Below are 57,671 nucleotides of genomic sequence, written 5' to 3'. Positions count from 1 at the left end.
CTTGCGAGATGGACATTATAGCGGCAGCAAGGAACTAGGGAACGCCCAAAATTATCTCTATCCACATAATTATCCTGGTCACTGGGTCAATCAAGAGTACTTGCCAGAAAAAATCCGTGACCATCACTACTTTTCTCCAGAAGATAGTGGAAAATACGAACGCGCCCTGGCTCAACGCAAGGAAACCATTGATAAATTACGAAACTTGTGAAATCCTTTTCAAAATTTTTAATTTTCCCTTGATTTTTTTTGAAAAAGTGGTATCATATAATCATAGAAACGCTGTGGTGTACGACTTCACATTTAAGTGTTGACCGACTATTTTGTGTATTATTAGGGAAACAAAAGTCTTCTAACAGCATGTAGGCCGTCTCACACGGAAACAGCTTCAGTTAGAGCGAGTTGCCCACCTGCTTAATTGCGCGGGTTCAATACAAACCGTGAAGTTTCGGCACCAATACAGCTTTTTATTTGCCTCCTTAGCTCAGTTGGTAGAGCAGTAGACTCTTAATCTATGGGTCGCAGGTTCGAGCCCTGCAGGGGGCATCTAAATCAACAGGAAAAAGCCTTGATTTATAAGGCTTTTTTGCTTGTCTATAACTGATTTGCCCCATCATTTGCCCCACATTTTTTTATGAGCAATCTTTCCAGACATCTCTGATTACGAAAAACAAAAAAGCTATCCTACCTTTGCAAATTTGGATAAGATAGCAGAATATTTTAATGCAACTCCAACCCAACTATTTGGAACTAGTAAAGAGATTGAGTTAGAAAAGAGTGTTCTTGAATCTAATGAATACTCTGACAAAGTAAGTGAGATCTTAAAAGCTGTCAAATACATCGAACATTTCCTACATACTTATGGACAGCACTTAGAGGATTTACTTTATCTAACAAAAGGCAACCAACTATACACAGAAGATGGAGATGAGTTGTATATTGATCCAACTTCTCAGAAAAGAACATTTCATACTCAATATGAACCTGGTTTTATTGTAGCAAGAGAAAAATCTCCACTAGAACTCTTGATTGAAAATAAGGAATTGTTTGATAAATAGAAAAAGCGAGGATAACCTCGCTTCAGATTGAAGTTAAAATCTTTAGAAGACACTTTTATAAGGACTTTGTCTTCAATCTGTGAAAAGGAGTGGAAACTCCTTTTCTTTTTGTAAGTCAGACTGAAACTTCCAAATTGTTTATTTATTTTATTGACATTTTCTATAAAAATAAATATAATAGTTTTATTATCAGACTATACTATATAGGGGGGATTGAAATGAAATTTTCTAATCGTTTACTGCTATTCCTTGCAGGAGTTGTTTTTGTCCTTTTAGGACTTTTCCTATTTACAAACCCAGTAGCTAATCTTGTTGCTTACAGCTGGTGGATTGCATTTGATTTACTGGTTTCTTCTATAGCAGCTATTTTAGGCTATTTCTCTGCACCAAAAGAGCTTCGCTCACCTGTTTATCTTTTCCAAGGGTTTGTTAGTCTTCTCTTAGCTCTTTACCTCGTTGCTTATGGCTTTGTGACCCTGCCGGTCGTCATTCCGACCATTGTAGGAATTTGGTTAATTGTAGAAGCCATTATTGCTTTCTTTAAAGGCAAACGTCTAGGATTGATTTTCCCTATTATTGGTAGCAATATCACGTGGGTAGCCTTGCTTGTATTTTTACTAGGTCTAGTGATTCTGTTCAATCCAGTGGCTACAGGTGTCTTTGTCGTTTATGTCATTGCCTTTTCATTTTTAGTTACTGGCTTCACCTACATTATTGAGGCCTTTCGTAAATAGTCTAGTTGCTATTTCTATCGCATTCAAAAAAGCTGGGAAATCATATTCTCAGCTTTTTTGTCTCTTTAATTATCACTTTTTCGCATTCCATTCTGCGTAGAAATTTGTTTTTCCATTTTATTCTCCAATTTGATCTCGCACTGACATTTATTTATAACAAAACTATATATCTAGAATAGCATAATCATTAGGTATTATAGGTTTTCAAACAAAATACGAGTCATTCGTTTTTGCCCCACTTTTGCCCCATTTTTAAATCCTGACATTGAAAATACCTAAAAGTATTTCCCTAAAATCAGCTATATTTCAACATTTTTGTTTATTTTCAATATGAAAAGTTCTTACAAATCCATGTAGGGGGCATCTAAACAACAGGAAAAAGCCTTGATTTATAAGGCTTTTTTGCTTGTCATTTTGTTTTTTGTACCAAAAAGTTTATATTCACAAAATAAGCGACTCTCATCAAAGACTCGCTATTTATCTAACACCTCGATTTAATAGAAAAAAACACCTCACGGTGATTACTTATTATCAATCGTCCATTACTCCGCCTGTGAGTTGGTACATGAGGTAAATGTGTTCCAAGGTTTTTACCTTATCCATATGATCCACATCTTTTACGCCTCCCAAGGCTAGTAAAGGAACAAAACCGAAACATTGGTTATAAGACAAGGGACCATGTTTTAACACAGCCTGTCTATATAAATCCAGTTCAAAGTTATCAGTCACATATGAGTTATCTAAATACTGAAGAAAATATTTCAGGCTCTTGATAATAATGTCGCAGTCTTGAAGATTTTATTTTACAATACCAACAAATTCATTCTCTTCCCAAGTAATAATATCTCCAAAGGCTGTTACGAACATCGGAAAAAGAAGTAAGGAACTATTCATAATAATAGCCGTAGCAAATCTTTGCATTTTTGTCTTATCTTTTTTAAGATAGTACTATTAAAAAAAGAAAAGGTGAAAATCATGGAAACATATACACTTGCAAATGGGGTTGCTATTCCTAAAATTGGTTTTGGAACTTGGCAAATTGCTGAAGGCGAAGAAGCCTATAACAGCGTTAGCTTCGCACTTAAGGCGGGTTACACACATATTGATACCGCACAAATTTACGGTAACGAGGTTTCCGTAGGTAAGGCGATTGCTGATAGTGATTTGGCACGTGAGGATATTTTCCTAACCACCAAACTTTGGAATGATAAGCACGATTACGAGTTGGCTAAGACTTCTATCGATGAGTCTCTCGAAAGACTTGGTGTGGATTATTTGGATCTTTTGCTTATCCATTGGCCTAATCCAAAGGCGCTTCGTGAGAATGATGCTTGGAAGGCTGGCAATGCGGGTGCATGGAAGGCTATGGAAGAAGCCTACAAAGAAGGTAAGGTGCGTGCTATCGGTGTGTCAAACTTTATGCAACATCACCTAGAAGCTCTTTTTGAAACAGCTAAAATTGTTCCACATGTCAATCAAATCCTCTTGGCTCCAGGTTGTGACCAAGAAGACTTAGTTGACTATTGCCAAGAGCGCGATATCCTTCTTGAAGCCTATAGTCCACTAGGTACAGGTAGCATTTTTGGAAATGAAGATGTTGAAGCAGTGGCTGAACGTAACGGTAAATCTGTGGCACAAATTGCTCTGCGTTGGAGCCTCCAAAAAGGTTTCTTGCCACTACCTAAGTCTGTGACACCTAAAAATATAAAAGGTAACTTGGATATCTTCGACTTCGACTTATCAGAGGAAGATATGGCAGTCTTGGATAAGATTCAAGGCACCAAAACTCAGAATGATCCTGACACAGTTAATTTTTAATAGGATTTTAAGCAACTCGTCAGGGTTGCTTTTTAGCGTGTTTCTTTAGATTTGCTATGATGAAACTATCATTTTTTATTTATAGATGGGAGTTACGTAATGGAGTCTCGAAATCTTTTGCCTCAGAATACACGTACTTCATTATCAATCATCAAACACTCCGCCTGTAATCTGGTACATGAGGTAAATGTGCTCCAAGATTTTGACAATTCGCGCCACATGAAATTATTTAAGCATATCCTTTTCTTTCATTACCATTTTCTGTTATAATGTATTGTATTTCTAAAGTAGAAAGGTATTAATATGACAACTCTTATTAAACATAAACGTGTAGAATTTTCAGAACTTTTTTATGACCTAGTTTTTGTTTTTGCAATTTCAAAAGTAACTACTTTAATTGAGCATCTTCATAACGGTATTTTGACTTGGAATTCTTTCCTTGATTTTTTCATGGCTGTCTTGGTTCTCACTGATTCATGGATGATTCAAACCGTTTATACCAATCGCTATGGAAAGAACTCTTTATTTAACATGGTAATCATGTTTATCAAAATGGGAATTTTACTCTTTATAGCCAATATGATTGGACCTGATTGGCAACAATATTTTCATTATCTCTGTTGGGCTATTGGTACATTAACCCTTACCTTATTTTTTCAATATTTGGTTGAGTTTTTTAGAAAATCAACCGATGATGTTAATCGGGAAAGTATCAAAGGTTTTCTATGGATAACAGGGCTAGGAAGTTTAGGAGTCTATCTAGCAGCTCTTCTTCCTCTTCCTATTTACGTTAGAGTCTATATCTTCTTTGCTAGTATTCTGCTAACATTTATTATGCCAATTATCTTGCTTAGTAAAGATAAGCATTACCAGGTAAATCTCCCCCATTTAATCGAGCGCATCTCCCTTCTTGTCATTATTACGTTTGGAGAGATGATTATGGAGCTAGCTAACTTCTTTACAATCGAGAATTTCTCGATTTATTCGGTTCTTTATTTCATTATTATGCTTTCTCTGTTCCTATTTTATTTTGGTGAATTTGACCATGCTATTGATGAAAAATCTAATCAAAAGGGACTATTTCTAATTTACAGTCACTATCCTATTTTCATTGGACTTATTATGATGACTGTTTCGATGAGTTTTCTTCTGAATCCTGAAGCTAATCATCTCTTTGCAACCATCTTCTCTTATATCGGATTTGGCCTCTTCCAAGTTGCTGTCCTAGTAAATGGGCCCTGTAACAAACACTATCTTCGCTATTCGAAAAGTTACTACTGTGTCCAAGCGACACTCTATCTGGCTGCCTTGATTCTCTCTTTAATCTTTGCTTCTAATCCTATAATAGTAGTGAGTATTACAACCATTTTAGCTCTAGCTATAGCCATTCATTTTATTTATTTTTATATGACACAGAATAAAAAATATTCCAAATCTAACTGGGAGTTCTTTTAATGAGTTTATAGCATTAAAAAAGCCTTGGTTTTCCAAGGCTTTTTTTTCATTAATTTGTTTTTCCATTTTATCCTCCGATTTGAACTCGCACTGACATTTATTTATAACAACACTATATATCTAGTATGGCATAATCATTAGGTATTATAGATTTTCAAACCAAATGTGAGTCATTCGTTTTTGCCCCACTTTTGCCACGTTTTTAAAGCCTGACAGTGAAAACACCTAAAAGTATTTCCCTAAAATCAGCTATATTTCAACACTTTTGTTTATTTTCAATATGAAAAGTTCTTACAAATCCATGCAGGGGGCATCTAAATCAACAGGAAAAAGCCTTGATTTCAAGGCTTTTTTGATGTCAAATAACTTTTTGTAGCAAATCATTATAAAGGTTTTCCAACCTTATCAAACTTATCATTTATTCTCAATCAATTGCTAGCAATATTTGATAAGACCAACTGTTTTTTACAGTACAGAGCTAGTCTATAATTAACTAAACTATACTAATTTGTGCCCATATTACATGGCCAATCCGCATAGAGATTAAAATGGGCTATTATGAATTCATAAATTTTCGCAACAGAACAAGAGCAAGTCATTTAGAAATAAAAGAGAAGAGAATCTTTCACTCTCTTCTTAGTATATCTTATTAAATTCAGTCTTTCTCAATCTACCTGATTTTCCTTTGCAACGACAAATTCTTTAACCAATCGATAGATAACAGCAAATATGGGTGTAAAGAATATCATTCCAAGTAAGCCAAATAGATTTCCTCCAATACTAGCTGCTGCAAGTGTGAAGAGAGCTGGTAAGCCGATAGATTGACCCACAACTTTGGGATAGATAAGGTTTCCCTCAATCAGCTGTATAATTTGATAAAGAAGGATAGACAGTAAAGCTTGACTTGGACTGACTGTAAAGATAAAAATCGCTCCTAGCACACAAGCAATCATAGGACCAACATAAGGAATGAAAGACAGCACTCCTGCAAAGATACCTGTCATTACCCCATAGGGTAGTCCAAATAGGCTATAGCCAACCGCTACCATAACTCCTATGATGACTGCTTCAATTAGCTGACTCATCAAAAACTGATCATAAGTTTCTAGTCCTATTTGTCCGATGTAAGCCAACTTTGTCACTACCTTCTCTGAAAGTAAGACTTTCAGAAGTCGGCTCGTCATCGCTGCCAAATGTTCCTTACTGGATAAAAATGAAAAGGTGAAGACTATAATCAAAAAGGCATTCATCAAACTTGAAAAAATATTGCCGATATTACTAGTCAGACCCGATAAGAAACCTATCAAGGCTTGGCTAATAGAACTAGACTGTCCCTGTATGCCTGATACAATAGTTGACAACATGTCTTTGGTTACAAATTCCGAGCCGTCTAGCAATTTCCCAAGTTGAGTCAGGACTGTTGAAAGGACTGTTCCCAGCTGACTAATAGTCTGAGCTAGGGTTGGTAGCACCAAAACCAAAAGACCTATCACGATTAAGATAAGAGCTAGGAAAACAAGTACCATGGCAATCGGACGACGCAACTCTGCCTTTACCTTCATTTTGACTAGCAATTGTTCAATTTTTTTCATGGGAACATTGAGCACAAAAGCAATAACAGCGCCATAAATCAAGGTTGAAGTCACGTCAAAGAAAGAGATTGCTCCTGATATAAAGCTCGACGCATTCAGAATCACAAGAGCAACCAGCCCTATAAAAAGGATTAACGGGGTGTATTTTCTAACTAACTTCATAAATTCTCCTTAATAAACATGTTTAGATACGACTATACTATTTGGTTTTTCAAACTCTCGGTCAAGGTAGGCTTGATAAGTTCCTGGTGCGATAAATCCTTTTGGTGAGAGGATATCTGTTCCAGCTTGACCGACTATGGTATCAGCCAAGAGCACACAGTTTGTGGACAAGACAAAGTAGGATTTAAACTTAGATTTGATAAATTTATAAAGTTCCCCATCCGTCTCATGTCTGATTTTATAAGCGTAGGTGTAGTCTTCCTTACCATCTTCCGTTTTAATTTTATCTGCGCTTGGCTCCCAAGGAATCGTTAGTTGTTTTAATTCAGCTAATTTTTCCTGAACCGCTTCTTCCATTTCCGGTGTCAAATCTATTCCGTAACCAAATAGCGTTTTTTGACTCTCCCGTTTACATAAGTCAATGTACTTATCACGGTCGCAAAAATATAAAACACCATCTCCAACCATACCAAATAAGGTCTCAGATGACGGATCATAGTTTCCATAAGAAATCACACGTCCTTGATAACAAAGGTCCACATGACCAATAGCTGAAAATAGAGAAGTCTCCGCTGTATGAACGAAAATTTCTAGCTCTGCTGTCTTACCAGACTTCACTATTCCAAGATGGATATCTTCTTCCTCATCAGCATTTTCTAGCATAAATTTGTTAACTTTTGCTAAAGTTCTTGCAGGGATGAGAGCGGCTAGGGCAATAGGTAAGCTCATTCTGACACGACGTTTGAGATGGTTTTTCCCAATTTCCTTTTCAAATAAGAAACCGTCACGGATATTGGACACACCATAAAGGCAAAAATAAGCCCCTAAAACAAAGAGTTGAAAGACAGAATTTCCCGTAGAGGACAAAAGACTAGTCCCACCAAGAAAAACTAGTACGAGACCATCTAGTAAGAAACGAAAACGAGGTCGAATTTTGTTTTTGCGGTAGAGAACATAGGTGACAAGGTTGATACTAGCATGAAAAATCTGATAAATTCCAATCACAAGAGCCAAAATATAAATTGGCACATCAGTAGCAAGATTCGAGCCTAGCAAATATCCCATCACTAACAATTTAACCAGTGCAACTCCCAAGGTGTCCGTTGACTGACTTTTTTTGAAAATACGTAATACTAAATCTAAGACCGTTGCTATCCAAGCTAAAAACAGAACCAGTCGAATAACCGTCACTGGCAACCAAGTTCCCGTGACCATCAAGATAAGACCTAGCAGAACAAACAAGAAACCCTGAACAAGTAATTTCTTACCTGTCAGACCTAAAGAAAGAATTTTTTCCATAAAAGACCTTTCAAAAATAATAATTAAGCCCTTTGATCAAATTGACTGGTAAATAGCTGACGGCACAAACAGCCTGTGCCAGCAAGACATGGCGACTGACTGTAGCAATGTCACCATCTTGTCTTTTGCACTTCTGAAATTTGTTTTATTGAGTCGAAATCAGAGCTTTTAAAAACTAGCTAAACTTGAAAGCTAACCATAATTGCTAGATAAAAAAGGTGCAACCAATCCTTCTTGTAAAGGTAGGAAAGAATTATATCCATTCCATTAATTATTTATATATTACCTATTGTGACACAATACTCACTATAATTCAACTTTTTACCTATTTAAAACCATAAAGCCTACATAACTCTTTGAAGAGAACAAAAATCTGAATGTAATAAGATAGTACCCATTACCCATATTATAATTAGATTATGAATTGAAGCTTTTTGGAACTAAAATTAGGAATAATTGAGAAAGTAGGGAGGGAAATTTTGCTTTTACCCCATTTTGAAATAATTTCATTTTAGATTTTTCTAAGTTTCTTTCAAAGAGCCTGCAGGGGGCATCTAAACAACAGGAAAAAGCCTTGATTTACAAGGCTTTTTTGTTTTTCTAAAAGATTTTCTCTAGATATTTAGCAGAATCCCAAGATAGTTTCTCAATGTTCCACTTCTTCCTTAAATCGTACTTTTCCTTGGCTGTATAATCTCATAATCTTCACAAAGCGAACTGGATTGTTTTGGTTATACAAAAGAAATACTGAAAAGAATAACAAGCCAGCAAACCACAAACCATAGCCTTCATCACCAATCGGTTGGCCAAATTTTAGAGGAAGAATCAAGAAATACAAAAAGTAATAGATAGACACTATATTTACTACAAAGCGGGCAAATCGATAAGGTAAAGCAGACAGTTGTCTAGGATCAAACTGGTTTTTTACAAACAAATTATGAGATGCTGCAAAGAAAAAGACTTTCTCTGTCGTTGGCTGGGCCTTTCGAACATTTTTATAGAGTGCTCGTTCAAGTAAAGCAACCAACGAGAAAAACTGCATCAACCAAAATAGAAGAATACAGGCTAGACTGAACCAGTTATAGACACCAATAAACTTGAGGGAAAAGAAGCCCGAAATTGCAGGTCCACCTGCTAGTAAGAGAATTACCAATTGAGGAATAAAGGAATTCGTTTCACCAGCTTTTTCAGTATTGAGCAACTTACTCTTTGGAGCAGCTAAAGCCTCTCCTGTCTTTTGGTCATAATAAACAGCCTGACCATTGCATTCGCCGATAAAGACACGACGGCGTCCGAGAAAAAACATATTGACCTCTTTCTATTTATGAAAATATGTTGTCAAAGTCTCCTAACCATTAGGAATAAATCTATAGACTAGAATTCTACTCTTCATATTCTGGGTGTTTGCGTACATAACGCGCTGCCTGAACTCCATCCACTATGAGAGCTGGTAAAAAGAGGTTCATCAAGATGCCTAAGAACACACCAAAGATATTCTCAATGTAACCAGTAAGAATGGCTGGCGCTAACACGACAGCCACAGAAGCAACACCAAAGTTGAACGATCGTTCGTGCTTCTTGTCATTGTCATCGCCACCATAAGTCTCCCATCGGTTGAAAGCCCAGATTTTCCCCTGATTTTTAGGAAGATAATACCAGGAGTAGAGACCAGTAGAAAAAAGCAAGATACAGAGAGCTACAAGATTGTAAATAAGTGCCCAGACTGAATAGATTCCGTCATTACCAACTAGCATAAGCAAGCCAATAAAAGTCATGTCAACGTTTAAAATCAAAACAAGTATAGAAACAAAAAGATAGATAAAACTCTTAAATCTCACAATAAAACGATCGAAGAATGAGAGTGGGATTGCTACACCACTAATAAACATGCAAATAATGAACAAGATTTTATATATGCCAATACGATCGATATAGGTCGTCCCAAAAAATCCTATAAAAGAGACTCCCAGTGTAATCCAAGGTAGAAGCTTGATATAGCCTAAACTAACCCCATTTGTAATCAAAGGGCCATGGTAACGTTCTTCAATTACTACTTTCTTTTTCTTTGAAGCTTTTGACATAAATACACCTACTTATCTAGTCTGAATGATTTTAACCCTAGTATACCACAAACCATATGCTAGGTCATAGTATAGCTAAGATTCATAGCTTACTAAAAAGTTGACAGAACTTCGCTCCATAGGATATGATGGGAATACCTAGAAATTTTACTCTCCACGACCTATACGACTTCTACTGAAAAAGCGTTGGCGAGTTCAATTCTATATCTGGAGGTTTCTATGAAAATCTATTATTCAAAATTTGTCGGTGTCGGCTATCTAGTCTTTGCGGCGGGTGTATTCTTTCAATTTTCCTTTTTTCTCGCGCATGGAATGATCGACTTTTCCCAGCTTAGTCTTCTCACGGTGGGGCCAACCATCCTCTTTTTCGCTGCTATCTATTCAACGATTGCAGGCATCAAAAGACTGACTAGTCGCAGGCTTTCCTTTGAATTCACCTTTGAAGGTATTTATGTCTATCCTGGGCTCTTCTTTTCCAAGGAAATCTTCATCCCAAAAGAAGAATTGTTGCGAGCATCGTATGTTGAAGTGGATGTCAGCGACCCTGACCATGTCAACAGCAAGGCTTACTATTTAGACTTCGATCTGAGAGAGGTCACTCAGCTAGAAGATATTTCTAAGTCAAACGTCATCATCGATACAAGTGTTCTGAAATTGCGTCTCGCCCTTAGCCTCTGTCGATTTAGAGAGGAAGGAAAAGCCGAGTTGGCGACCTATCTAAAAGAAAACTACGGCATTGATTTCTTATATTAGCAAGGAATAAAAAAGCCCTGATGTAGGGCTTTTTGTGTTATTAGCGGTTTAGCATATGCTACGCTCCACTATCATCCTGTTCTTCCTTAAATCGTACTTTCCCTTGGCTGTATAGCTTCATAATTTTCACAAAGCGAACTGGATTGTTTTGGTTATACACTAATACGAGTGCAAAGAGTAATAATCCAACTATCCAAAATTCATAACCTAGTTCAATCTCCTGACCAAATTTTTGAGTATAGCTATAAAAAACATATAACAAATAGATATTAGTGGCAACTATTAGAAAACGAACGATTCGAAAGATTTTAGTAGACAACTTAGCCGGATCAAAGTTATCTTCCCCCACCATCAAGTTATGAGAAGCTGCATAGTAAAAGACCTTCTCTGTCGTCGGCTGGGCCTTGCGTACATTTTTATATAGTGCTCGTTCGAGTAAAGCAACCATGAACAAAAACTCAGCCAACCAAAATAATAGGATAAAAGTCAGACTGGTCCAGTTGTAGACTCCTATACTCATAGCCGCAAGGAAGCCAAGGCCACCCGTTCCACTTGCCATGAAGAAAATTACCAATTCAGGTATGTAGGCGTTGGTCTTTCGAGCCCCCTCGGTATTGAGCAGGACGCTCTTGGGAGCAGCTAAAGCCTCTCTCGTCTTTTGGTCATAATAGACCGCTTGACCATCACATTCGCCGATAAAGACACGACGGCGTCTAAGAAAAAACATCTTTACCTCTTTCTATTTCCTTTGTTATATTTGAAATTGGTTAGAAAGCAAGGACAATTCTCCACCCTTACTTCTGATTGATCTTCTTAGTTACGGTAAAACTGGTTATCTTTGTCGCTTACAGATTGACCGATAGACAAGACATCTTGACTGCCATCTGTACCTGTCACTTCGTTTTGGACTCCAGCTGGGGTAAAGATCAGTCGTGCCCCTTGCCCACCACCGACAAGATGAATACCTGTTGAGTAGTAGCCGTCTTTTTCCTCTACTTGCCCCATCTCGTATTTAAAGGTTCCATTTGAACTTTGGATCGTTACAATTCCATCTGCTGTGACTGTTGCAGTTATTCCCGCGTAGTTTTCCCAAGTCCCTACAAACTTAGCGTAAGCCTCTTGTGATTTTTGCTTATCTTCCTTTTGTTCTGCTTGAGTGGTTGTAGCTTCTGCCGCACTATTTGTTTCTGACTTCTGCTCCTCTTTTTGGCCTGCTTCAGTTTTACTTGCGGACTCTGTAATCACCTTGCTTGTTGTCTCCTTTTGGTTTGAAGATGACGTGTTCTTGTCAGTCTTTCCACCACAGGCAACCAAGGTCAAGGCAGCCAACAAGGTCAGGACTGATAGGCTCGTATAGCGCAATGTTTTGTTTTTCATAAAAATCTCCTTTGAAATAGAAACAGATAAAAGTAGCTCGTCAGATTTTGCATATATTTGACGGCTGTATCATAGTCTTCAGTGTATCATTTATTTGCTTTTAATTCAATAGCTATCATATATCGAAAAAAGGCTAATCCAAGTAGGAATTAGCCCTTTTATTTCTAGTTTTGATTTGCTCGTTTTTTAGTAGATAAACATGGCATCGCCAAAGCTAAAGAAACGGTATTTTTCATCGATAGCATGTTGGTAGGCTTTGAGGACCAATTCACGGCCTGCAAAAGCTGAGACAAGCATGACCAAGGTAGATTTCGGCAAATGGAAATTAGTAGAAAAAGCATCCACCACCTTCCAGTCATAGCCTGGCTTGATAAAGATATTAGTCCAGCCAGAGTCGGCCTGGATTTGGCCGTCAAACTTGCTTCCGATAGTCTCTAGCGTACGGATAGAGGTAGTCCCCACAGCAATGACACGGCCACCATTTTCTTTGACCTGACGCAAGGTCGCTGCAGCTTCCTCAGACAATTGATAAAACTCTGAGTGCATCTCGTGCTCATCCAGATTATCTACTGAAACAGGTCTAAAGGTCCCAAGTCCAACGTGCAAGGTCAGGTAGACTAGATGAACGCCTTTTTGCTGGATTTCTTCTAGTAATTCTTTGGTAAAATGTAGCCCTGCAGTTGGGGCTGCTGCTGATCCACTCTCCTTGGCATAGACTGTCTGGTAACGTTCACGGTCATCCAATTTTTCATGAATATAAGGAGGCAAAGGCATTTCTCCAAGACTTTCAAGTACTTCTAGGAAAATCCCCTCATATTCAAAACGGACAATACGGCCGCCATGGGTTAATTCCTTGGTCACGACTGCGCTAAGTCGACCATCACCAAAGATAACGCGGGTGCCGACCTTGAGACGTTTAGCTGGTTTAGCCAAGACTTCCCATTCGTCTCCTGCCATATTTTTCAAGAGCAAGAGTTCAACGTGACCCCCTGTTTCTTCCTTTTGGCCATGAAGTCGAGCTGGTAGTACGCGGGTGTCATTCATAACCAGGGCATCACCTGGCTCTAGCATTTCAATAATAGAGTGAAAATGGCGATCTTGAAATTCCCCTGTTTTGCGATTGACCATCAAGAGTTTAGAGGCATCGCGCTTTTCCAGAGGCGTCTGTGCAATCAGTTCCTCTGGTAAGTGGAAATCAAAATCATTGGTATTCATTGGTGTCATTTTTCCTTTTCTTTTCTAATAGAATTCATTAGCTGTCAAAGCGAACTTCTTCAAGTAGGTACTCGATGAAGCGTTCACCCATCTTAGACAAGCTAGTTTTCTCATGCTGGATATAAACCAGTTCAATGGGATCATCAATATCAAGTGGAATCGAGACAATATTATCTCCATTAAGATTACTATTGAGGATACCAGTCGCGATGGTATAGCCGTCCAAACCAATCAAGAGATTGAACAAGGTCGCACGGTCACTAACAACGATGGATTTCTTGTGGTGTTCCTGAGACAAAATCTCCTCTGAGAAATAGAAGGAATTATGGGTCCCTTGGTCATAGCTCAAATATGGGAAGTCTTCTAGATCTGCCAACTGCACCTTGTCTCTTTTGGCAAGAGGGTTGGACTTGCTGACAAAGATATGGGGTTGGGCTGTAAAGAGATGGTGGGCAACGAGATGGTTGTCATCCAACATCTTCGAAAGTACGTCCCGGTTATAGCTATTTAAAAAGAGGACTCCGACTTCACTGCGGAAGTTCTTGACGTCGTCAATGATTTCCCAGGTTCTGGTTTCACGCAAAAAAAGCTCGTACTTTTCCATATCGCTCTTCTTGAGCAAGGAAACAAAGGCATTAACTACGAAGGCATAGTGTTGCGAAGACACACTAAAAAGCTCGCGATGTGCGATGGGATTTTTATAGCGTTCTTCTAGGAGTTGGGTTTGTTCGACAACCTGACGGGCATAGGACAAAAACTCCATCCCATCACGTGTGAGGGTAATTCCCTTAGGATTTCGGATAAAAATCTCAATTCCCATCTCATTTTCTAGGTCACGAACTGCATTTGATAGACTAGGTTGCGTAATGAAGAGTTGTTTGGCAGCCTCATTCATGGAACCAGTCTCTACAATTTTGATAATATAGTGTAATTGTTGAATTCTCATGCTTTTATTGTACCATACTTGACGCAATATAAAAAGAACCAGTCACTGCAAGTCCCATTATCCTCTGTAAATGTTAAAAGAGGTTGGAACTCTTCCAACCTCTTTTTATCTTTATTGTTAAACAAGCTTTTAAATCGAAACTTAGCTTCCTCTTTTCCAGAAGATGGCTAACAAAATCATGGCACCGAGAACTGATGGGATAATGGCTGTACCGTTTAGGCTTGGTCCCCAAGCACCAAAGAGTAATTGTCCTAAAAAGGCACCAATCCAGCCAAGAAACATTTTCCCGAAGCATCCCATATGTTCTCCACGATTGGTGATAGCTCCTGCCAGTAGTCCGATTAAAAGTCCGACAAACATACTTCCAATCATAGCTTCTCCTTAAATTGCCCAATCTCCATTGCGGAAGAGTGGAACGCGTGTTCCATCCTCACGGATACCATCGATATCCATTTGGTTAGAACCAATCATAAAGTCAACGTGAACATCGGAACGGTTAAGCCCTGCAGCTTCAAGTTCTTCTTCGCTCATCTCTGCTCCACCAACAACGCTAGTTGCATAGGCTGCACCAATAGCCAAGTGGTTTGAAGCATTTTCATCAAAAAGAGTATTAAAGAAGGTAATACCTGACTGAGAAATTGGGCTTGGATCTGGTACCAAGGCACATTCACCCAAGGCACGCGCACCAGCATTCTTAAAGACAAGGTCCTTCATAACTTGATCACCCTTTTCAGCTGTGATATCAACGATTTGACCATTTTCAAAGGTTACCTTGATACCTTCGATGATGTTTCCATTATAGCTAAGTGGTTTTGTAGATGTTACATAACCATCTGCACGACGGAAGTCAGGTGCTGTAAAGACTTCTTCTGTTGGCATATTTGGCAAGAATCCTTCACCTTGGGCATTAACTGCACCAGCTGATTCCCAAACGTGGTTCTTAGGCAAGCCAAGTGTCAAATCAGTTCCAGGCGCTGTGTAGTGAAGAGCTGAGAATTGTTCTTTGTTGAGCATTTCTGCCTTGCTCTTCAAGATAGCTGCATGCTCTTCCCAAGCCTTAACTGGATCTTCTTCGTAGATACGGCAAGTCTTGAAGATTTGGTCCCAAAGGAGATCTACTGCTTCTTCGTCGCTCGCTGCATTTGGAAAGACCTTCTTAGCCCACTCGAGTCCAGCAGCAGCTGCTACAGTCCAGCTAACCTTGTTAGATTGAGTGGCGATACGCATTGGCTTCATTGCAATTCCCATCGCTTTTGCAGAAGCTGAAAGCTTTTCAGCGTCCACTCCGTTCAAGGCACCTGGATCAGAGGAACGAACAGCCAAACGACTCGCCTTGTTATCAAGGAGATAGTTCATCTCAGCAATCTTGTATTCTGGCACATTGTCCAAACGCTCCATCGGCGCGTGAAGGAATTTCTCACGATTTACAAAGTCGTCTGCCCATTGAACGATCACTTCGTGTGCACCAAGTGCATAAGCTTCTTTAACAATTAAATGCGCCAACTCGCGTTGCTCCACATCGATAGAGAGAGCCAAGGTATGACCAGGTTGCACGTTCACTCCGTTTGCAACCAAAAGCTTAGCGTATTTTTCTAGATTTTCTTTAAAATTTGGTAAAACCATTCTGTTTTCTCTTTTCTATTTTTATTTTTCTTTCAAAGCAGACAATAATCCTGCTAAAGCAATAGCACCAGATAAGAGTGCTGTCGATAAAAGAATTGTCTGATCAGCAAGCTCTAACTGATATTCAAAAACCTTTTGAGCAGGTTTGTCTTCCGCAAAAATTCTGAGTTTCATCAAATGTCCTCCGTTACTAGTATATCACATATGATGTAAATTTAAAAACAAGCCTAGTAAAGCTTGTTTTTATTTAACTATCACAAAAGTCGTGTACATATCTTTCCACTTCTTTTTCCATAGATTGAATCTCACAAATACCCCATTTATCATTCTTTACCGTTACATCTGCCATCATCTGTAATTTTAAACTCTGGCGATTGAAAATTCCTTCCCACTGTTTATATTTTGCACTTGGAACTAAATTTCCAAACTTCGAATTTTGACTATCTGTAATGATACAGAGATTCCCAAAGGAGTGCAAAAATTTATCATCAATTTTTTCAACTCTTTCATCACTATTTAGATGTTGTGGAAACCAATGCTCTATAGAACGACGATATGCAAATTTGAAATCTTCAAACTTAACATCGTATGCTTTCTTTAATTCTTCACGATTTTTCCATAAAACATAATCTACAAAGTTAAAAGCATAAACAGGAATTGCACCATATTTCTTAATTCTTCTATCCTCAGTAAACAATCTTTCCTCAGCATATCTCACTGCCATTTTTTCAAGAAAATCCTTAAACTGACTAGCAAATCCTACTTGATTTAACTCTTCAATATTGTTGAAGAGAAATTGTAAAATCTCATATAACCAACGACTATCACGATTAGCAGTAAAGGTCACAGCAAACATGGATTGGAGCATTAAAATATCATCATTGAACTTTTCAAAAGAATTTTTATCATAATAATATTGAACAAACAAATCTCCTCTAGCTTTGTTATTATAATCATTTCGATAAACTTTCTGCAGAAACCAATCATTTTCTTGTCTTCTATTATTAGTCTCTTGTGACATTCGTACAATCAAATTATCAAATATAAATTTTAATTTCAATAAATTTCTAATAAATAATGTAACATCCTCTACACTTGTATTAACACTAGTTATATTTTCAAATGTTTCTAATAATTTCTTATCATCAAGCTGTATATCAGAAGAGGATACATTACCAAATGTTATATAATAAACGAAATATAAAAATGTTTCAAAGTTTATAATCGTTCTGTATTTTTCCACTTCATTCGTATGTGATACTACTTTAACTGTTGTAGATTCTTTATTTCCTATACTAGATAATAAAGACTTCTTATTACTTGATTGAACTTCTATTTGGCTTAAAGACTCATCAATATTTAAAAGGAAACTATTTTGATAATGATTTCCTTTAATCCAATTCAAAGGAAAGATTTTTTCTCTTTCTGCATCAGAATGCTTTTTCTTTGCTTTTTTTGTAAATGCATTGATTACCGGCTTATCAAAGTCTGCGCAAGCATCCCATATTCTCGCAAATTTTTGTGCCATTTCTTGATCTTTACCAAACTTAGCCATCATTTGCGCCTTAAGAATTTCATGAGCTTCTAGTTGCTCACCTCGAGAGTTAAAACGTTCAAAATAAAGATTCAAATCCAAATCTTTAGGAAGTATACTCCGAAAAATGATGACTTTATTAAAAAGATAATCAACGAAAGACTGAGTATCAAGTTGACGCTCTCCTAGCACATTTTCTATTGCATCTTTAGCATGTCTGTACCCTCTAGTTAATTCATTTTCATCGTCCTCAGAAATTTTTTTCTTAGTAAATAGTTTTTGAATATTTTCATTTGATTTCCTCCGAGCTGGGAAAGTTAAACGAACCGCCTCTAATCTGTCACAATCAAACTCATTTTTCAAAACCAAAGCAATTAAGTTAAGGGCTGTGGTTCGTTGTTGACCATCTATAATTTTGAAAATACCATTCTCTTCATTAACGACTAATGTTCCAATATAGTAATTGTCTCTGTCTCTCTTTTCTTGAAAAGCATCTGCTACATCGTTCAATAATTGTGCGATCTCATCATAAGTCCAGGAAAAATTTCTCTGATAAAGAGGAATAGCATAGGTCTCTTCATTTAGCAAACGATTAACTGATAAGCATATATGTGTTTCTACCATTTATCTTTTTCCTCTTCTATAATTTGTTCCACAGTATAATTTTCAAATAATTCTCTATCTATCTTGACCATGAAATCATTAGGAGTCACAGCATGTGCTAATAGTTGGAATAGCTTTTGAATCTCTTTTTGTCTGAATTTTCCTCCTGCAGCATAGTTCCCTACAGTAGCATCATATATAGCACGAGACTTTACACGGGGGTAGTAAGCCCAAATAAACAAAGTCTCTACTATTTCTTTTGATAATTCTTCTTTCCCAAATCTCTCTGCAAAAAGCGAACAAATATTTAGAAACAAATTATGACACTTTAGATAGCGTCCTTTTGAACTATTGTAAATTTTCGACATACCTTCTGGATAATCTGAACTATTCTCTTCCCTATCAGTCTCATCAGAAAAACCTAACTTTTCATGTAAAAAATTCTTATGTTCTTTAATAGTCTTATGGACGGATTCAATATACTCAAAAAATTTACTTCCATCAATGATTGGCATAGTTATTGACATAGGGAAGTTTTCAATATGACGATATAATTCTAGGTATGGAAAATTCTGACTTAAATCAACACCTTTAAAATCATCAATAAAATCTTCTGTAAAACGCAAATAAGTACCATAACGCCTATTGGTTAGTCCTGTTTCTCCCCTAGACCATCGTCTCATACGAAAAAGATGCTTATCAAATAGATCTTTCAGACTTAAATCATTATCTTCCACAAACTGCTCCCATTTCTCAACAAGTTTCTCATCTTCTGAATCTTGTTTGCGAAGATGATAGGCTTTGAGCAAATCATGAGGTTCTAAAGATTTTCCACGATTATTTTGGGAATCAAATAGTTGAAAAGCTTCTGATAATCGTTCCTGTGGCATAGTTATCACGGAGACAGAACAATTTTCCAATAGAAAGTTGCAGATATCTTTTGCCTGATTTTCACCAACCAATTGAGTTAAATTTCCCCACTCGTTATAATTTTCACTCGCATGATAGCAAGATATCTCTCCAAATTCAGCACTTAGCAGTTGATTAGCACCTTTATAGTCCTTTAATTTCTCTAATAAATGAAGAAATAAAGAAATAGAAATTAGCCGTTGTTGCCCATCTACAATATCTAAGTATCCACCATTCTCATGCAAGATAACGGAGCCAACTTGATATTCTTTTTTTCCCATAGCATCTCGCAAATCATAAAAAAGATTACGGATATGCTTTCTATTCCATTTATAAGGCCTTTGATAAGAAGGAATCCGCAAATTTCCTTCTTTCAATATCTCTCCAACCTTTTTAGAAGTAAATTGAATTTCCATTTCATCCGCCTTTATAGTATTTTAAAAAAACTACAAATTCATATGAATCTGTAGTTAAGAGTGGCTAATTCTTTTGAATAACACTTGTATTAGGAATATTTTTTGAATACTGTTCTGCTGCTTCCTTTGTCCAAAATCCTTGTGCAATCATATTGCCAAACTGATCAATAACAATCCATTCAGTCATATCTCCATCACCTTTCTACTTCTTTATTAATTATATATTAATCATTAGAGGTAGTATAGCATATAAAAATTGTAAAATCAATATTGTCTATGTAGAACATAATATTATTTTTCTCAATTTAAGACCAACTACAATAAATTTTCTATATTTGAGAATACCAGTATATAATTACAGGAGTAAAATAGTACGATTTTTAGCAAATTTCGTTCTGTCCTACTCCTGAAAAGATAGTGTAACATTCTTCCGAACTTAGAAAATGAACAATTAAATCAATCAGTTACTGCATCTTGTAATTATGACTTTTGTTCATTTAAGATTGATAACGTTTGAATAAAAATCATTTATCCATAGTTCTCCAACTTTTTTAGAAGTATATTGAATACTCATTTTATCCTCATCTATATTTATCTATCATTTCTCGAACTGTCCGCTTCATATCCTCTACTAAAGTCCGAGGAGACAAAACAGTAACTGCTTCCCCTTGTCCCAGCAACCAGCGTTTAAGACCCGGTGTATGCTGACTTTCAAACTTAAAATGAGTCCAATCTCCATTTTTCCCAACTATTTTTGCATTTGGAAATTGATCCATCACAATCGTCGGATCGTACAAATACTCGATTTCAATACTGATTTTCTTCCCGATAAAAGCGTCTACTCTCTCGTTACGAATGTCTCCATCTCTAAATTTATCTCGATAAGAAATAGAGGGTTTCTCTATATCACTATAAGACCAGGACTGGATACGGTCTACTCTTAAAGTAATATAAGTAGCATGTTTCAACTGGTAAACAACCAAATAGAAATAATGACTATTATAGTAAAGAGAGACAGGTAAAACCGTCTGCTTCTTAGAAGATTCAGAATAAGATTTTTGATAGATAATGTCTAAGACCTGTTCATGTAGAATAGCCTCCGATAAATTCCAAATTTTCTCTATTCTATCTTGTTGATCCGTTAAGGGAGTATAGTTAAGTTTTTCACTGCCAATGATCTGCTCAATTTCTTTCTGGTCATCACGAGGAACTAAGGCAAGTAAATTTTTTAGTAAGCTATCAATTTCTGGTTTATTCAGTGCTCGATTTTCTAATAAAATCTTTGAAATAACTAGAATATCTTTTTTAGAAAAAATTGACTTACTTGATAAACAGTACTGATTCGTCTTACGACTATAAATCAAATCTCCACTATAATTGTGGCAACTAGATAAGATATAACGCAGTAGCGAAAAATCTCTCTGTATCGTCTTTTCACTAACCATAAATTCCTGAGCTAATTGCTTTTTTCCTAACGGAGTCCCAAACTGTAATCGTAAAAAAATCGTTAGTAGTCTTTCTTGATCATTCATCTGCAGTCCTTTTTATTCTTCAATTGATGTTAGACACACTGTCATTCCCCACTTAAAACGCACAATCAAACGAGATTGAACATTTTTCAATTGATCTGGTTCAGAGTCACTAGATAAAACAATTTGCTTATCCTTAACATGTAGAGAATTAAAAAGATTAAAGAATTTTTCTTGAATAAAAATATCCTTTTCCCCCAATATCTGAATATCATCTACTATTAGGAGATCAAACTGCTCACTTCTAACTTTTTGGATTTCTAGCTCATTTTCTAATAAGTTTTCGGCAGAAATATATTTTACTCGCTTTTCTGGATTATTCTCAAGAACCTTATTTCCAATTGCTTGAAGGAGATGTGTTTTCCCTGAACCTTTTTTTCCATAAATATAAAGTGGATTATATTTTAATCCTAGATTCTCTACTACTGCTAAGGCTCCTTTCTTTGATAAATCATTACCATCTTTTTCTACAAAATTTTCAAATTGATATTTATTATTTAAGCCTGTATTGTTCATCATTTAAATCTCTTTCTTTATTATACTATAAGTATACTAAAATAGATGGACAAAAATTGTCCATCTATTATTTTAAAACAAATCATCAAACAAACTCAGCTGGTTGTCCTCTGGCATATTGCCGAGAATCCCCATTTCATCCATCTTTTCAACTAAAGTTGAGGAAAGTCCACCACGCTTGCGGAGTTCTGTTTTAGAGAGGAATTCTCCCTCTTGACGAGCACGAACCAGTTGCTTGGCAACGTTCTCTCCTAGACCATCCATAGCGACAAACGGTGGGATGAGGGTGTCTCCGTCGATGATAAATTCAGTCGCATCACTGCGATAGAGATCCAGTTTCCCAAATTTGAAACCACGTTCCCACATCTCATTAACGATTTCAAGCGTTGTATAGAGGTCAATTTCTACGTTAGAAGCTTCATTGTTCTTGCGCTTTTCAGCAATTTCTTGCATCTTGCGTTTGATAGCATCCAAGCCTGCACCCATGGTCTTGATATCAAAAGCCTTGGCACGGATGGAGAAGTAAGCACAGTAATAATAAATCGGATGGTGAACCTTGAAGTAGGCCACACGAAGGGCCATCATAACGTAGGCAGCCGCGTGGGCTTTAGGGAACATGTACTTGATTTTCCCACAAGATTCGATATACCATTCAGGGACATTATTAGCCTTCATGGCTTCGATATAACCGTTGCGCTCTTCTTCTGAGATTTTGAGCCACATTCCCTTACGTACACGTTCCATGATGGTAAAGGCCATCTTTGGATCTAGGCCAGCGTGCATGAGGTAAACCATGATATCATCCCGACATCCGATAACGGTTGACAGGTCCGCAATTCCAGCCTTAATCAAGTCCTGGGCATTCCCCAACCATACGTCGGTACCGTGAGACAATCCAGAAAGCTGTAGCAACTCGGCAAAGGTCGTCGGATGGGTTTCATCCACCATTCCGCGAACAAAGTTGGTCCCAAACTCTGGAATTCCAAGCATACCAGTTGAAGTCCCGATTTGTTCAGGTGTCACTCCCAGGATATCTGTACCCGAGAAGAGGGCCATGACACCAGGATCATCCATAGGGATATCATTTGGATCAATGCCTGATAAGTCCTGGAGCTTGCGAATCATGGTCGGATCATCATGACCAAGAACATCGAGCTTGAGGACGTTCTCATCGATATCGTGGAAGTTAAAGTGAGTGGTTTGCCATTCAGCAGTCACATCATCTGCAGGATACTGCACTGGAGTAAAGTCATAGACATCCATATAGTTTGGGATAACAACGATTCCCCCTGGGTGCTGACCAGTCGTCCGTTTAACACCGGCAGCTCCTTGGGCTAGGCGCTCTACTTCGGCTTCACGGTAGAACTTGCCATAGTCACGCTCGTAACCCTTGACAAATCCATAGGCTGTTTTAGCAGCCACCGTACCAACCGTTCCTGCACGGAAGGCATATTCTTCCCCAAAGATATCACGAACATCCAAGTGGGCACTCGGCTGGTCCTCCCCTGAGAAGTTCAAATCGATATCGGGAACCTTATCCCCGTCAAAACCAAGGAAGGTCTCGAAAGGAATGTCCTGTCCATTCTTGCTGAGCTTGTATCCACAGTTTGGACAGTCTTTATCTGGCATATCAAATCCTGAACCGTAAGAACCATCTGTGATAAACTCACTGTACTGACACTGACCACAGACATAGTGAGGAGAGAGCGGATTGACCTCGGTAATCCCAATCATGGTCGCAACGAAACTAGAACCAACAGACCCACGGGAACCAACCAAGTAACCTCGTTCATTGGAACGGTGCACTAGCATCTGCGAAGCCAGATAAATCACGGCGAAACCATTCCCCAAGATAGAGGTCAATTCCTTTTCAATCCGTAGATCAACGATATCAGGCAGTGGATTTCCATAGATTTCAAAGGCTTTTTTATAGGTTAACTCGGCAACTGTTTCTTCAGCTTTGTCAATGAAAGGCGTGTATAAATCACCCTTTACAACCTCCACAGGTTCAAAGATTTCTGCCAAGGCATTGGTATTTTCAATAACAATCTTGCGAGCCAAGTCTTCCCCTAGAAAGGCAAACTCATCCAACATTTCATTGGTTGTTCTAAAATGCGCCTTTGGTAGCGGAGCTGGTTGAGCAGCTTCTCCATGACCGATCGTTCGGTTAATCATGGCACCCTGACCTAGACTTCGCACGATAATCTCTCGATAAATTTCATCCTCAGGTTCGAGATAGTGGACATTTCCTGTTGCCAGAACGGGTTTCCCAAGGCGCTCTCCAACCTTTATCAAACTCTTGATAATGGTGTGGAGTTCTTCCATGTCCTTGACCTGCTCTTTAGCAATCAGAGGTGCATAGACAGCTGGAGGCATCACCTCGATAAAGTCATAGTATTTAGCAACTTCGACTGCTGCATCTACACCTTGTGATACAACTGCATCAAAGACTTCTCCTTCCGTACAAGCAGAACCCAAGATTAACCCTTCTCGATGGGCATCTAGTACTGTACGTGGAATCCGTGGTACTCCTTCAAAATACTGGGTATTTGAGAGAGAAACCAGCTTAAAGATATTTTTCAAGCCCACTTGATTTTTTACATAGATAGTTGCATGCTTGACGCGAGCTTTTTTATAAGAGTCCGGACTGATTAAATCAATATTCAATCTAGCTAAATCTGTCACACCATGTTTTTCTGCCACTTCCTTGATAAAGATAAAGAGCAGACGGCCAGTTGCTTCCGCATCATAATTGGCCATGTGATGGTGTTCTAGGGCAACACCAAAACGCTTAGTCAAAGGTCCTAGACCGTGGCGCTTGTATTCAGGATAGAGATTTCTAGCGAATTCTAACGTATCAATGACAGGTTGGCTAATTTTTGGAAGTCCATGACGCTCGTAGTTAGCATTCATAAAGCCAACGTCAAAGGTGGCATTGTGGGCGACAAGAACGGTATCCTTACAAAATTCTTGGAACTCTTTTAAAACTTGAACCAAGGGTTTGGCATTTTTTACATGGTCATCCGTAATTCCTGTCAATTCAGTTGTAAAGGCTGATAAGGGATGCCCAGGATTGATAAATTCATCAAATTCAGCGATGATATTGCCCTTATACATCTTGGAAGCTGCCACCTGAATCAAGTCATTATAAATAGCAGATAGACCAGTCGTTTCCACGTCAAAGACTACATAAGTAGCTTCAGAAAGGTCCATCTCCACTTCGTTATAGACGATAGGAACACGGTCTTCAACGATATTGGCTTCCATCCCATAGATTAGCTGGATGCCAGCTTTCTTAGCTGCCTTATAACCATGAGGGAAGGATTGAACATTCCCGTGGTCTGTGATTGCTACTGCCTTGTGTCCCCATTTGGCTGCTTTCGCAACGAGTTCTTCAACTTCAGGTAGAGCATCCATAGTCGACATATTGGTATGTGCGTGGAACTCAACCCGACGTTCTCCCTCTGGCATCAGATCCTTACGCTCATAGTGGACAACTTCCTGCACATCTTGCACATTCATGGTCAAGTCTCGCGTGAAATTATTCATTTCAACATTCCCACGAACACGAAGCCAAGAGTTTTTCTTGATCATGTCAAATTTCTGAGCTTCTTCTTCATTTTTAACCCATTTTTGCATAGAGAAACTAGAAGTATAGTCGGTCATCTTGAAGTTAACCAAAACACGACCTGTTCTAGTCACCTTCTGCTCAACATCAAAGACAACTCCTTCAAATACCAAACGGTTCTCCTCAGTATTGACCTCAATCATTGGAGTAATTTCTGCCTTGTCTAGTTTTGGCTTGGCAGCTGCCTTCTTAGCTTGAAAATCAAAGACAGGCTTGTCCTCTACTGGAGGTGGTGGCGCCATCTGTTCCAACTGTTCCATAGTCCGAAGAGTTTCTTCATTGGCAGCCTGAACAATCATTTGATTTTCCGAATGGAAAGCTTCTTGCTCTTCCTTGGTCAAATCTTCATTTTTCTCTAAAACACAACTGAATTTAGGAAAGCCAAAAAGTTCCAGCTGTTTACTGAGATTTGGTAGGTGGTTTTTTCTAAAATGTTCTGTATCTGCTGCTTCAGAAGCTTCAATAATCAACTGATCATTCTCAAATCGAACTTGAAAATCCTGATACATAGTCCGAAATCCTTGGCTAGAACAAGGCCCATCTGAAAAAGCCTCCCGATAGTAGGTTTGTAGAAGCTCTTTTGCAAAGTCTTGATGGCGAGTTTTTATCTCAAAGGTTGCTTGATTTCCTGTTTTTGAAAACTCTTCTTTCAGACCTTTCTTCAACGCTAAAAAAAGTTCAAAAGGCAGGATATTCTCAAAGACAAAGCGAAACTCCCAAATTTTACTTTGTTTGTGTACAATAACTTGTTCAATTTCTGCCTGGGAGAAGGCTTCATGATTTCTTATCTCAGCGGGGATTCCCAACTGATTCATTAAAATTTCAAAAGTGGTTGACATCCATTTTCCTCACAATATACTCCTTCTATTTTACCATATTTGAAGCAATTTTAGCTATTTCTACCAAACAGAAAAAGAAGCCACAAAGTGACTTCTTTTTAGTGTGACGGTGAATTAATCTTCACCTTTGTTTTTCTTAATGATTTCTTCTTGTACTGACTTAGGTACATCTTCGTAGTGGTCGAATACCATCATGAATGTACCACGTCCTTGTGATGCAGAACGAAGAACTGTTGCGTAACCGAACATTTCAGCAAGTGGAACGTAAGCACGAACGATTTGGCTGTTACCGTGTGCTTCCATACCATCTACACGTCCACGACGAGCAGTTACGTGACCCATAACATCACCAAGGTTTTCTTCTGGAACAGTGATTGTTACAAGCATCATTGGTTCAAGGATAGCTGGTTGTGCAGTCTTAGCAGCTTCTTTAAGTGCAAGAGATGCAGCGATCTTGAAGGCAGTTTCAGATGAGTCGACATCGTGGTATGAACCATCGTAAAGCTTAGCTTTAACGTCAACCATTGGGTAACCAGCAAGAACACCGTTAGCCATAGATTCTACCAAACCTTTTTCAACCGCTGGGATAAATTCACGAGGAACCACACCACCGACGATTGCGTTTTCGAATTCGAATCCTTTACCTTCTTCGTTTGGAGTAAATTCAATCCATACATCACCGAATTGACCTTTACCACCAGACTGACGTTTGAAGAATCCACGTGCTTGAGTAGGAGCGCGGAATGTTTCACGGTAAGATACTTGAGGAGCACCTACGTTCGCTTCAACTTTGAACTCACGACGCATACGGTCAACAAGGACGTCAAGGTGAAGCTCACCCATACCAGAGATAACTGTTTCACCAGTTTCAACGTTTGTTTCAACGCGGAATGTTGGATCTTCTTCAGCCAATTTTTGAAGGGCGATACCCATCTTGTCTTGGTCTGCTTTAGATTTTGGCTCAACCATCAATTGGATAACTGGTTCTGGAACGTTGATTGACTCAAGGATGATTTTCGCTTTTTCATCTGTCAATGAGTCACCAGTTGTAGTATCTTTCAAACCAACGGCAGCAGCGATATCACCTGAGTAAACAGTGTCGATTTCTTGACGGCTGTTAGCGTGCATTTGAAGGATACGTCCGATACGTTCACGTTTACCTTTAGAAGTGTTCAATACATAAGAACCTGATTGAAGAACACCTGAGTAAACACGGAAGAATGTCAAACGACCTACGAATGGGTCAGTCATGATCTTGAAGGCAAGAGCAGCGAATGGCTCTTCGTCAGATGCTGGACGAGTTTCTTCTTCATCTGTATCTGGGTTGATACCTTTGATCGCTGGGATATCAAGTGGGCTTGGAAGGTAGTCGATAACCGCATCAAGCATCAATTGAACACCTTTGTTCTTGAAGGCAGAACCACACAATACTGGGAAGAATTCAACGTTGATAGTTGCTTTACGGATAGCAGCTTTCAATTCTTCGTTAGTGATTTCTTCACCTTCAAGGTATTTCATCATCAAGTCTTCGTCAGTTTCAGCAACTGCTTCAACCAATTTTTCACGGTATTCTTGAGCTTGGTCAAGGTATTCAGCTGGAATATCTTCTTCAAGGATATCTGTACCAAGGTCGTTAGTATAGATTTCAGCTTTCATCTTGATCAAGTCGATGATACCACGGAAGTCATCTTCAGATCCGATTGGCAATTGAATTGGGTGTGCGTTCGCTTGAAGACGATCGTGAAGTGTGCTTACTGAGTAAAGGAAGTCAGCACCGATTTTGTCCATTTTGTTGGCAAATACGATACGTGGAACTCCGTACTCAGTTGCTTGACGCCAAACTGTTTCAGTTTGAGGCTCAACACCTGATTGTGAGTCAAGAACTGTAACCGCACCGTCCAATACACGAAGAGAACGTTGTACTTCGATTGTGAAGTCCACGTGTCCTGGTGTGTCGATGATGTTTACGCGGTGGTTGTTCCATTGAGCTGTTGTCGCAGCAGATGTGATAGTGATACCACGTTCTTGCTCTTGCTCCATCCAGTCCATTTGTGACGCACCTTCGTGAGTTTCACCGATTTTGTGGATTTTACCAGTGTAGTAAAGGATACGCTCAGTTGTAGTTGTTTTACCAGCATCGACGTGAGCCATGATACCGATATTACGAGTTTTTTCAAGTGAAAATTCGCGTGCCATGAGGTTTGTTTCTCCTATTATTTTTTATTTCTATTCTATTATAACACGATTTAATAAAAACGGATAGGCAGGACCTACCCGTTCTCAGTGTTTATCTTGTTTTTTTGTTGGTTCCAACTTGTAGATAAGTTGAGTTGAACTTGAGCTAAAAGCTCGAGTTAACTGATTTGAACCCGAGCGAGGCACGGTGCAAAAAAGATAAACTGCTTTGTGTTCACGGAACACTGCATCAGTTTCCTATTTTTGCCTTGGGCCTTTACCGCTCTTGGTATCATTTTATTACCAACGGAAGTGTGCGAAGGCACGGTTAGCTTCAGCCATACGGTGAGTGTCTTCACGTTTCTTAACTGCTGCACCAGTGTTGTTAGCAGCATCCAAGATTTCTTTTGCAAGACGGTCTTGCATTGTGTGTTCACCACGAAGACGAGCGATTGTTACCAACCAACGAAGTCCAAGTGTTGTACGACGTTCTGGACGAACTTCAACTGGGACTTGGTAGTTTGATCCACCAACACGACGTGCACGTACTTCAAGTACAGGCATGATGTTTTCCATAGCTGTTTCAAATACTTCAAGTGCATCGTTACCAGTAGCTTCTTTGATTTGCTCAAAAGCACCGTAAACGATTGAAGCAGCTGTACCACGTTTACCATCAAGCATAACGCGGTTGATAAGACGAGTAACTAATTGTGAATTGTAAAGCGGATCTGGCAATACGTCACGTTTTGGAGCTCTATTTTTACGACTCATTTCTCTTTATCCCCTTTCCTTATGCTTTTGGACGTTTAGTACCGTATTTAGAACGGCCTTGTTTACGATCGTTAACACCTGCAGTATCAAGTGCACCACGGACGATATGGTAACGTACCCCTGGAAGGTCTTTTACACGTCCACCGCGAAGAAGTACCACGCTGTGCTCTTGCAAGTTGTGTCCGATACCTGGGATGTAGGCAGTAACTTCGATAAGGTTGCTCAAACGTACACGAGCAAATTTACGAAGGGCAGAGTTAGGTTTTTTAGGTGTCATTGTTCCAACACGAGTTGCAACACCACGTTTTTGTGGTGAAGAAACGTTTGTTTGAACTTTTTTATGACTGTTGTAACCAACGTTCAAAGCTGGTGATTTAGATTTTTCTACTTTTGATTTACGCGGTTTGCGAACCAATTGGTTAATTGTAGGCATCTACATTCTCCTGTGTTTTTTTATTTTTGGTGATGATACACTTGGTGACAGCTATCATCTGTGTGTACTTTTGCAACATTTGTCAGCACGTCCCTGTACACTTTTGAGAGACCAAAAGTAAAAAGTACCGTCTGTTATTGTACCACGTTATTTCTATCTTTGTCAATACATTTCTTCTTATTTTTCGACTTCCACTATCTTTGATTTATTACAAACCACATAGACTCTGTATCCGACCATATAGTCAAATTGCCTTGTAATTGTCTAAAAAATGGTGTTTAATAGTTTTGTAAGCAAGAGATCTCTATTACAACTTGAAAAAGGAGAAATTATGAAAGTCAGACTTGACATTGATCAACAATACGCCGAAGAACAAATCATCATAGAGGCACCAAACTTATCTCCAAGAGTTCAAAAAGTTAAAGACTTTGTTCAATCACTAGATCAAAAAGAAACTCTTAAAGGAAAATTTCAAGATCAGGTTTTTCTTATCGAAATTCAAAAGATTCAACGGATTTACATTGAAAACCGTAAAGTACTAGCTGAAACGGACGGTCGAACCTATGCTCTCGACATTCGTCTCTACCAAGCAGTTGAAATCTTACCTGCTTCCTTTATCCAAATTTCCCAATCTGAAATTGTCAACATTGACGCTATCAGTCATCTTAAACTAACCTCTAACGGCTTGATTGAAATCTATCTCAAAAACGACAGTTTTACCTACTCATCTCGCCGTTACCTCAAAGCTATTAAGGAGAAATTAGAACTATGAAAAAACAAGTATTTCACGATTCCACAACTGGTATCCTCATCGGCCTCATCCTATCTATTATCTTTTCGTTTATCCACTCACCAAGTAACTACACACCTCTCAGCCCCAACTCTTTGATCGGTCAATTCATGACCCAACATCAGGTGCATGGATCACTCGTCTTACTTTACTGTCTGCTTATTTGGGCAGCAATTGGAGTCCTCTTTAGTTTTGGCGGTCGTCTCTTTGCCCAAGACTGGAGTCTCCTTCGAGCTACTGTCACTCACTTCTTCCTTATGTTGCTAGGTTTCGTCCCTCTAGCAATCTTAGCTGGTTGGTTCCCGCTTCACTGGACTTTCATCCTTCAGCTCATCCCAGAGTTTGCAATCGTCTACCTCATCATCTGGATTGTTCTCTACAAGAGAGAATCTAAAAAAGTTGCAGACATCAATCAACTATTGGCTCATAAAAAATAATAGCTAAAAACCCACTCACAGGACTGAGTGGGTTTTTGCTTATAATTTTTGTTTCAGCTCTAACAAGAGATTCATGGCTTGCATAGGTGTTATATTGTAAACATCTATATTCACCAATTCTGTCAGGATTGGATTTTCTTCTTTTTCATCAAAGAGTGACATTTGTTCATTGACAGTATTTTGTTTGGTAGGAATTGGACTTTCCTGACCTTGGCTTTCTAGTTGAGTTAAAATAGCATCTGCCCTTGCTAGTAAGTCTGCTGGCAAACCTGCAATCTTAGCAACGTGAATACCGTATGATTTGTCTGCTGGGCCTGGTTCAATCTTATGAAGGAAAGTAACTTGACCATTCTGCTCAAGCGTAGCCACGTGAACATTTACCAGATGTTCCAGACTAGTCTCCAGACTGGTTAATTCATGGTAGTGCGTCGCAAAGAGAGTCTTAGCACCGATATGTTCATGGATGTACTCGATGATAGACTGGGCTAAAGCCATCCCATCATAAGTTGCGGTTCCCCGACCAAGTTCATCAAAGAGAATCAAGGAATCCTTTGTCGCATGAGAAATGGCATTATTGGCTTCCATCATCTCTACCATAAAGGTAGATTGGCCTGAAACCAAGTCATCTGCCGCCCCAATACGGGTAAAAATTGCATCAAAGATTGGCAAACGAGCACTTTCTGCAGGGACATAAGATCCCATCTGCGCCATGACTGCTGTTATCGCCAACTGGCGCATATAGGTTGACTTCCCGCTCATATTAGGTCCTGTGATCAGTTGGATGCTGGTGTCTTCATCCATCTGGATACTATTAGGAATATAGGTTTGGGCTCCCATGACCTTTTCAACGACGGCATGACGACCTTTTTGGATATCTATGCTAGAGTCTTGCCCAAACTCTGGGCGAATCAGGTGTTGATTTTCAGCTACCACTGCTAGTCCTTGTAAGGCATCAACAGTCGCAATCCCTTGGGCTAGGGCTTGCAGACGTTGAATATACTTACCAACCTCTTCACGGATACGCATAAAAATTTCATATTCAAGATTAGCCGATTTCTCACGCGCCTCTAGCATTTCACCCTCGATACGCGCCAACTCCTCTGTTCCAAAACGCTCAGAGTTTTTCAGCGTAGCCTTGCGGAAAAAGTGGGCTGGTACGTTGCCTAGCTGCGAATTGGTCACATGGAAATAGTAGCCGTCCTTTTTATTGTAATCAATCTTGAGCGTATGGATACCAGAATTTTCTCTTTCCTTGGCCTCAATCTCAGCAATCCAACTAGTCCCTTCTCTGAGAACACGACGGTATTTGTCCAAGGTCTCGTCAAAGCCAGTTCGAATAATGCCACCCTCGGTAATCACGTGAGGAGCCTCAGGAGCAATGGCTGCACTAATCAAACTCTCCAACTCAGGAATAGCGTCCAGCTGTTCAATTAGATAGGCTAGAGCTGGTTGCTCCATTCCCTCCAAAATCGCTCGAATCCGAGGAACACTGGCTAGAGTAGTCGCTAGCTGCAAGAGATCTTTGGGGTTGCTTTTCCCAAAAGAAACACGACTAGCCAAACGCTCGATATCGTAGACTCCCTTGAGGCTTTCTGTCAAATCACTGCGCTCAAAGAAATAATCCAGAAACACTTGCACAACTTCCTGACGTTCAAGGATACGTTCCTTATCAATCAAAGGACGTTGAATCCAAGAACGTAGAAGACGCATCCCCATGGCAGTCTTGGTTTCATCTAACAACCAGAAAAGACTGCCTTGTTTCTTACCTGAGCGAGCATTTTCAACCAGATCCAGACTAGCCTTGGTCGCATAATCCATCTGCAAGAAATCCTTGATTTCATAGCGGATAACAGGTTTTAAGTGATTCAACTCTCTCATCTGAGTCCGATGAACATATTGGAGGAGTTTACTGCTAGCTGCTTGCTCAACAGGAGCCAATCCTGAATCTAATAGATGTAGGTCTTCATAAGTTCCCTGTTCGTAGGAAAGAACTAGATTCATTTGACGACTGAGAATCTGCTCTTCTACTTCAGGCAAGTCATAACCAATCACCACTTCTCTCGCTTTGAGATTGCGGATTTCACCACAGACTAGAGAAAAATCTGATAGCCCCGTTACATAAAAATCACCTGTTACTAGGTCCATGTAGGCTACACCATATTGAGACCCATCACGATCAATAGCTACCAAAAAGTTGTTTTGACTATCCGGCTTGCTACTATCAACGACCGTACCTGGTGTAATAACCTGGACAACTTCACGCTTGACCACACCGACAGCCTGTTTAGGATCTTCCATCTGTTCAGCTATAGCAACCTTGTAGCCACGCTCCACTAGAACATCGATATATTGTTGGGCAGAGTGGTAAGGAACACCAGCCATGGGAATAGGATTTTCAGCATTTTTATTACGACTGGTCAATGAGATTTCTAGTATCTGGGCAGCATTGACTGCATCCTCATAAAATAACTCATAAAAATCACCCATACGAAAAAGCAAAAAAGCATCTGGATATTGCTTTTTGATATCCACATACTGTTGCATACCCGGTGATAATTTTTCAGTAGCCATTCATTCTCTCCTTGTAAAAACAGTCCTGAGAGAAGCTCTCAAGACCTTATCTATCTTCCATTAGCTCTAGTAGGCGTTCTTCCATAACTTTAGCTGCATGTTGATCTTTACAGATAACCAACAAGGTATTCGCTCCTGCAACCGTTCCTAAAATCCATTCATCTTTATTTGAATCTACTACATTAGCTAAGACAGATGCTTCTCCAAGTTTTGTATGGAGCACCAAGGTGAATTCAGCTCTTGCAACACCTTCTAAGTGATGTGACAAAAATTCGACCAAATCAATCTTTTCTGTCTCATTTGCTAATACATAATAGACAACATCGTTTTTCTTAACTTTGGTTAAGCCAATCTCTCGTAAATCACGAGATAAAGTTGTCTGTGTCACAAAGACATTACAAGCTTCCAAACGATCCTGGATTTCTTTTTGAGTGCCTAATTTTTCTTCTGTAATCATTCGCTTAATAAGCTGATGACGTTCTCTTTTTCTCATATGTTCCTCTCGAGTGCATATTTATAACATTTTACATTTTTTTAGTAAGAACATTATATCAAAAAAACTGGATATTTCAAAAAAATTCTCTTCTTTCCAAAAAAATGTAGTAAATTGTGTTAAAATAGTAGAAAAGCCCTAAAGGAGCCCTAAATGAATACAAAAGAATTGATTGCTAGCGAGTTGGCTAGCGTCATTGATAGCCTGGACCAAGAGGCTATTTTAAATTTACTAGAAACACCTAAAAACTCAGATATGGGAGACATCGCCTTCCCCGCCTTTTCATTATCAAAGGTTGAACGCAAAGCTCCCCAAATGATTGCTGCTGACATCGCTGAAAAGATCAATAGTCAAGCTTTTGAAAAGGTTGTAGCAACAGGTCCTTACGTCAACTTCTTCCTTGATAAGGCTGCCATTTCTGGTCAAGTGTTACAGAACGTCATCACTGAAAAAGAGCACTACGCTGACCAAACAATTGGTAACCAAGAAAATGTCGTTATCGATATGTCTAGCCCTAATATCGCTAAACCATTTTCAATCGGTCACCTTCGTTCAACAGTTATCGGAGATAGCTTGTCACATATCTTCCAAAAAATCGGCTATAAAACTGTCAAGGTCAACCATTTGGGAGACTGGGGTAAACAGTTTGGGATGTTGATTGTTGCCTACAAGAAATGGGGTAACGAAGAAGCTGTCAAAGCTCATCCAATCGATGAACTCCTTAAGCTCTATGTCCGTATTAATGCTGAAGCTGAGAACGATCCAAGCTTGGATGAAGAAGCACGCGAATGGTTCCGCAAACTCGAAAACGGCGATGAGGAAGCTCTCACTCTTTGGCAATGGTTCCGCGATGAAAGCTTGGTAGAATTTAACCGTCTCTACAATGAGCTACAAGTTGAATTCGATAGCTATAACGGGGAAGCCTTCTACAATGATAAAATGGATGCAGTTGTAGACATCCTTTCTGAGAAAGGACTATTAGTCGAATCAGAAGGTGCTCAAGTTGTTAATCTTGAAAAATATGGAATTGAACACCCAGCTCTTATCAAGAAATCTGACGGTGCAACTCTCTACATCACACGTGACTTGGCTGCGGCCCTCTACCGTAAAAACGAATACCAATTTGCCAAATCAATCTATGTCGTTGGTCAAGAACAATCTGCTCACTTCAAACAACTCAAGGCTGTCTTGCAAGAAATGGGTTACGATTGGAGCCAAGATATTGTCCATGTTCCGTTTGGGTTGGTAACAAAAGAAGGGAAAAAACTTTCTACTCGTAAAGGGAATGTTATCTTGCTAGAACCAACTGTTGCAGAAGCCATCAGCCGTGCTAAAGCGCAGATCGAAGCCAAAAATCCTGAACTTGAAAACAAAGACCAGGTCGCTCATGCTGTTGGGGTTGGTGCCATTAAATTCTATGACCTTAAAACTGACCGTACAAATGGATATGACTTCGACCTTGAAGCTATGGTATCCTTCGAAGGGGAGACTGGCCCTTATGTTCAATACGCCTACGCTCGTATCCAATCGATCTTGCGTAAAGCCGATTTCAAACCTGAAGCAGGTGCCAACTATAGCTTGAACGATGCTGAAAGCTGGGAAATCATTAAGCTAATTCAAGACTTCCCACGTATTATTAAACGTGCAGCTGATAATTACGAACCTTCTATCATCGCTAAATTTGCAATCAGCTTAGCTCAAGCCTTTAACAAATACTATGCCCACACTCGTATCTTGGATGAAAGTCCAGAACGTGACAGTCGTCTAGCCCTTAGCTATGCAACAGCAGTCGTCCTCAAAGAAGCCCTTCGTCTGTTGGGTGTAGAGGCGCCAGAGAAGATGTAACTCGTTACAAGAGACTGAAACTAAAGTTCCTAGTCTCTTGACGGCAATCGCTATCGGGCGATTTGCCTAAACACTTCACTAGTCGTGGTTCCTAAATATAATCAATTCAGGGACCACGACGTCGTAACTCTTACAACTTTCCTAAACGCTTCACTAATTCATCTAAACAAATAACAAGTGCCTAGGCGCTACAGTATTGCCAGTTGAAAAGCGAAGGAGCTTCGCTTTTCTCTTACCACCTACTTCTTTATCACTTAGGGAGAAATTTTATGAGCCAGTATGCTTATATTCTAGTTGTTATCAGTCTTCTTTTTCTCTTTCTTGTCAATAAATATGAAAAAGAGAAACTTCAAAGACTGCTTCAGGAACAACTGTTGAAAGACCAAGCTTTTCGTGCAACTATCGAAGAGAAAATCCAAACGATAGAAAACATCAATGATGTCATTGACTACATCAACAAGGGTTACCGTTTAGGAATTCCTATTTCAAAAGAAATCGTTGACGAAATTCGCAACTAACAAAAAGACTCGAGATAAAAATTCTCGAGTCTTTTTTTATTTTCTCCTAATCACCAAGATACCCACTAGGATAACTATCCCTAACGATACCATTGTTCCAATTGATGTTGTATCTTCATCAAAAATTTTCTCAGAGAACAGTATCAGACTAATTGCCAAGAGCAACAAGGCACTACATAGCATAATATTTTTAAAGCTTGGTTTATCTTTCTTATGATAGAAAAATCTAAGGAATTTACTCATTTGAACTGTTCTCTTTTGAAATAATTCTGTAATCCATGGGATAAGACTCTAGCTCAGAAAATCTGCCCTATTATTAAACTTCAAGTTCATAAAGTTCTGCAATAATAGCTGCAACCTTTTTGATATCTCCCAGCATGCCACGCATCTCAAAGTCAGCCAAAACTGGGAATCCAAAACGTTGGCTGTATTGCTTGGCTGTCAAACAGTATTGATTGTTAAAATTGCGGTTACCTGATCCTACGACACCAAAACACTTGCTAGCATTGTCACCATAGGCGATAAAGTCACCTACTGGAGTCGTCAAAATTTCCACGTCTCCGTTGTCAACACCATTTCCACCTTCGAGATAAGTCGGTAGGAAAGCCACATATGGATTGGTCATCTCAAAGAAGTCTTCTCCATCTTTGACCAAGTCTTTAATATGAATTTTTTCCACATCAATATTCGCATACTGCTCCAACAAATAAGCTTTCAAACGTGTCACAAAACTCTCCGTGTTGCCACTCAGACTGATATAAACTAAGGAAATTTTTTTCATCTTTTCCTCCCTCTTTCTCGAATCCAAAAAAATAACTACCAAGATTGTATCTTGATAGTTATCCTTTGTCAACTCTTAGGCGAGTTCTTCCTCTTGAGATTCTGCTAATTCTTTTTGCTGACGCCACATTTTATAGAAGACAATCGCTAAGAAAATAACATTAATAACGATAAATATAATAGTGCTTACTTTAGACATGACTCCCATTCCTAAACGAAGGGTGTCGTCTTGAATCAATTGCATGGCATCTTGGATATTCATATTGTCATAGACTAACCCAACAATAGATAGTAAGACATATCCAACATAAGTATAGTTTGCTAACTGTAATTTCTTACGAACTAGGAAAACAAAGGCTACTACAACTAAGATAGCAGACAAGAGAATTAGTATCACGTTAACAATAGAGTGAGATGACTCTGATACTTGGTAGGCATAGTTAACAGCGTCATCTATTTGTTGAGCACTAAGCGTCCCAACATTTTCTTGGCTAGCACGAAGGGCTTCCTTATTAGGGACTGGAGTGAAAATTCCAACTACTGCCAAGAATGAGCTAATCGCTGATAAGACTAATAAAATCCATAGATAGATTGGTTTCTTTTTCATAAAAGTAACCTCCTCATATTTTTAAACTTATTATAGCATATTTTAAAATGGATAACAAAAGTTAGAGGGTTACATCAATCTGCTTGCGATAAGCCTTAGGAGACTTTCCACATAGTTTTCGAAAAACCTTGTAGAAGTACCCTACATTACTATACCCAAATGTATAGCAGATATCCTCAATACTATCGTTTGTAGATAGCAAGAGTTGCTGGGCAGCCTTGATGCGTTGCTTATTGAGAAGTTCCGCAAAGGTTGAATTGGTTTCCTTCTTGATTAACTGACCTAAGTAAACAGGATTGATAAAGAGATCCTTGCTGATATCCTTGAGAGACAGCTCTTTTTTATAGTCTCTACCAATGACTTCGAGTACACTGACGACATTTTCATTCATGCGGTATTGGCCAAAGAAGGAAGTCAGGGTTTCTTTTGTATAAGACACTAAGTCTTCAAAGTTTGTGATGGCATGAATATTCTTGACGATATCTGTCATATCATCTGCTTTCAGATGCTCGAAGAGATGGAAGACATCCATAATAAACTGAGTAAAGAGTTGCTTGGTGTTGGATACCCTCGGTGTGTTTTCTAAGACAATCTTCTCAAGCAAATTCAACTCCTCGATAATCTGTTGAAGATTGCCCTGAATAATCACCCGATAGATGGGTTCATAATAAGAAAAGAGACTCTCGGACTGATCCAGATTAACAGTTCCATAAAAAAGTGCTTTTTCAACGTCAAACTTCCATTTTTCAAAGTTTACCTGATAAGGTGACTCAAAAGGCAGAACGAGTAAACCATCGAATTTCTGATCTGCAAGAACAATCTGCCAGTCCTGACCTAAAACGTAGTAAGGAATAACAAAATCCCCTTGTTTTTCTTTTGAAAGACCAATCCACCAGCTTTCTTTTTGGGAAAGATGCCCCTTAAATGCTTCTTCGTCTAATTTTTGGCTTAACATCTCTGGTCCATGCACCTTCTCACGAAGCTGACCAAGGATTTTCTCAAGTAAATGCTCTAGTTCAACCTTATCAACTGGTTTGACAAGATAGTCTACAACATTGAGGTTCATAGCTTTTTTGACATAGTCAAATTCTTGGTAACCAGAGAGAAGGATATAGTATGCATCTGGCAACAATTCCTTCATCTCTCCAATCATTTCAAGACCTGTCTTGTCGGGCATGTTGACATCAGAAATGACGACATCTACAGGGTGGTCACGAACATAGTCCAGAGCGTCATCAGCATGATTAGCCGTTGCGACGACTTCCATATCCCATTTTTCAAAAGGAATCAAACGCTTAAGCCCTTCTGTAATCATGTACTCATCGTCAACTAATAGTACTTTATACATGTTTATCCTTTCTCTTCGTCCTGAATGGTGATTCGATAGTGAACGCCTTCCTGTTCAGCCGATTCAACACTAATATCATAGCGGTCTCCAAAGTAGAGCACAAAACGTTCGTGGATATTCACAATCCCAATAGACTGCCGTTTCCCACTATAATCTGCTGTATGTTCAAAGGTTCTTTGAGTTAATTTATCTTGGATTTCTGCTAGTTTTTCAGCAGACATCCCACGGCCATTATCGGTTACCAAGATTTCGACATAGCCATCTTTTCTCAAAGCCTTGATACTGATAACATTATCTGTTCTTTTGTGATCAACTCCATGGGCAAAATAATTTTCTACCAAGGGTTGGAGGGTGAACTTTGGAATACGCATTTCTTCCAATTCAGGGTCAATCTTAAATCCGTATGCAATGGATTTTGGATAGCGAACCATACAGAGATAACTGTACTTCCGACAAAACTCCACTTCTTGCTTGAGTGTCGTTTCTCGCTCGTCGGAAATATTATTGCGTAGGAGACTACTGAACTCATAGATGATATCTGCTAATTCATTTTGATTCTCCATCACAGCATACATCCGCAAAAACTCCAGAGTATTATACATGAAATGCGGATTAATTTGAGCTTGTAGCGCACGCATGTTGGCATCTTTTTGATTGAGTTCCAGTTGATAAATATCGTGAATATTACTTTCCAACCGGTCCAACATATCGTTTGTCGTTTCAGCAATCAAAAGCAATTCTTGATCCTTTTTGTCGGTATTAATCCTCTTGGTTTTCTCTCCCTTAGTAATGGCTTGGATAGAATCCACCAAGTCCACAACCTGATGTTGATAATCAGAGAAGGTTCTTCTTAAGGTGATATATAAGATGATGATAAAGAGAGCACTCAAACCAATGATGAGAGCTGAACTCGCTAAACTACCATTTAAAACATAGTTCTGAGGCACGGCCACTTGAACCTGATAGCCGTGTGCTGTTGTTCCTACCATCCAAGAACCTCTAGTCCCTTTTTCACCCAGATGAAACATGTCCGTCTCATAGGGCGTAATAACAGAAACAGCGACTGGGACGACTCCTCTGGTATTATCAATTGCCTTGTGGAGAACCTCTGGTGGCACCGAGATATAGATAACTCCTAGGGCCTGGTCCGATACTGGATCGGATACTGGAACAGCGAAACTATTGGCATCTGGTTTAAAGTTTTCAGCTGGAATCTTCTGCCCACTACGATTATCTCTCTTGGAAACAAAGACGTCCGTTGAATCCTGTAGAACAATCGCAACACCGCTCACAAAATCATTTCGGACGTAGATATCATCAATATTTTCATAAATAGAGACCGAAATATAAGGAGAAGCCTTTCGTTCGAGTTGCCAATAGAAATAGTCTGGTGTACTGAGACTGAAATACTTATAAATCCCTTCAATCCGAGCTTGATTATCCACTAAACTCTGGGCTAGGCGGGTTGACTCTCGATAATAATACTCAACTTCATCGATAGTACGGGCTAGGACACGCTGGCCAACACGATTGGCTTCCCTTTCACGCATATCCCAGTCTACATAAGAAATCAAAAGAGCAAAGCAGGAAATGATGATAATCATTACCAGACTATAGAGTCTAAGAAGTGAGTGGAGACGAAACTGTTTGGTATTATCTTGTTGCCAATTTTTCATGAATACTCTCATAAACAGGCTCCAACAAATCGCTAATAAAGAAGTGCCACATTCCAATACCTACAAAAATAAGGAGGGCTGGCATATAGAAACCAATAATAATCAACAAGACACTACCAAGAAGAACCTTGGCCATGGCTGATAGGCTCATAAATATTCCGATAAAAGCAAGCTTTAGGGTGTTTTTATAGGACAATTCAAAGTAAACCTGCAGTTTTAAAGACACTGCATAGCCTAGAAATACCAAGGCTACTAAAAAGATATTTAGAAAGGTTGCTGCCAAGTGGATGATGGTCTGGTTGGGCAATTGAATCATCAGATACAAACCATAAATCAAGATTAAGTCAATCCCTATAAAGGTATAGAAACTAAGATTGCTTTTGACAAAATTGCTCTTAAACAAAGCCCAGGCTTCCTTGAAACGATAAGCACGATAAGAATAACCGTGTTCTGCATATAAACTCATGAGAGTTGCACTAGCGGGTGCTATACCAAAGACCACCCCTCCTGCTAGTGTCAATAACCAAAAATAAGCCGTCGCAATCATCCCCAAAAAGAAACGATGAAAGACTAGCTCAATGAAATTTCCCACGGTTTGCCTCCTATAAATTAATCTAGTTTTATTATAACATATTTCAAGCGCTCTCAAAAATAGGAGCAATAAAAAAATAAATACATTTATTGGTTTAATTATGATATTTGTACTATAATAAAGATAGATAGAGATACTGATTAATAATCAAAGAACAAAGGCTTTACCAGGGCAGATGGATATGTTTGAAAATTAGATAATTACTATTCAACTTAATTATTGGTTTGACAAAATAACGAAAGGGGTACGAGACATGACTATTTTTATTTTAAGAACTACCGTGTTTTGGATTGCTCTTATTTTGAGTCTTTTCTCTGATAAATTGTTCAAACAACATGCAAAAATCGGAAAAATAATTTGCACTATAATAGCATTAATTGCGGCATTGTCATTTCTGTTCTAAGTTATTTTAGGAATACAGGAATTAGTTCGTCCTGTGTTCTTTTTTTCTGCCAAAATGTACATTGATCAAATAAATGACAAGTTGATAAAATTGATATGTAATTTCAAAACAAGATAAAAACGCTCTAGACAATAGGACTAGAGCGTTTTTCTTATGTATTGATTCGTATAGAATGCTTACTTCACTTCTCAATAACATAAGCTCCGAAAACGAAGTTTTGGTAATCTAATGATAATCCATTGTTTGTAAGATTAGGTTATAAGTGTTTATTTCCAACGAAAATGAAGTTTGAATGCTTAATTTAATAGGCTTTTACAGATATTTGATTTTTGTTACCCAAAACCAGGCTTGAAAAAAGCTCGTAAAGCATCACAATTAGTAAACGTTAATTCGAAAGAATTACTATATTTTAAGAGTACATTTTCAAAGGATTTTTCTTTTGTCTTCAATTCCTAATTAATCAATGAACTTAATGCTAGGTCTCGAAAAGAATTATGCTTCCTCTTTCTGTCTGAGTTCAAAGAGGTCTTCTACTTTCAAATCAAAAACTTGAGCAATTTTAAGAGCCATTTCCAGCGAAGGATTGTAACGGTTATTTTCCAAGTGAAGAATTGTCTCGCGTCGCATGCCGATGAGGTCGGCTAACTCCTGCTGGGTCATGCCTGTGGACTCACGAACAGATTTGAGATTCGTAATAATCTTGCTTTCTTTGGCCATGCTTATCCTCTCCGTTCCAAGATAAAATAGACAACCGCAAAGATGAGAATCAAGGCAGCTATGCTAATAAAGATCTGGCCCATGTAAAGAGTGAGAGACCCCATATACCCAATGATAACTGCTAGGATCATCAGTGCGCCTAGGATAAAAACAAACATCAAGCTAGCTGCCTTGGCTAAATTAGCATAAAAGCGTTCGTCTGGAGTTTCCTTGACATTTTTAAAACAGAAAAAACCAAATACACTCACTTCAATAACGAGGCCAATTCCCAAAATCCATTCTCTAATACCAGAGCTTTCACTAGGGGTTGCAACCAAAAACCCTACTGTATAAAAAATGCTTGCTGCAAACACAAGTATCGTGTAAATCTTAGCAGACAAGTCAAAAATAATCTTTCCCTTACCTTTCTGACTTTTATGAGGCCATGGTTTCATATGTAGCCAGCCCCAAATAGCTACAATCTGACTTAACACTGAAATACCAACAATAACTAACTTGGGTCCCCAACTAAGATTAGAACCAAATAAAACAATAAAATCAATAGAGAGAGCTACGGCAATCATTGAAATGAGGCCACGCATTTTTTGACTTTTTTCATGATAGACTCCTTTTTTATGTTATAAATATATAACACTTAAATTTATGTTATAAATATATCACACTTAAATCTAGAAAGCAAGAATTTATGTGTCAATGTGGCAATTATTTGAAAAATTTTTTTAATTAAAGACCTCGCTAGTCAAACAACTAAAGAATTCTTTGAGGCAATGTTTGGATAGTTTCGTTAATAGTATTTGATGATAAAGAATTTTTGGAAAATCTAGATACTGTATGAATCTTTACTTTTTTCTTAGACAGTTATAAAGTCGATCAGAATGAACCTTGTAAATGTATAAGTCAATTCTTACAGACCTAAACTATTCTCCTGTTTAGAATCTATACTTTCCAAACCAGGTCTTGAGAAAAAAGGTAGAGATTGAACTGAAATATAGTGCAATGTATTGAAATTGAAAAAAAGAAAAAACGCTTAAAATCAGCGTTTTTCTTATGTATTGATTCGTATTGAATGCTTACTTAACTTCTGTAAACACAACGTGTTTGCGAAGTTTTGGTGAGTATTTCTTCAATTGAAGACGGTCTGGAGTGTTACGTTTGTTTTTAGAAGTAAGGTACAAGCGTTCACCAGATTCTTTGTGTTCAAGTGTAATATTTACGCGCATGGTATCTCCCTTCTATTATTCAGCTGATGCAGCTTTAGCGATCTTACGTCCTTTGTAGTATCCTTTAAGTGATACGCGGTGAGAACGAGAGTAATCTCCAGTAGTTTCGTCAAAGTTTACAGATGGAGCTGTTACTTTGTAGTGAGTACGACGTTTATTTTTCTTCGCTTTTGATGTGCGACGTGCAGGTACTGCCATTTTGTTTTCTCCTTTTAAGATATAATTCAGTTAGGTTTGATTTTCATCAACTTTAATAGTATATCAAAACTTTTTTGTAAAGTAAAGTTACTTGACAAAAAAAGTTGTATTTTTTTATCGTACACTGTTGAATTGTCTGAAAATTTAAAAATTTTCTTCTGTTATTCATATGAAAATTGTGCTATAATGGAACAAACTGAAATGGGAGGGAACAAATGACAGAATTAGACAAACGTCACCGCAGTAGCATTTATGACAGTATGGTAAAATCACCAAACCGTGCTATGATGCGTGCGACTGGTATGACAGATAAAGACTTTGAAACACCGATTGTAGGGGTCATTTCAACCTGGGCAGAAAACACACCGTGTAATATTCACTTACATGACTTTGGGAAATTGGCTAAAGAAGGTGTCAAATCTGCTGGTGCTTGGCCTGTTCAATTTGGAACCATTACGGTAGCAGATGGGATTGCCATGGGAACGCCTGGTATGCGCTTCTCCCTAACGTCACGTGATATCATCGCGGATTCTATCGAAGCTGCCATGGGTGGTCACAACGTAGATGCCTTTGTAGCTATCGGTGGCTGTGATAAGAACATGCCTGGTTCTATGATTGCCATTGCCAATATGAATATCCCAGCTATTTTCGCCTACGGTGGTACTATCGCCCCTGGAAAACTGGATGGTAAAGACATCGACTTGGTTTCTGTATTTGAAGGTATCGGTAAGTGGAACCATGGTGACATGACGGCTGAAGACGTCAAACGCCTCGAATGTAATGCCTGCCCTGGCCCTGGTGGTTGCGGTGGTATGTATACTGCTAACACCATGGCTACTGCTATCGAAGTTTTGGGTATGAGCTTGCCAGGTTCTTCTTCTCACCCGGCAGAATCTGCTGATAAGAAAGAAGATATCGAAGCAGCTGGACGCGCTGTCGTCAAAATGCTTGAATTGGGAATCAAACCTTCAGATATCTTGACTCGTGAAGCCTTTGAAGATGCCATTACTGTTACAATGGCTCTAGGTGGTTCTACTAACGCCACTCTTCACTTGCTCGCCATTGCCCACGCGGCTAATGTTGACTTGTCACTTGAGGACTTCAATACCATCCAAGAGCGTGTGCCTCACTTAGCCGACCTGAAACCTTCTGGTCAGTATGTCTTCCAAGACCTCTACGAAGTTGGTGGTGTACCAGCGGTTATGAAGTACTTGTTGGCAAACGGATTCCTTCACGGAGACCGTATCACATGTACTGGTAAGACAGTTGCTGAAAACTTGGCTGATTTTGCAGACCTGACACCAGGTCAAAAAGTCATTATGCCACTTGAAAATCCTAAACGTGCGGACGGTCCATTGATCATCTTGAACGGTAATCTTGCTCCTGATGGTGCCGTTGCCAAGGTATCTGGTGTGAAAGTTCGTCGTCACGTTGGTCCAGCCAAGGTATTTGATTCTGAAGAAGATGCTATCCAAGCTGTCTTGTCTGATGAAATCGTTGATGGCGACGTTGTCGTTGTTCGTTTCGTTGGACCTAAGGGTGGTCCTGGTATGCCTGAGATGCTGTCCCTTTCTTCTATGATTGTTGGTAAAGGTCAAGGAGACAAGGTGGCCCTCTTGACGGATGGCCGTTTCTCTGGTGGTACTTATGGTCTGGTTGTTGGACATATCGCACCTGAAGCTCAGGATGGTGGACCAATTGCCTACCTCCGCACTGGCGATATCGTCACCGTTGACCAAGATACAAAAGAAATTTCCATGGCTGTATCTGATGAAGAACTTGAAAAACGTAAGGCAGAAACAACCTTGCCACCACTCTATAGCCGTGGTGTCCTCGGTAAGTACGCCCATACTGTATCTTCTGCATCACGTGGTGCTGTTACAGACTTCTGGAACATGGAACAGTCTGGCAAAAAATAAGCACTATTACAGATTGCTTTATTACTAACCATTCTCAAAAACATACAAAAAGGATGAAGTTCTTAGGAACTTCATCCTTTTCTAGTATCATAGCCGCAGAGCATGTCAGCTATTCTATTTTTTGTTTTTTCCACAAGAAAACGAGTAGAATAAGAGAAGCTAGCGAAAGCATTACTCCAAAGTTTAACCCTGGTGGGCTATAACTCCATACAATCTCATGTTCTCCTTCCGTCAGTGATACACCCATAAAGAAACCAAGCGATTTTTGAACTTCTTGAGCTTGACCATCTACTGTTACACTCCAACCTGAATGGTATGGAATAGTGAAAGTTGCAAAGGATTGCTCACTATTTGTAACATTAACGTGCGCTTTCACTGTTGAATTTGAATAGGAATCAATGGTGATGTCATTTGCTTTTTTAAACTGGTCCAAAGCTTTGGTTAGAGTTGGTATATCGATTGAATAGAATTTAAAACCACGAAGATCCCATTCTTTGGCTTTTCCTTCATCAATTGTAAATGTGAGCGTTTTGTTTAAGTTTCCATTTCCAATCACCCATAATTGATTTTCTCGGAATCGATTTTCATAGGGATAGCCTGATCCGTCTACCAATACTTTTGACTTAATGACTGAACCGGCTTGTCTTTCTGGAATTTCAACAAAGTACAACTTATTGGGTTCAAGAGATAATTGCCATTCAATTTTTACCGGAGTACCCTCTTGAGTAATTGTATATTTATCACCATTTTTCGTTAAATTTTCAACATGGGCTTCTGATACACTTACTTCTTTAAGACCTTCTTTCTCAGAAATCCCCACAACTTGTAACAATTGATTTAAATTATTAACAGGTTTATTCTTTTCAAAACTTACATTTGTTGCAAAATCCTTATTTGTTAAATATCCCAAGGAGAGGGCATATGGATTTTGATAAACAGCAAGGTTCTTTAAGGTTCCTTCTTTCTGATATAAACCACGAATATCCGCAAAGACTTTATTTTCATCGCCACCCATCATAAACCGCGAAAAACCAAACATAGAATCTAAAATAATATTTCGCCCTGTATAGTTTACAACTGATTGTGAGGCAGGAAGTCCCAAGTGACTAAATTCTTCAATTAATGTATGCTCTAAACTCGATGTAAAGTGAGAGGCTCCATTATAATTATAAGCAATCGGGAAATTGGCATGCGACAATCCCTTATTCATCTCCAGACGTGTAAATTGATTTAATTTACTATAACCTTCTTCATCAAAAGCAATCGCATTCTCCATTTGAGTCTTTAAACTAGAATTACTAACGAAAAATGGTACTCGTTTCAGTCCAATAAACGCACCCAATAGTAACTCTACAATAACAACTCCTGTTGCTATTTGTAGTCTTCGAGATAAATCCACCTTTGTTAAAAAGAATGCACATAAAACGATACTATAAATAATAAATGCCAGTATTTTCTGTAATGTTTCTACATAAGAAAGTGTAGCAAGCATTGAGAACAATAAAATTGACCCAAAACCTATAAGAGCTACCAAAAATTCATTAAATCGGAATCCATTTTTCCACTTCATCAAACTTTCGGAAGCTAAGACCAACATAAAGGCATTTGCAATCCAAGAATTTCTAAAGTAGAAACCGACCGGACGTTGCCCCATATGCCAAATTTGATCAAAGCCTTGAATATTGAAGGAAAGTAGTAAAATCAATAATACGAATGTTGCAGATAATTTGCTACGAAGAGAAATTTCTTTTTTTACATAGAAAACAAACAGTCCAAAGAGACCTAAACTTCCAATGAAAAGGTGCGGTAAGGCTTTTGGGTCCCCCCACTCTTTTTCACTAAAGGATCCTAAAATGAATTTCTGAGGTAGTGTTATAAGATCATTTACGATTTTAGAAGACCATTCAAATGTACTTCCTGCACTCGCCTTACTTTCTACCAAGGCACCAAATACTGGTAGTAGCCAGAACATTGCAAGTCCTACTCCAATCATTGCAAACAATGCAACCCTACTAATTTTCAATAGGTAGTCTTTCAAGGAAGCTTTCTTTGAAAAAACAGCATAGAATGCATAGAGAGCCACAAAAAGGCACATCATATACCCTGTATAGAAATTCGTAATCAAGCTGACTGCAAGGAAAATCGGTAATTTAAATGATCGTTTTCCTTCTACGATTTCTTCAATACCAAGAAGAATGACAGGAACGTAAATTAGATTATCTAAAAAGTTGGGATTGAAATGCTGAGATACAATAAATCCACTAAGCGCATAAGATGTAGATAAACCTAATGACAGCCAGTAATTTTTGCTAATACCTTGATATTTCTTTTCAAGAAAATATCCAAACGCCACTCCCATTACTCCAAAGCGAATGAGTGGAATCACATAACTCAAAATATGAAATGTCGAAATTGGAAAAATTACGTATAAAAACGTGAAAGGACTTAAACTATTAAAGCCCCATACACTTGGCATTGCTCCTCCCAGGGATTTAGAAAAGGACCAAAACAGACCGCTAAAATCGCCGCTCCAAAATAGTTTATGTAATCCGATATAAAGCGGAAAATATTGTGAAAGAAAATCTCCACTATGCACCGAATTTTGTGAAAAGGGAGTCAACCCTAAACAAAGGAAGACTCCTAACATACCCATAAATGGAACAAAGAATAGCGAACTAAATTTTAATTTCATTTTTGAAATTTTCATTATAGTCTACTCCTACTATATTAAATCCATTTTTTATAAATTGCAAATCCATAAAGAGAGGTTGATAAAATTGAAATTAGAAAACCTACGACAAATCCATCTGGCAAGTAACTCATTTCAATTGTATGTTCACCTGGTGTAATCTTGTAGGCTAACAAACTATCCCAAACTTTAGCAGTTTCAACTACTTTTCCATCTACTTTAACAGTCCAACCTTTTTCATATGGGATACTGGTCATCATCCAAGTACTGTCATCAGTTATATTCACTGTTCCTTTAAAACTACGATTATCCCAATGAGTTAATTTTATTCCTTGCAGCTGACGTTCTTGAATGATACGATTTGCTAGAGCAGCATTAGAACGAGCCAAGCGCAGTCCAGATAAATTATATTCATTATCCGAATCAATTTCAATCGTTAAATCTGTAGGTTGACCAACTGAATTATGTGCAATTTGAATAAATTGCATTTGTTGGAATTTATCTTGGAATTCATAATTTTTGCCATTTAACATGACACGAATTTTATTTTTGTCTGTATGAGATAATATTTGCGGAATTGCTACCCAATAATCCTCAGCAGATTGAGGTACTAAATGATAGGTAATCGTTCCTGGTTTTGAAGAATCAATACGCTTATAGGTTTCCGGTTTAGACGGATCTACAACTTCCATATTGTCCAATTTCATCTCATTTGCTCCGAGTACAGCTAAATAATTTTCGCTCGTTGCCCCCATAGCTTGTACAATCTTATTTTGATTTTGAATCGGTTGATGATTCTCTAATTTCACATTCACCGTTGCATCATTAACACCATAAGCAATTGGCAAAATCAAACCTGTCTCGAATGTCTTTGTTCTAGCAGCTTCATAAACAGGTGCTTTTGTCGTAATATCTTTACGAGTTACCATGTTTCCGAATACATACAGTTTGGATGTATCAGGATAGTCCTCTTTAAGCACTGGTTTTGGAGTCACTAGATATTTTACTGAGAAGAGCGCATCTTGGAACGGAGTTCCTTGATAGTAGGTCGTTGCATTAATTCCGTTGTTTCCTAAACGGTCAAATAAATCACGTGTACTATTTTCCAGGTTGGAACTGAAAACCGATAGACCCGGATAATCCACCATAAATGGATCATTCTTACTTAAATTGAATGATTTATTAATTCTGTAAAAATCACTGTGGTCAGGTCTAATTGGATTAATCGCTTCCTTTAATTGTAAAACTGCATCGTGATACTTATAAGCGTCTGTATACCCAACTCTTGATTGAACAAGTGCTGCATTAGCTGTTAACTCAACTACAGTCAAAGCAGCTATAATCATCCAAGCTCTTTTTACTTTAGGATAGAATAAAGCTGCAAGCAAAACCACAAAAATCAAAATCGTAGCAAGACGTTGCCAAACTGTTAAGAAAGAGTGTTGTTGTAACTGTACAATAGAAAAGATAACTGCACCGCTAATCAGTAGGAAGCTAGCTTCTCTCTTAGTAAATTTTTCTACTTCTCGTAGACTTAGATAAGCCAAATAAACTAAAAAGAAAGCAATAATCCATGAGAAGCGATAGAAAAATCCAGCAGGATTTTGTCCCATATGCCACAACTTACTTGTAAATTCATGGGCACAAGAAATCAAAAACACTACGAGAACAAAACTTGCTGCAATTTTACTCCATTTTGAAATCTTACTTGAAATAAAGTAATAAAGTGTTCCTAGTAAACCAAAGCTAGCCACATATATATTTGGCAAGTTAGGTCCAGCTGGCCAAGAAGTATTATCAAAAGCTCCTAAAAAGAGTTTTGCTAAAATCTCAAACGGATTGATTTGTAACTTCCAATCAAATCTCAGAGTGCTTTGCAAGCCCCCTTTTGTTGATACCAAACTAATCAGAATTGGGAGCAATACAGCTGATACTATTCCAACAGCTAGTATAGATGCGGCAGCTAATTTCCCTATTCTTGTTAGAATAACCTTTTTATTTCGTAAGTTCTCTGAACGAATAATGTAGAACAAAGCATAAATGACCACAAAAATGCAGGTCATATAACCCATGTAAAATTGTACAAAGAGAGATAAGGCAAGCATGCCAATGTAGCCTCTTGGAGACTTATTATCTAGTACTTGTTCAACCCCAATTAAAACTAATGGAAGCATGATCATTCCATCATAGAAAATTGGGTTCATTTGATAACTAACATTAAAGCCATTAAGTGCATATATGGTGGCCACAATTGGAACCAAATAAGCTTTACTCTTTAATCCGTCATAACGCTTAATAAGGAAATGCGCCATGGTTAACCCCATAGCTCCATAACGTAGGGCGATAATGATAGGAACCACCCATTGGAAGTTTTCCTCAGGAAATAGAAGAAATAAGAAGTTAAACGGGCTCAACAAGTTGAAGCCCCAAATTCCCAACATTCCACCACCAATGGATTTAGAGAAGGAATAGAAGAAACTACTCCAGTCTCCATTTAAGAATAAATGTTTGAAATAAGCATAAAGCCCAATATACTGTGCATTAAAGTCAACTGCCATTAGTGACTTTGTGCCGAAGGGAAAGAAGCCATCAATAGCCCAAGCCACAAACATGATGGCTATAGGTGCAATAAAACTTGCTAGATAGACTTTTTTCTTAGTCGTCATTTTGCTCTCCTTTCACAGTAATGTTCGTTTGGTCGACAAGATAATGTGGACGTTTCTTCACTTCATAATAAATCTTACCGATATATTCTCCGAGTACCCCAATAGAAATCAATTGAATTCCACCAAAGAGAACGACTGAGAAGATTGTAGTAAAGTATCCACTCACGAGTGAATCCGGTACTACGAGATATTGGATAAAGGTCCAAAGAACATAAACCAATGAAATTAATAAACAGAATAAACCAAAATTAATACACATACGTAGAGGTTTATCGTTGAATGATAAAATACCTTGAATCGCATAGTTCAATGAGAACTTCAACGAGTATTTTGTTTCACCTACAGTACGTACTTGGTTTTCATATTCGATGACTTTTTCTTTAAAGCCAATCCAAGCGAAAATTCCTTTAGAAAATCGGTTGTATTCTTGTAATGAAAGGATAGCGCTGACTGCTTTACGGCTGAAGAGACGGAATTCAGATACTCCATCCATTAATTCGATATCCATCATTTTATTAGCAAGTCGATAGAAATGTTTTGCTAAGAATGTACGATGTGGTTTTTCACCTGTGCGTGTGCGACGAGCACTCACGACGTCATAACCTTCTTCATACGCTTTAATCATTTGCGGAAGAAGTGCAGGTGGATGTTGTAAGTCCCCATCCATTAAGATGACAGCTTCGCCTGTTGCATATTCAAGACCAGCAATCGTTCCAGCTTCTTTCCCAAAGTTTCTGCTAAAACTAATATATTTCACGCGAGAATCGCCAGCTGCGATGGCTAACATACGTTCAAAAGTACGATCCTTACTACCGTCATTAATAAAAATAATTTCAAATTCGGCTTTTGTAATTTGATTGATTTCTTTAACCAATTCATCATACATCTTCTGAATCATATTCTCTTCGTTATAAAATGGAATTACTACAGATAATTTCATATCTATCCTACCTTATTCTTTTTATTATAATCACTTCTACTATAATAACATTTTTTTGAGTGAAGTGGTTACTCTTAACAAAAATTTTTGTTTATTGTATGAAATAAATAAACAAAAAAAGAAAAATATAAATCAGGTTTTTAATCCCGATTTATAATTCATCTTATCACTCTATGTTTTATCGTGGTGGCAGTCCAAGTGCTATGCGTCCATAACGACTAATGCGTGTGATCTTCCAAGCCGGAGACCAGGTAACTTCAACCTTTACATCTTCAATGCCATCAATTTGTTTTAAACCTGCTACGATCTCAATCGGCAAACTTTCTGCACAATCACAGGCAGTATCAGTGAAGGTCATGACAACTGTACAAAGACCATCCTCATCTAAATGAATCTCATAAACCAATCCAAGATTGTATACATCTAGCTCTACATCTGTATCATAAACTTTTTCGAGTACTTCAATGATTTGGTCTTCCAATGCTAGAGCACGGTCATTAATCTTGATGTCTTCTCTCATTGTATTCCCTCCATTTTTTGACTGTTCCTATTTTCTCATAATTCTGACAATTTGGCAAGTTTTTCCCAATCCTGTTTAAAGCAAAAAAGTAGAGATAGAATCTCTACTTTTCATTGATTATTTTGATTTGACAGGTTTATCTGCAAGAGATTTAACAGCTGCGTTAATCGTTTCTGCATATAGTTTAGCACCTTCATCCTGCTTAGTAGTATCACTACCAAAGTGAACTTGGTCTGTCCCTTTCCAAATATCTGGATGATCTTTGGCTACTTGATTCCAATCTGCAAGTGCAATATATGGATATTTTTGTGCCAATTCACGCGCATAGCTTGCATACTGTTCTACGTAAGGTTGTGTTTCCTGTGTTGTGTCACCCTCATATGGAGTTACAAGAACAAGCTGATGTCCCTTAGGTAGATTTGTTATCAGTAGATCAAGATCTTCCTTATAATTTTCAGGGTTATTGACACCAGTCGCGATGACTACAATTTTAGGCAAGGCTTTATTCTGACTGTAATTCAGCATCAATGCATTTGCTTGTTTAGTATTTCGACTGATCTGGCCATCAATCTGAGCGTCTGGTAAGAGCTCTTTCAGTCCAGCTGAAGCACGTAAGGTTACAGAATCTCCAATGATAGATACACCATCAGCTATGTTGTAGCGACTTGCTTCTGCTTGTTCTGCCATAGTTTTTGTTCGAGTGATATTAGTTTGAGCTTGATTAAGGCCAGTAACCATCAAATCCGTTTCAAAAGCACCTACTTGTGGAGCTATCAGAATCACAACCAAGGTAATCAAACTAAGAACTCCAACACTACCAGCAAAGATTGGTTTGATGTGAGGAATTTCTTCTGCCATCCGCAAGAGTTTGCTGGATTTCCCTGCAATGAAAGGTTCGATCACATAGAAAGAAAGGGTAGCAAAAAGATAAGAAAAGATGGTCGTTAGAATCACTGCCGGTATATTTCCCACCAATTGAGAGAAAATAATATAAAACGGCCAGTGGAAAAGATAGACGGCATAGCTAGTGTCTGCTAAAAAACCGATAACCTTTGGTTCTTCGATTGTCGGAGTTTTCTCGTGCAACAGTCGTGCTGCAACAATCATCAGAAGCGCAGCTAAGCTTGCCAACAAGAAACCAAATAAATAAGCAAAAAGATAATTAAATTTTACAAAGAAGGTCAATAAGAGCAAGACTCCTAGACCCGCCCCAAAGACTAGTAAGGTTTGTCTCAAATCCAAGATTCTATTCAAACGTTTGAGAAGAGGCGTTACATGACGAACACCTACCAAGGTCGCAAGCACACTTCCTAAGAAGAATGGATAAACATGAGTCAAAGTTGAGAAGTAGAGTGTTGAGTAGGAGCTAACGATAAAGCTACCAATAAACATAGAAAGGAAGCTAACCATAAAGGTCGCTGAGGAAAGTAGGAAAATCATTCCTCGTAGTTGTCCACTTGTTTTTGCTCGCTTGGCCAAGAACCAAACTGCCAAGCCCCACAAAACATAATAATGAACTTCAACAGCTAAGCTCCAGTTGTGAACAAAGAGATGGGGGATAAACTGGGACTCATAACTTCCTCCTGTCAACATTTCATAGAAGTTTGTCATAAATCCAAGAACACCAGCAATCTGGCCACCGATACCTGCCACATAATCTTGACGAACCAAGAAAGTGAAGGGCATAACGACGAGGACCATCAAAACAACCGGCGGAAAAATCCGATAGAAGCGTCGTCTAAAAAATCCTAGGATATCAATTTTACCTTTTTGTTCAAATTCTTCTAATAAGAGAGATGTAATTAGAAAACCTGAGAAGGTGAAGAAGACGTCAACCCCGAAGAAACCTCCTGGGAAAACCGTCTGAAAGAAATGGTACAAGAGTACCAAAAGCAAACCTGTAATCCTAATCAAGGAAAACCATTTAATACGCATACGAGTTTATTCTCCATTCATTAGATTAGCAAAAAAAGCCATCTAATTTTCAATCCATAGTACCTTTATTTTATCAAAAAAAACAGAAAAATCCTAAGATAAAACTTAGGATTTTTAGCTGATATTAAGCAAAATTTAGAAATTTCGCCCAGACTTGTTATATCCATATTTTTCAACAAAATGCTCACGGAATTCCAAGAGATTGTCATCCATAATCGCCTGACGAACCTGCTTCATGAGATTGAGCAAGAAGTAGAGATTATGGTAACTTGTCAAGCGGATACCAAAGGTTTCATCGGCCTTGAGCAAGTGGCGAAGATAGGCACGAGTGTAGTTCTTACAAGTGTAGCAATCACACTCAGGATCAAGCGGTGTAAAGTCCTCTGCAAACTGAGCATTCTTCACAACCAAACGACCTTGACTGGTCATACAAGTACCGTTACGAGCAATACGTGTCGGCAAGACACAGTCAAACATATCTACCCCACGAATCACCCCATCAATCAAGCTATCTGGCGCTCCCACTCCCATCAAGTAGCGAGGTTTATTCTCAGGAAGCAGCTGAGTGGTGAAATCCAAAACAGCGTTCATCTCCTCATGAGTTTCTCCAACTGCTAAGCCCCCGATAGAGTAGCCTGGGAAGTCCATGCTGACAAGATCCTGAGCTGATTGACGACGAAGGTCTTCAAAGCCTGCACCCTGTACAATCCCAAATAAACCTTGGTCATGTGGACGACGATGAGCTTTTAAGCCACGTTCAGCCCAACGGCTGGTACGTTCGATTGATTTTTTCACATAATCATAGGGTTGATAAAATTGAGGGCATTCATCAAAGGACATCATGATGTCTGAACCTAGATTATTTTGTATTGAGATGGCCTTTTCAGGTGAAAGGAACATCTTAGAACCATTAAGGTGATTCTTGAAGGTTACTCCTTCCTCTGTGATATTACGGCTATCCGCTAGAGAATACACTTGAAAACCACCGCTATCTGTCAAGATTGGTTGGTCCCAGTTCATAAACTTATGAAGCCCACCAGCGCGGGCAATGAGTTCATCACCTGGACGAAGCCACAAGTGATAGGTGTTGGATAGGATTATTCCTGACCCCATCTCTTTTAATTCTTCTGGTGACTGAGTCTTGACCGTTGCTTGAGTCCCTACTGGCATAAACATAGGGGTTGGGAAGGTCCCATGTGGTGTGATAATTTCACCCAGACGAGCTCCCGTGTGTTTTTCTTTTTTGATCAAGCGGTATTTGATTGGCGAATCTGACATTTTTTACCTCCGAAGCTGGGAAAGACAGTCCCAGTTCATACTTTGTGCCCAAGGGCATACTGTATGATTCTATCAAAAAAAACAGGAACTGTCACGAACTATGGTATAATGAAAGAATGAAGTACCCAAAAATTAATTTAAAAGAAGTTCGCCAGCAGGCTAGACAATTTCAAGCTGAGCATCCTCGTCTGCTGCTTGTCTTTTTATTGCCAAGTATTCTCTTGATTCTATCGAGCTTTATCAGACCTTTATCCCTTCTCGACGAGGGCATTCTTGAGCAGTCCTTCTTAAGTTTTCTAGGGATCACAATCCAATCTGCTCTCTTTCCGATTGCCGTTGGATTTACAAGCTCCATTATCCTAGCTGGTGCTCTCTTTACTACCATTAATCTTTACAGAATTTCTGAGATGGAGCTTTCCTTTAAAGATAGCCTGTCCTTGCTTGACAACCGCTTCTTTACCCAGACTTTTCTAACTCTCTTACTCAAGCGTTTCTATCTCTTTTTATGGAGCATCCCTAGTCTTTTTGGGGTTTACTTGCTTTTTTATAGCAGCGCCATGGCTCGTAAATTTGTGGAACTTCATCCTGAATTTCCATCTGTTGACGTGACAAATCCAGATATCGAACACTTCCTGCTTACTTTCGCACTCTACTTCTTTGGTAGTGTCCTTGTAATGATTTTGGGAACCATTCTCTATCTGCCACAATATTATGCCTATTCCCAAGTTGAACTGCTCCTATGTGACACCCTTGCAATTGGAATTGCTAAACCAAGTCGTGTGCTACATACCAGCCGCTTTCTCATGAAAGGCTATAAGTTTCAACGCTTCGTCCTTGATTTACAGCTACTTCCATGGTATCTCCTTATCTGGATAAGCTTTGGAATTGCAAGTATCTCTATCTTCCCTTATATCTATAGTAGCCAGATTTTCTTCTATCAAAGGTTACTTGAAATCAAACGCAGAAAAGTTTAATACCAGTTATTAAAAACCAGCACCTTCTATGGAGAGTGCTGATTGTTTTTATTTAAAGAAAAGGATACTTAAGATCGTTAAGATTGCCGGTCCACCTTGCTTGAGAATGATTTTTTTATCTGCAGTTAAGGCACCATAGGTCGCTGCTCCTATGACAAATAAAACAAAGATTATTACGATTTCTAAGCTATGTGAGAAATAAATTCCGTAAATAAGAAACACCCCAATCAAGGCATTGTAAATTCCTTGGTTTTTAAACAGTGAGGTGACAGATGGTCGTGCTAATTCTTCCTTGTTCATATTAAAGACACGGCTGGTTGCGTCTGATTGGGTTGCGATACTTTCCAAATAAAAAATATAAAAATGCTCGAGGGCAACGATAGTTGCTAAGATAGTAGTAATGATTGACATCGTTTTCTCCTTAAAATTCTATTTTTTCTAAACCTGAGACTAGTTTCGTCAGTAAAGCCGTCAGTTTTTTCTGTTCGGCTGTCGATAAGATGCTCTCCATCTGCTCCTTCACTTTCAAGTGATGTCTAGGTGGACTAAGCAAGAGTTGATTCTTGGCTTCTTGGGTTAATTCAACTAAAACTTCCCGCTGATTGACCGGATTACGCTTACGACTGACATAGCCTTCTGACTCCAGTATCTTAAAATGGCGGGTCAAGGCTGCTTGGTCAATCCGTAACTTCTCCTGAACAGCAATTTGGGTACAAGGTGATTTTTGTAGTAAAAACTGCAGGATTTGATAGCGGGTCAAACTAATTCCCAATTGTTTTTCAAAAAGTTGAGTGATGGTCTGATCTGTTAAATGGAGCTGGTACAGTAATTCATGCATTTTTAGTATTTTCTCCTTTTGCAAATATTTGATTTATCAATAATTGACTTATCAAGTATATTACAAATAAATTGACGATGCAAATCTTTTGCTCACTCCGAAAAAGCCTCTTGGTTTCAATCCCAAAAGGCTATTATTTCTATATTCTAGATAAAATCCAGCACTAACCTACCAAATCTGCTCGAAGGATTTCTCCCTCTTTATCGATGACAACTTCGATAGCATGGCCTGCAAAAATTTCCTCGCTATCA

Annotated in this window: 52 protein-coding genes, 1 tRNA gene and 1 pseudogene (2 of these 54 cut by a window edge); 13 read left to right on the top strand and 41 right to left on the bottom strand. The window is 38.6% G+C overall.

Annotated elements, in window-relative coordinates; genetic code table 11:
* The 4 genes from ACTO1Y_RS07490 to ACTO1Y_RS07475 all read left to right on the top strand — a co-directional run.
* Nucleotides 1-211, top strand: the 3' portion of a protein-coding gene (locus tag ACTO1Y_RS07490; RefSeq protein ID WP_036758393.1) for a replication-associated recombination protein A. The gene continues 1,061 nt to the left of window position 1, outside the view; only the last 211 of its 1,272 coding nucleotides appear in the window; its start codon lies beyond the left edge, outside the window; its stop codon occupies nucleotides 209-211.
* A 262-nt stretch (nucleotides 212-473) separates the two neighbouring features.
* Nucleotides 474-546 (top strand) — tRNA-Lys (locus tag ACTO1Y_RS07485).
* A gap of 95 nt (nucleotides 547-641) precedes the next feature.
* Nucleotides 642-1,058 (top strand): helix-turn-helix domain-containing protein, encoded by a 417-nt coding sequence (locus ACTO1Y_RS07480; protein ID WP_223334162.1) that lies wholly within the window; start codon nucleotides 642-644, stop codon nucleotides 1,056-1,058.
* A 218-nt stretch (nucleotides 1,059-1,276) separates the two neighbouring features.
* Nucleotides 1,277-1,792, top strand: a complete 516-nt coding sequence (locus ACTO1Y_RS07475) for a DUF308 domain-containing protein (protein ID WP_037611159.1) — start codon at nucleotides 1,277-1,279, stop codon at nucleotides 1,790-1,792.
* Nucleotides 1,793-2,323: 531 nt separating this feature from the next.
* Here the strand turns inward: ACTO1Y_RS07475 and ACTO1Y_RS07470 are convergent.
* Nucleotides 2,324-2,665 (bottom strand): annotated as a pseudogene (locus ACTO1Y_RS07470) (T6SS immunity protein Tdi1 domain-containing protein); the annotation flags it as partial.
* A 102-nt stretch (nucleotides 2,666-2,767) separates the two neighbouring features.
* Here ACTO1Y_RS07470 and ACTO1Y_RS07465 point away from each other — a divergent pair.
* Complete coding sequence (locus ACTO1Y_RS07465; RefSeq protein WP_016466258.1) at nucleotides 2,768-3,610, top strand: aldo/keto reductase; 843 nt, start codon at nucleotides 2,768-2,770, stop codon at nucleotides 3,608-3,610.
* Nucleotides 3,611-3,913: 303 nt separating this feature from the next.
* Nucleotides 3,914-5,065 carry a low temperature requirement protein A gene (locus ACTO1Y_RS07460; RefSeq protein ID WP_441348815.1) on the top strand — a complete coding sequence of 384 codons (1,152 nt, stop codon included), beginning with the start codon at nucleotides 3,914-3,916 and terminating at the stop codon, nucleotides 5,063-5,065.
* Between the two features lie 665 nt (nucleotides 5,066-5,730).
* On the opposite strand, the gene ACTO1Y_RS07455 is transcribed toward ACTO1Y_RS07460, so the two are convergent.
* The 4 genes from ACTO1Y_RS07455 to ACTO1Y_RS07440 all read right to left on the bottom strand — a co-directional run bounded on the left by ACTO1Y_RS07455 (nucleotide 5,731) and on the right by ACTO1Y_RS07440 (nucleotide 10,199).
* The gene (locus ACTO1Y_RS07455; RefSeq protein ID WP_195183597.1) at nucleotides 5,731-6,819 is read right to left on the bottom strand and encodes an AI-2E family transporter; all 1,089 of its coding nucleotides are present in this window, start codon (nucleotides 6,817-6,819) and stop codon (nucleotides 5,731-5,733) included.
* 9 nt (nucleotides 6,820-6,828) lie between these two features.
* A complete protein-coding gene (locus tag ACTO1Y_RS07450) occupies nucleotides 6,829-8,118 on the bottom strand; it encodes a DUF308 domain-containing protein (RefSeq protein ID WP_441348814.1) in 1,290 nt (429 codons plus the stop codon).
* A gap of 646 nt (nucleotides 8,119-8,764) precedes the next feature.
* A complete protein-coding gene (locus tag ACTO1Y_RS07445) occupies nucleotides 8,765-9,424 on the bottom strand; it encodes a hypothetical protein (RefSeq protein WP_441348813.1) in 660 nt (219 codons plus the stop codon).
* A 76-nt stretch (nucleotides 9,425-9,500) separates the two neighbouring features.
* Entirely contained in the window at nucleotides 9,501-10,199 is a 699-nt protein-coding gene (locus tag ACTO1Y_RS07440; protein WP_254726723.1) for a hypothetical protein, read from the bottom strand.
* 219 nt (nucleotides 10,200-10,418) lie between these two features.
* Between ACTO1Y_RS07440 and ACTO1Y_RS07435 the strand changes: the two genes are divergently transcribed.
* Nucleotides 10,419-10,952 (top strand): hypothetical protein, encoded by a 534-nt coding sequence (locus ACTO1Y_RS07435; protein WP_441348812.1) that lies wholly within the window; start codon nucleotides 10,419-10,421, stop codon nucleotides 10,950-10,952.
* A gap of 58 nt (nucleotides 10,953-11,010) precedes the next feature.
* On the opposite strand, the gene ACTO1Y_RS07430 is transcribed toward ACTO1Y_RS07435, so the two are convergent.
* The 16 genes from ACTO1Y_RS07430 to rpsL all read right to left on the bottom strand — a co-directional run bounded on the left by ACTO1Y_RS07430 (nucleotide 11,011) and on the right by rpsL (nucleotide 29,466).
* Nucleotides 11,011-11,679, bottom strand: coding sequence for a hypothetical protein (locus ACTO1Y_RS07430; protein ID WP_441348811.1), 669 nt, complete (start codon nucleotides 11,677-11,679; stop codon nucleotides 11,011-11,013).
* A gap of 86 nt (nucleotides 11,680-11,765) precedes the next feature.
* A complete protein-coding gene (locus ACTO1Y_RS07425) occupies nucleotides 11,766-12,329 on the bottom strand; it encodes an ABC transporter substrate-binding protein (RefSeq protein ID WP_441348810.1) in 564 nt (187 codons plus the stop codon).
* Nucleotides 12,330-12,515: 186 nt separating this feature from the next.
* Nucleotides 12,516-13,544, bottom strand: a complete 1,029-nt coding sequence (gene queA, locus ACTO1Y_RS07420; RefSeq protein WP_441348878.1) for a tRNA preQ1(34) S-adenosylmethionine ribosyltransferase-isomerase QueA — start codon at nucleotides 13,542-13,544, stop codon at nucleotides 12,516-12,518.
* Between the two features lie 37 nt (nucleotides 13,545-13,581).
* A complete protein-coding gene (locus tag ACTO1Y_RS07415) occupies nucleotides 13,582-14,490 on the bottom strand; it encodes a LysR family transcriptional regulator (RefSeq protein ID WP_254726727.1) in 909 nt (302 codons plus the stop codon).
* 141 nt (nucleotides 14,491-14,631) lie between these two features.
* Nucleotides 14,632-14,862: a GlsB/YeaQ/YmgE family stress response membrane protein gene (locus ACTO1Y_RS07410; protein ID WP_254726728.1), complete on the bottom strand. Its 231-nt coding sequence runs from the start codon at nucleotides 14,860-14,862 to the stop codon at nucleotides 14,632-14,634.
* A 9-nt stretch (nucleotides 14,863-14,871) separates the two neighbouring features.
* On the bottom strand, nucleotides 14,872-16,113 hold the full coding sequence (locus ACTO1Y_RS07405) for an aminopeptidase (protein WP_441348809.1): 1,242 nt from the start codon (nucleotides 16,111-16,113) through the stop codon (nucleotides 14,872-14,874).
* Between the two features lie 21 nt (nucleotides 16,114-16,134).
* The gene (locus tag ACTO1Y_RS07400; RefSeq protein ID WP_441348808.1) at nucleotides 16,135-16,287 is read right to left on the bottom strand and encodes a hypothetical protein; all 153 of its coding nucleotides are present in this window, start codon (nucleotides 16,285-16,287) and stop codon (nucleotides 16,135-16,137) included.
* 73 nt (nucleotides 16,288-16,360) lie between these two features.
* Complete coding sequence (locus tag ACTO1Y_RS07395) at nucleotides 16,361-18,271, bottom strand: GmrSD restriction endonuclease domain-containing protein (RefSeq protein ID WP_441348807.1); 1,911 nt, start codon at nucleotides 18,269-18,271, stop codon at nucleotides 16,361-16,363.
* The gene (locus tag ACTO1Y_RS07390) at nucleotides 18,265-19,575 is read right to left on the bottom strand and encodes a DUF262 domain-containing protein (RefSeq protein ID WP_441348806.1); all 1,311 of its coding nucleotides are present in this window, start codon (nucleotides 19,573-19,575) and stop codon (nucleotides 18,265-18,267) included. The genes ACTO1Y_RS07395 and ACTO1Y_RS07390 overlap by 7 nt, the downstream gene beginning before the upstream one ends.
* 64 nt (nucleotides 19,576-19,639) lie before the next feature.
* The gene (locus ACTO1Y_RS07385; RefSeq protein WP_257375148.1) at nucleotides 19,640-19,762 is read right to left on the bottom strand and encodes a hypothetical protein; all 123 of its coding nucleotides are present in this window, start codon (nucleotides 19,760-19,762) and stop codon (nucleotides 19,640-19,642) included.
* A 394-nt stretch (nucleotides 19,763-20,156) separates the two neighbouring features.
* Nucleotides 20,157-21,107: a helix-turn-helix transcriptional regulator gene (locus tag ACTO1Y_RS07380; RefSeq protein WP_441348805.1), complete on the bottom strand. Its 951-nt coding sequence runs from the start codon at nucleotides 21,105-21,107 to the stop codon at nucleotides 20,157-20,159.
* A gap of 12 nt (nucleotides 21,108-21,119) precedes the next feature.
* Nucleotides 21,120-21,623: a DnaA ATPase domain-containing protein gene (locus tag ACTO1Y_RS07375; RefSeq protein WP_441348804.1), complete on the bottom strand. Its 504-nt coding sequence runs from the start codon at nucleotides 21,621-21,623 to the stop codon at nucleotides 21,120-21,122.
* 69 nt (nucleotides 21,624-21,692) lie between these two features.
* Nucleotides 21,693-26,087 (bottom strand): PolC-type DNA polymerase III, encoded by a 4,395-nt coding sequence (locus ACTO1Y_RS07370; protein ID WP_441348803.1) that lies wholly within the window; start codon nucleotides 26,085-26,087, stop codon nucleotides 21,693-21,695.
* Between the two features lie 114 nt (nucleotides 26,088-26,201).
* Complete coding sequence (gene fusA, locus ACTO1Y_RS07365) at nucleotides 26,202-28,283, bottom strand: elongation factor G (protein WP_006150857.1); 2,082 nt, start codon at nucleotides 28,281-28,283, stop codon at nucleotides 26,202-26,204.
* Nucleotides 28,284-28,562: 279 nt separating this feature from the next.
* On the bottom strand, nucleotides 28,563-29,033 hold the full coding sequence (gene rpsG, locus ACTO1Y_RS07360) for a 30S ribosomal protein S7 (RefSeq protein ID WP_000087873.1): 471 nt from the start codon (nucleotides 29,031-29,033) through the stop codon (nucleotides 28,563-28,565).
* 19 nt (nucleotides 29,034-29,052) lie between these two features.
* Nucleotides 29,053-29,466 carry a 30S ribosomal protein S12 gene (gene rpsL / locus ACTO1Y_RS07355; RefSeq protein WP_001142332.1) on the bottom strand — a complete coding sequence of 138 codons (414 nt, stop codon included), beginning with the start codon at nucleotides 29,464-29,466 and terminating at the stop codon, nucleotides 29,053-29,055.
* A gap of 331 nt (nucleotides 29,467-29,797) precedes the next feature.
* Here rpsL and ACTO1Y_RS07350 point away from each other — a divergent pair, with 331 nt between their 5' ends.
* Both ACTO1Y_RS07350 and ACTO1Y_RS07345 read left to right on the top strand, forming a co-directional pair.
* Entirely contained in the window at nucleotides 29,798-30,238 is a 441-nt protein-coding gene (locus ACTO1Y_RS07350; protein WP_441348802.1) for a LytTR family DNA-binding domain-containing protein, read from the top strand.
* On the top strand, nucleotides 30,235-30,693 hold the full coding sequence (locus tag ACTO1Y_RS07345) for a DUF3021 domain-containing protein (protein WP_373113822.1): 459 nt from the start codon (nucleotides 30,235-30,237) through the stop codon (nucleotides 30,691-30,693). Before ACTO1Y_RS07350 ends, ACTO1Y_RS07345 begins: the two co-directional genes overlap by 4 nt.
* 39 nt (nucleotides 30,694-30,732) lie before the next feature.
* Here the strand turns inward: ACTO1Y_RS07345 and mutS are convergent, their stop codons facing one another.
* Both mutS and argR read right to left on the bottom strand, forming a co-directional pair.
* Nucleotides 30,733-33,264, bottom strand: a complete 2,532-nt coding sequence (mutS, locus tag ACTO1Y_RS07340) for a DNA mismatch repair protein MutS (RefSeq protein WP_373113823.1) — start codon at nucleotides 33,262-33,264, stop codon at nucleotides 30,733-30,735.
* A 46-nt stretch (nucleotides 33,265-33,310) separates the two neighbouring features.
* On the bottom strand, nucleotides 33,311-33,757 hold the full coding sequence (gene argR, locus ACTO1Y_RS07335; RefSeq protein ID WP_016466273.1) for an arginine repressor: 447 nt from the start codon (nucleotides 33,755-33,757) through the stop codon (nucleotides 33,311-33,313).
* Nucleotides 33,758-33,910: 153 nt separating this feature from the next.
* Here argR and argS point away from each other — a divergent pair, with 153 nt between their 5' ends.
* Nucleotides 33,911-35,602 carry an arginine--tRNA ligase gene (gene argS, locus ACTO1Y_RS07330; RefSeq protein ID WP_441348801.1) on the top strand — a complete coding sequence of 564 codons (1,692 nt, stop codon included), beginning with the start codon at nucleotides 33,911-33,913 and terminating at the stop codon, nucleotides 35,600-35,602.
* Between the two features lie 269 nt (nucleotides 35,603-35,871).
* Nucleotides 35,872-36,120 carry a MarR family transcriptional regulator gene (locus ACTO1Y_RS07325; RefSeq protein WP_441348800.1) on the top strand — a complete coding sequence of 83 codons (249 nt, stop codon included), beginning with the start codon at nucleotides 35,872-35,874 and terminating at the stop codon, nucleotides 36,118-36,120.
* A gap of 316 nt (nucleotides 36,121-36,436) precedes the next feature.
* On the opposite strand, the gene nrdI is transcribed toward ACTO1Y_RS07325, so the two are convergent.
* The 9 genes from nrdI to rpmF all read right to left on the bottom strand — a co-directional run bounded on the left by nrdI (nucleotide 36,437) and on the right by rpmF (nucleotide 43,661).
* Nucleotides 36,437-36,901, bottom strand: coding sequence for a class Ib ribonucleoside-diphosphate reductase assembly flavoprotein NrdI (gene nrdI, locus ACTO1Y_RS07320; RefSeq protein ID WP_441348799.1), 465 nt, complete (start codon nucleotides 36,899-36,901; stop codon nucleotides 36,437-36,439).
* Nucleotides 36,902-36,976: 75 nt separating this feature from the next.
* Nucleotides 36,977-37,507, bottom strand: a complete 531-nt coding sequence (locus tag ACTO1Y_RS07315; RefSeq protein WP_441348798.1) for an ABC transporter permease — start codon at nucleotides 37,505-37,507, stop codon at nucleotides 36,977-36,979.
* A gap of 61 nt (nucleotides 37,508-37,568) precedes the next feature.
* Nucleotides 37,569-38,855 carry a response regulator transcription factor gene (locus ACTO1Y_RS07310; protein WP_441348797.1) on the bottom strand — a complete coding sequence of 429 codons (1,287 nt, stop codon included), beginning with the start codon at nucleotides 38,853-38,855 and terminating at the stop codon, nucleotides 37,569-37,571.
* Nucleotides 38,856-38,857: 2 nt separating this feature from the next.
* The gene (locus tag ACTO1Y_RS07305; protein ID WP_441348796.1) at nucleotides 38,858-40,531 is read right to left on the bottom strand and encodes a sensor histidine kinase; all 1,674 of its coding nucleotides are present in this window, start codon (nucleotides 40,529-40,531) and stop codon (nucleotides 38,858-38,860) included.
* A complete protein-coding gene (locus ACTO1Y_RS07300) occupies nucleotides 40,509-41,123 on the bottom strand; it encodes a YesL family protein (protein ID WP_441348795.1) in 615 nt (204 codons plus the stop codon). Before ACTO1Y_RS07300 ends, ACTO1Y_RS07305 begins: the two co-directional genes overlap by 23 nt.
* An 895-nt stretch (nucleotides 41,124-42,018) precedes the next feature.
* The gene (locus ACTO1Y_RS07295) at nucleotides 42,019-42,243 is read right to left on the bottom strand and encodes a helix-turn-helix transcriptional regulator (protein ID WP_006151257.1); all 225 of its coding nucleotides are present in this window, start codon (nucleotides 42,241-42,243) and stop codon (nucleotides 42,019-42,021) included.
* Between the two features lie 2 nt (nucleotides 42,244-42,245).
* The gene (locus ACTO1Y_RS07290; RefSeq protein ID WP_441348794.1) at nucleotides 42,246-42,824 is read right to left on the bottom strand and encodes a DUF3796 domain-containing protein; all 579 of its coding nucleotides are present in this window, start codon (nucleotides 42,822-42,824) and stop codon (nucleotides 42,246-42,248) included.
* A gap of 489 nt (nucleotides 42,825-43,313) precedes the next feature.
* Nucleotides 43,314-43,463 carry a 50S ribosomal protein L33 gene (rpmG, locus tag ACTO1Y_RS07285; RefSeq protein WP_001265622.1) on the bottom strand — a complete coding sequence of 50 codons (150 nt, stop codon included), beginning with the start codon at nucleotides 43,461-43,463 and terminating at the stop codon, nucleotides 43,314-43,316.
* Nucleotides 43,464-43,478: 15 nt separating this feature from the next.
* Nucleotides 43,479-43,661, bottom strand: coding sequence for a 50S ribosomal protein L32 (gene rpmF / locus ACTO1Y_RS07280; protein WP_000290417.1), 183 nt, complete (start codon nucleotides 43,659-43,661; stop codon nucleotides 43,479-43,481).
* Between the two features lie 215 nt (nucleotides 43,662-43,876).
* On the opposite strand from rpmF, the gene ilvD reads away from it, so the two are divergent.
* The gene (ilvD, locus tag ACTO1Y_RS07275) at nucleotides 43,877-45,580 is read left to right on the top strand and encodes a dihydroxy-acid dehydratase (RefSeq protein WP_045613736.1); all 1,704 of its coding nucleotides are present in this window, start codon (nucleotides 43,877-43,879) and stop codon (nucleotides 45,578-45,580) included.
* A gap of 109 nt (nucleotides 45,581-45,689) precedes the next feature.
* Here the strand turns inward: ilvD and ACTO1Y_RS07270 are convergent, their stop codons facing one another.
* The 6 genes from ACTO1Y_RS07270 to tgt form a co-directional block, all read right to left on the bottom strand.
* On the bottom strand, nucleotides 45,690-48,287 hold the full coding sequence (locus ACTO1Y_RS07270) for a YfhO family protein (RefSeq protein WP_441348793.1): 2,598 nt from the start codon (nucleotides 48,285-48,287) through the stop codon (nucleotides 45,690-45,692).
* Nucleotides 48,288-48,307: 20 nt separating this feature from the next.
* Nucleotides 48,308-50,935: a YfhO family protein gene (locus tag ACTO1Y_RS07265; RefSeq protein ID WP_441348792.1), complete on the bottom strand. Its 2,628-nt coding sequence runs from the start codon at nucleotides 50,933-50,935 to the stop codon at nucleotides 48,308-48,310.
* Nucleotides 50,925-51,875 carry a glycosyltransferase PgfS gene (gene pgfS / locus ACTO1Y_RS07260; RefSeq protein ID WP_303943270.1) on the bottom strand — a complete coding sequence of 317 codons (951 nt, stop codon included), beginning with the start codon at nucleotides 51,873-51,875 and terminating at the stop codon, nucleotides 50,925-50,927. The genes ACTO1Y_RS07265 and pgfS overlap by 11 nt, the downstream gene beginning before the upstream one ends.
* A gap of 178 nt (nucleotides 51,876-52,053) precedes the next feature.
* On the bottom strand, nucleotides 52,054-52,395 hold the full coding sequence (locus ACTO1Y_RS07255) for a metal-sulfur cluster assembly factor (RefSeq protein ID WP_441348791.1): 342 nt from the start codon (nucleotides 52,393-52,395) through the stop codon (nucleotides 52,054-52,056).
* 117 nt (nucleotides 52,396-52,512) lie between these two features.
* On the bottom strand, nucleotides 52,513-54,330 hold the full coding sequence (locus ACTO1Y_RS07250; RefSeq protein ID WP_441348790.1) for an acyltransferase family protein: 1,818 nt from the start codon (nucleotides 54,328-54,330) through the stop codon (nucleotides 52,513-52,515).
* A 135-nt stretch (nucleotides 54,331-54,465) separates the two neighbouring features.
* Nucleotides 54,466-55,608 carry a tRNA guanosine(34) transglycosylase Tgt gene (tgt, locus tag ACTO1Y_RS07245; protein ID WP_016466286.1) on the bottom strand — a complete coding sequence of 381 codons (1,143 nt, stop codon included), beginning with the start codon at nucleotides 55,606-55,608 and terminating at the stop codon, nucleotides 54,466-54,468.
* A 116-nt stretch (nucleotides 55,609-55,724) separates the two neighbouring features.
* On the opposite strand from tgt, the gene ACTO1Y_RS07240 reads away from it, so the two are divergent.
* Entirely contained in the window at nucleotides 55,725-56,582 is an 858-nt protein-coding gene (locus tag ACTO1Y_RS07240) for a DUF975 family protein (RefSeq protein WP_441348789.1), read from the top strand.
* 48 nt (nucleotides 56,583-56,630) lie between these two features.
* On the opposite strand, the gene ACTO1Y_RS07235 is transcribed toward ACTO1Y_RS07240, so the two are convergent.
* The 3 genes from ACTO1Y_RS07235 to ACTO1Y_RS07225 all read right to left on the bottom strand — a co-directional run.
* Nucleotides 56,631-56,993, bottom strand: a complete 363-nt coding sequence (locus tag ACTO1Y_RS07235) for a DUF1304 domain-containing protein (RefSeq protein ID WP_441348788.1) — start codon at nucleotides 56,991-56,993, stop codon at nucleotides 56,631-56,633.
* Between the two features lie 10 nt (nucleotides 56,994-57,003).
* Nucleotides 57,004-57,420, bottom strand: a complete 417-nt coding sequence (locus tag ACTO1Y_RS07230) for a MarR family winged helix-turn-helix transcriptional regulator (protein WP_006151306.1) — start codon at nucleotides 57,418-57,420, stop codon at nucleotides 57,004-57,006.
* 163 nt (nucleotides 57,421-57,583) lie between these two features.
* Nucleotides 57,584-57,671, bottom strand: the 3' end of a protein-coding gene (locus ACTO1Y_RS07225) for a DUF2262 domain-containing protein (protein WP_441348787.1). Its footprint extends 776 nt past the window's final position; the window shows 88 of its 864 coding nt (coding positions 777-864); its start codon lies off the right edge, out of view; its stop codon occupies nucleotides 57,584-57,586.

This window comes from Streptococcus sp. V728 (genome assembly GCF_052077995.1).
GTDB lineage: Bacteria > Bacillota > Bacilli > Lactobacillales > Streptococcaceae > Streptococcus > Streptococcus infantis_B.
This window is presented reverse-complemented; position numbering and strand designations above follow the sequence as displayed.

Bases quoted from the DNA above. Each gene is read 5' to 3' on its own strand.
- ACTO1Y_RS07475 (WP_037611159.1), top strand. From the start codon at position 1,277: ATGAAATTTTCTAATCGTTTACTGCTATTCCTTGCAGGAGTTGTTTTT.
- ACTO1Y_RS07465 (WP_016466258.1), top strand. From the start codon at position 2,768: ATGGAAACATATACACTTGCAAATGGGGTTGCTATTCCTAAAATTGGT.
- ACTO1Y_RS07460 (WP_441348815.1), top strand. From the start codon at position 3,914: ATGACAACTCTTATTAAACATAAACGTGTAGAATTTTCAGAACTTTTT.
- ACTO1Y_RS07455 (WP_195183597.1), bottom strand. From the start codon at position 6,819: ATGAAGTTAGTTAGAAAATACACCCCGTTAATCCTTTTTATAGGGCTG.
- ACTO1Y_RS07450 (WP_441348814.1), bottom strand. From the start codon at position 8,118: ATGGAAAAAATTCTTTCTTTAGGTCTGACAGGTAAGAAATTACTTGTT.
- ACTO1Y_RS07445 (WP_441348813.1), bottom strand. From the start codon at position 9,424: ATGTTTTTTCTCGGACGCCGTCGTGTCTTTATCGGCGAATGCAATGGT.
- ACTO1Y_RS07440 (WP_254726723.1), bottom strand. From the start codon at position 10,199: ATGTCAAAAGCTTCAAAGAAAAAGAAAGTAGTAATTGAAGAACGTTAC.
- ACTO1Y_RS07435 (WP_441348812.1), top strand. From the start codon at position 10,419: ATGAAAATCTATTATTCAAAATTTGTCGGTGTCGGCTATCTAGTCTTT.
- ACTO1Y_RS07430 (WP_441348811.1), bottom strand. From the start codon at position 11,679: ATGTTTTTTCTTAGACGCCGTCGTGTCTTTATCGGCGAATGTGATGGT.
- ACTO1Y_RS07425 (WP_441348810.1), bottom strand. From the start codon at position 12,329: ATGAAAAACAAAACATTGCGCTATACGAGCCTATCAGTCCTGACCTTG.
- queA (WP_441348878.1), bottom strand. From the start codon at position 13,544: ATGAATACCAATGATTTTGATTTCCACTTACCAGAGGAACTGATTGCA.
- ACTO1Y_RS07415 (WP_254726727.1), bottom strand. From the start codon at position 14,490: ATGAGAATTCAACAATTACACTATATTATCAAAATTGTAGAGACTGGT.
- ACTO1Y_RS07410 (WP_254726728.1), bottom strand. From the start codon at position 14,862: ATGATTGGAAGTATGTTTGTCGGACTTTTAATCGGACTACTGGCAGGA.
- ACTO1Y_RS07405 (WP_441348809.1), bottom strand. From the start codon at position 16,113: ATGGTTTTACCAAATTTTAAAGAAAATCTAGAAAAATACGCTAAGCTT.
- ACTO1Y_RS07400 (WP_441348808.1), bottom strand. From the start codon at position 16,287: ATGAAACTCAGAATTTTTGCGGAAGACAAACCTGCTCAAAAGGTTTTT.
- ACTO1Y_RS07395 (WP_441348807.1), bottom strand. From the start codon at position 18,271: ATGGTAGAAACACATATATGCTTATCAGTTAATCGTTTGCTAAATGAA.
- ACTO1Y_RS07390 (WP_441348806.1), bottom strand. From the start codon at position 19,575: ATGGAAATTCAATTTACTTCTAAAAAGGTTGGAGAGATATTGAAAGAA.
- ACTO1Y_RS07385 (WP_257375148.1), bottom strand. From the start codon at position 19,762: ATGACTGAATGGATTGTTATTGATCAGTTTGGCAATATGATTGCACAA.
- ACTO1Y_RS07380 (WP_441348805.1), bottom strand. From the start codon at position 21,107: ATGAATGATCAAGAAAGACTACTAACGATTTTTTTACGATTACAGTTT.
- ACTO1Y_RS07375 (WP_441348804.1), bottom strand. From the start codon at position 21,623: ATGATGAACAATACAGGCTTAAATAATAAATATCAATTTGAAAATTTT.
- ACTO1Y_RS07370 (WP_441348803.1), bottom strand. From the start codon at position 26,087: ATGTCAACCACTTTTGAAATTTTAATGAATCAGTTGGGAATCCCCGCT.
- fusA (WP_006150857.1), bottom strand. From the start codon at position 28,283: ATGGCACGCGAATTTTCACTTGAAAAAACTCGTAATATCGGTATCATG.
- rpsG (WP_000087873.1), bottom strand. From the start codon at position 29,033: ATGAGTCGTAAAAATAGAGCTCCAAAACGTGACGTATTGCCAGATCCG.
- rpsL (WP_001142332.1), bottom strand. From the start codon at position 29,466: ATGCCTACAATTAACCAATTGGTTCGCAAACCGCGTAAATCAAAAGTA.
- ACTO1Y_RS07350 (WP_441348802.1), top strand. From the start codon at position 29,798: ATGAAAGTCAGACTTGACATTGATCAACAATACGCCGAAGAACAAATC.
- ACTO1Y_RS07345 (WP_373113822.1), top strand. From the start codon at position 30,235: ATGAAAAAACAAGTATTTCACGATTCCACAACTGGTATCCTCATCGGC.
- mutS (WP_373113823.1), bottom strand. From the start codon at position 33,264: ATGGCTACTGAAAAATTATCACCGGGTATGCAACAGTATGTGGATATC.
- argR (WP_016466273.1), bottom strand. From the start codon at position 33,757: ATGAGAAAAAGAGAACGTCATCAGCTTATTAAGCGAATGATTACAGAA.
- argS (WP_441348801.1), top strand. From the start codon at position 33,911: ATGAATACAAAAGAATTGATTGCTAGCGAGTTGGCTAGCGTCATTGAT.
- ACTO1Y_RS07325 (WP_441348800.1), top strand. From the start codon at position 35,872: ATGAGCCAGTATGCTTATATTCTAGTTGTTATCAGTCTTCTTTTTCTC.
- nrdI (WP_441348799.1), bottom strand. From the start codon at position 36,901: ATGAAAAAAATTTCCTTAGTTTATATCAGTCTGAGTGGCAACACGGAG.
- ACTO1Y_RS07315 (WP_441348798.1), bottom strand. From the start codon at position 37,507: ATGAAAAAGAAACCAATCTATCTATGGATTTTATTAGTCTTATCAGCG.
- ACTO1Y_RS07310 (WP_441348797.1), bottom strand. From the start codon at position 38,855: ATGTATAAAGTACTATTAGTTGACGATGAGTACATGATTACAGAAGGG.
- ACTO1Y_RS07305 (WP_441348796.1), bottom strand. From the start codon at position 40,531: ATGAAAAATTGGCAACAAGATAATACCAAACAGTTTCGTCTCCACTCA.
- ACTO1Y_RS07295 (WP_006151257.1), bottom strand. From the start codon at position 42,243: ATGGCCAAAGAAAGCAAGATTATTACGAATCTCAAATCTGTTCGTGAG.
- ACTO1Y_RS07290 (WP_441348794.1), bottom strand. From the start codon at position 42,824: ATGCGTGGCCTCATTTCAATGATTGCCGTAGCTCTCTCTATTGATTTT.
- rpmG (WP_001265622.1), bottom strand. From the start codon at position 43,463: ATGCGCGTAAATATTACACTTGAACACAAAGAATCTGGTGAACGCTTG.
- rpmF (WP_000290417.1), bottom strand. From the start codon at position 43,661: ATGGCAGTACCTGCACGTCGCACATCAAAAGCGAAGAAAAATAAACGT.
- ilvD (WP_045613736.1), top strand. From the start codon at position 43,877: ATGACAGAATTAGACAAACGTCACCGCAGTAGCATTTATGACAGTATG.
- ACTO1Y_RS07270 (WP_441348793.1), bottom strand. From the start codon at position 48,287: ATGAAAATTTCAAAAATGAAATTAAAATTTAGTTCGCTATTCTTTGTT.
- ACTO1Y_RS07265 (WP_441348792.1), bottom strand. From the start codon at position 50,935: ATGACGACTAAGAAAAAAGTCTATCTAGCAAGTTTTATTGCACCTATA.
- pgfS (WP_303943270.1), bottom strand. From the start codon at position 51,875: ATGAAATTATCTGTAGTAATTCCATTTTATAACGAAGAGAATATGATT.
- ACTO1Y_RS07255 (WP_441348791.1), bottom strand. From the start codon at position 52,395: ATGAGAGAAGACATCAAGATTAATGACCGTGCTCTAGCATTGGAAGAC.
- ACTO1Y_RS07250 (WP_441348790.1), bottom strand. From the start codon at position 54,330: ATGCGTATTAAATGGTTTTCCTTGATTAGGATTACAGGTTTGCTTTTG.
- tgt (WP_016466286.1), bottom strand. From the start codon at position 55,608: ATGTCAGATTCGCCAATCAAATACCGCTTGATCAAAAAAGAAAAACAC.
- ACTO1Y_RS07240 (WP_441348789.1), top strand. From the start codon at position 55,725: ATGAAGTACCCAAAAATTAATTTAAAAGAAGTTCGCCAGCAGGCTAGA.
- ACTO1Y_RS07235 (WP_441348788.1), bottom strand. From the start codon at position 56,993: ATGTCAATCATTACTACTATCTTAGCAACTATCGTTGCCCTCGAGCAT.
- ACTO1Y_RS07230 (WP_006151306.1), bottom strand. From the start codon at position 57,420: ATGCATGAATTACTGTACCAGCTCCATTTAACAGATCAGACCATCACT.